Here is a 57246-nt window from a genome sequence, read left to right as displayed (position 1 = left end):
GCGGGCTGGTTATTTTGTCACGCAAGATAATGTCCGGTTGCGCTATGCTTTGTTCCCCGCTTTGGGGCAGAAAAAGCGTGGGACAGTTTGTTTGGTGCAGGGGCGCACTGAATATATTGAAAAGTATTTCGAAACGATTGTTGATTTTCAAAGTCGTGGATTTCAAGTGGCGACGTTTGATTGGCGAGGGCAGGGTGGTTCAGATCGGCTAATTGCGAACCCAAAGCTTGGATATGTTGAAGACTTTGAAGACTATGTCTTGGATCTTGTCGATTTTCATGCCGAAATATTGCTGCCAGATTGTCCGCCTCCTTATTTCTTGGTTGGCCATTCAATGGGCGGTTTGGTTTCGCTGTTGGCGTCAACGCGTGATCGTTTGATGTTTGATCGCGTGTTTTTGAGTGCGCCGATGGTTTCAGTGGATACTGGCCTTAGCCTTTCTACAGCCGCAACCGTGCTTGGCGTTGGGAAATATCTTGGACTTGGGCGTTTGCCGCTTAATCCTTGGGATTTTCCGCACCCGAGTGAAGCAACCTTTCCAGGGAATGACATAACCTCAGACCACGGGCGGTATATGCGGATGGTCAAAACGCTTGATCACCGGCCAGATTTGGAAATTGCAGCGCCGACCATTGGGTGGGGCGCAGCTTCGTTTAAAGCAATGATGCGGGCCAACACGAGTGAATTTCCTTCAGAAGTGCGATTGCCCGTTTTGATGCTTGCAGCGGCGTCAGACAGCGTGGTTTCAACGCCGGCAATTGAGCAATTGGGCATTAGCATGCGGATTGGCCGCCATGCGGTATTGCCAAATGCGCGACATGAAATTTTTATGGAGACGGATGCTATTCGCGCTCAGGCACTTGCAGCGTTCGATGCATTTATCACCGAGCAAACCAAAAGCTTCTAGTTTGTCAGAGCTGTTTAGTCTGTTGCCGCTGGCGACAGGATGTCGAGCGCGGCTTCATGGATATGTTTGTTTGCCGCAGCAATGACCTGGCCGCCTTCTGTCGCTTGCTTTCCGGACCAAGTGGTGACGATGCCACCAGCTTGTTCAATGATCGGGATCATTGCAGCGATATCAACGCTCTTTAGACCCTCTTCAACCACCAATTCACCGTGACCTAAAGCAACCATGGCGTAGGCGTAGCAATCTAGTCCATATCGCGCCAGTTTCACTTTGTCCTCAAGAGCGTCATAGGCAGCAAGTGATTTGTCGAGCAGAAAGATGCGTGGAGATGTGGTGAAGATGTTTGCAGCAGATAGTTCAGTAATTGTGCTGGTTTTTAGCTGTATTTCTAAGCCTTGGCGGTTGAGAAGCGATTTTTGAGGCAGTCCGATGAAATCTTCGCCAATATGTGGCTGGCTCATCAAGCCGGCGACAGACTTGCCTTCATAGGTCAGCGCAATCAGCGTGCCCCAAACGGGTAGGCCGCAAATGAATGCACGTGTGCCGTCAATCGGGTCGATTATCCAGCGGAACGGACTGTTCGTTTCTTTGTCCTCCCATTCCTCGCCAGAAATGTTATGATCTGGGAAATATTCCGTGATAACAGCACGGATCGCCAATTCTGCTTCCTTGTCTGCGGCGGTGACAGGGTCAAAACCCTTTTGCAGTTTATTCTCAATATCGATAGTTTTACGGAAGTATTTAAGCGTAACGTCTTGCGCTTTTTGAGACGCTTCGAGCAAAATTCTGTGAATTAAATCGAAATCTACGGTTTCAGTTGTATTCATTGAGAATTCTGCCATTTTGTGTTGTCAACTTACTGGTTTTGTTGATGTTTGGGTATTCTTTAGAGAATGTTTACAGAAAAATTGTAGGTTTTGGATAGAGTCATTTTGGCAACAACTTCTGTAATTGCTTGTATTGTTGCGGCTTGATGGCTTGCATTTCGGGGCAAATCAGTTCACCCCAGTAGATGCATGATGCATTGGCAGCTCAGCCTATTCTGCTTTGAGCTGCTGACGTTTCCTCCCTTGACTAGGGCCGCTTCGGGCGGCCCCTTTTTCGAAAAAAACTAAAATCAGTGATGTATTGATTATTCGGCTGCGTGCGGAAGGTCAATTAGTTCGCGCAGATCAAGGCGAACAAGAAGTGAAATCAGTTGTTGGATCAGCTGTTGCACATGAATGAAGTTCTCATTTTTTTCCAGAGTGACTTCATTCATATAAAGATGGCGACCGATTTCGATTTGCAGTGCGTGAACGTTGTTACCCGGCTTGCCATAGGTCTTGGTGGTGAACCCGCCAGCATAGGGGCGGTTTCTTGCAACTTTGAGGCCAGCGGTGGTGAATAAAGTGTCGGTCAAGTCTGCGATCATAGGATGGCAGGTGGAGCCGAAACGATCACCCAATACAATGTCTGGTGCGCTTGCGTTGCCGCGCTTGTCTAAGTTGGGCATGGAATGGCAATCGATCAAAACAGCGATGCCAAATGCACTCAAGGTGTCGCTTAAAAGGTTCTGCAAGGCAGAGTGATAGGGTTTGTAGATACCCTCGATGCGCATTTGCGCATCGGCAAGTGACAGTTTAGTCCGATAGATTGTTTTCTTTTCTGCAACAATTTTTGCAATGGTGCCCAAGCCCGCCGCGACGCGAGGTGATGTGGTGTTGTAATTGTCCGGCAGCTGATCACTGAACATGGTCGGATCAAGCTCATAAGGCTCTCGATTTACGTCCAAATAGGCGCGCGGGAAATGCGCGCGCAGGAGCGGCGCGCCGAAGTTGGGCGCGCGGCCAAACAATTCGTCGACAAAAGCATCCTCAGATTGGCGAATGCTGAGATGGTCGAGTCGTGTTTGGTTTACAAATCTCGTTGGGTAATCTCGGCCAGAGTGCGGGGAATTGAAAACAAATGGCGCTCTTTGGTTTCGCGGCCGAATTGTTTCAAAAGCTGGTCGGTTAAAGTAGTCAGATTGCAACATGTTCTCCGTGATTTACGGCGCCGTTCCCCTCCGGACAGTGTGCAGAAAAATTGAAGTGAAGTCTACCCGAACAAGAGGAATTGATCGGTGGGAATAAATTGTCGCATTGTTGACTTGAGTTTGGGCGATTTGACAGGCAGAATCCGAATCAAATGATTGCTTTTTTGAGAGGCTGTTTCGATGCGTCGAATTTTGTTGGCTGAAGATGATAACGATATGCGCAAGTTTTTGACTCGCGCATTGGGCAATGCTGGTTACGATGTTGTCGCATTCGACAATGGCAAGTCCGCTTACGAACGTCTGCGCGAGGAACCATTTACTTTGTTGTTGTCAGATATCGTTATGCCTGAAATGGACGGTATTGAATTGGCGCGGCGCGCAACGGAACTTGATCCAGATCTGAAGGTTATGTTCATTACCGGTTTTGCTGCGGTGGCGCTCAACCCAGATAGTGAAGCACCAAAAGATGCGTCCGTGCTTTCTAAACCTTTCCACCTGAAAGATTTGGTTGATGAAGTCGAGCGTTTGCTCGCTGCTTAAATTGGCAAAGCAGTTTAGTTTTTGAAATAGGCCTCGATCTCTTTGTGGATCGGGGCCATTTCTTTGTCGCCTGGCATGTGCGCGCTTTCTTCCAATACAAACTCATGTCCGATGTTCAAAATCTTTTCGGCATGTGCCTTCGTTTCTTTATAGGGAAACATGATATCGTTTTTGCCAAAGACGATGAGCACGGGCTTCATTGTTTTTGGCATGTCATTTCCAAAAAACGGACCGGCGGGGTGGTGGCGCCAGAACGCGGTTTGGCGAATAACGATGTCCAGATAGTCGAGATTGTCGCTTGTGAGGTGCCGTGAAAGCGGGCGCGCAATAGTTTGCAGAATCGCCTTGTTAGGAAAGTGACGATAGGCCATCCAGGTGAAAAACAGCTTAGCGTATATCTTAAAATAGGGGAGTTTTGGTGTTAGTCCGGCGGCGACTATAAGTGCTTGTTTTTGAACGCGTTGTGGGGCAAGCTTGAGCAACTCTAGGCCAATTGATCCACCGAAACTGGCCGCGGCGATATTCACTTGCGATAAGCTCAGCGCGTCCAGCAGCTCAATTGCCCATTTGCCATAGGCATTGTTGCGTGGTGAAAATGGAACATCTGCTGACCTGCCAGGTTGGCCAATTAGGTCAGGGGCGATGAGCCAGTTGTCCTTAGCAAGATAGGCGAAGAAATCGAGCATCATTGGGCCAGGAATTGACATGCCTGGCAGGATCAGAATTGGCTTGCCCTCTGGATTGCCCATGGTTGTCACGTGCGTACTACCAAATGATGTGTCGTAACAGTTGGTCGCAACCGGTTCGTTAAGGGAATGCACCACTTTGTCGTAATAGGCTTGAAACTCAGCGCGTCCGTCGATGGAACGATAGACGGAGTTTTTTGGCAACGGACATTTGGTGTCGTGCCAGGTTGTTGTTGCAAATGCGCTCTCTAGGTTTTGTTCCATTATTTAACCAACGGCGCGGGGCTTCGCCCAAGTGTGCGGATTTGTACGCCCTCATTTGCCAATTGGTCTTTGGTTTGTGCAAAGAGGCTTTCGTGCGTGTAGCAAGGTAATTTTGGAAATTCGTGGTGCAAGAAGTGATGGTTGTTGAGCCAAAAGAATGGGCTGACGATCCACTCCCAGAATTCTTCCCCGCGCACAATAAGTGTCGTTTTCTTTCGATCAGAGCTTTGTTCAATCGTGTGCAGCATGCGATGCGAGACGGCGATCAAAGATGATGCGATTGACGCCGGTGCAAGCCACAGAAAGAAGGTTTCAATCGGAAACAAAACCAAAAGTGCAAGCAAAGTGGTGATCAATGCGCTGATGCGAATATAGCTCCAAGTGGCAAATGTTTTTGTCACACTATGTTTTTGGTGTGCGTTGATGAACATGCGCAAATAGTGCAGCGGCACGAACAGCCCCAATATGAAGCCAGTGGGGATCGAGACATTTTGCAGCCAATAATCTGGGTCGTTTTCTGGATCGTTGGTATTGGCGTGGTGTCTTAGGTGTAAGAACTTAAAGGTCGGAAAATCATAGATAAGCAGCCACCCGTGAAGCGTGCCCAGCAATTGATCGAGCCAAGCATTTGAACGGTTTGAAATGGTTTTGTGGGTCGCTTCGTGTGCAACAGCAAAACCCATATGGATTGCCAAAAATGCGAGAAGGCTGGCAAACCACAACGGCATTAATCCGCTCAAGTACCCAGAAATTGCGCTGGCAAAAAGCCCCAACAGCACCAGTGAAGCGATTAGCGTGGGCCAGGCAAGTTTGTTGCGTTGCTTTAGCATCATTGACTTGGCTAATTGCGTTGGGCTTTGCGGCACAGTTTATCCTATTGCACTAATCTTGCCCTTGAGTATGCAAAGCGTGGTCACTTATGTCTAGGGTGCATAATGTTGGCTGTATCTATTCAGAAATTTGGTCAAAAACCTATTGACCCGCAGGTGGATTTTATGGTCTATCACCCCAGCAATCTTGATTGCACGGATGGGCGTATAGCTCAGCGGGAGAGCACTACATTGACATTGTAGGGGTCACTGGTTCAATCCCAGTTACGCCCACCATCCACCCCCCACAAATTGGAAATTCACTATTGTTGAAGCGTGCTGCGAAACCTATGCACTAGCAATGCAATAAGTGCCAGTTGTGCCGCGACGCCTAGCATCAAAGTCCAAACCCAGGCCGAATTTCCAGAAATTGCCATCCAATAGGCCTTGCTGACGAGAAAGGGGGGAAAAAGACCAAACAGCCATTGCGCTGGTTCAGGGACAAACCAGCCGATCAAAATGATCCACCCCGCAACGCCGACAAACTTAGCAATGGCAAAACCTTGAAGTTTGTTTTGGGCAAAATTGGCATAAACCAAGGTGGCGATCGGTCCGGCAAGTGATGCACCTAAGCTGATGGCAATTGAATCAGCAAGTTGGGGGACAGCAATTCCAACGAAATGTAGCTGCGCAAACACTATTACTGCAGCTACTAGCGCAGGAATATACATGCGTACGCCAAGATAGTTTGCGGTTGGCACTGGTGTCACTTGCATTGCCACAAGTGTTCCGTCTTCTTTTTCGTCCAAGATCAGAAAACCGTAAATGGCACCAGACAAAAGCGCGCCTTGAAAAACGACCATAAACCCGACCAAAAGTGGGTAGAAGCTGCTTAAAGGTTCTGCGTGGAAACTGCCGGGCATTAATCCGTTGGCTGCAAGATTGTCGTTTAGCGCCGGCAGCGCAAATCTTAAGAAAAGGGCGATTATGACCACAAATCCAAACATGAGCTGCAGGAAATGGTCGCGGCCAATGATGCGGAAATCATTGGTGGTGATTTTTTTTGCCAATAGTAATGGTGTCATGGCCCTAACCCATTCTCTGAATGATGTGTTTTTGAAAGGCGGCGTGGGCCCAGAGGCCTAGTGCAAGCACAGTCGCAATCGAATAACCAATGGCGTAAAATTGTTCCCACATCGCAAGCGGTCTAAATGCAGCATCCATGAGCATGGTCGGTGCGGCTGTTGGCAAAATCAACAGCGCAGGATGCTTCCACAGTCCCCAAAAATACAAGAATGGCAATTGCATCGCCACGGAAATGGCCGCCATTGGAATTAGAAAATCAGTGATTTTGTTGAATCGCGCAACCACGGCAATGCCTGTGAGCGTGAAGACTATTCCGATCACTAGAATGCCCAAAACCAGCCAAGCTGCATTTGGCCAAGTTGCTGCGCCGCCAAACTGGTGAATGGCGATTGCGCCATAGATCGATACAAGCGATTCAAGTGTTGCAAGCAGTACCAAGGAAACAAGTTTTGCGACCAAATACTCCTTGGTCGTGAGCGGTGAAACAATGGCGGCGGCGATTGTTCCCTCGTCTTTTTCAAAGATCATCATGCCGGCGACATAGAGCATCGTGGTGCCACCGATAATCAACAGAATAGCTGCTGGGACAACATTGCCCAATGATTGCGGCGAGGTTAGTTGAGCAAGAGCGATGGCGATGATCAGTGATATGATGATGCCAACATGATAAAGGCCATTGCGAAATTGGATGCGTATGTCTGTTGCAATTGCCTGGCTGAGCCGAGTCATTGCGTTAGCTCCCGACCTGTCACCTCAATAAAGATATTATCGAGAGTGGTTTCTTGGGTATGCATGTGTTCAATGCGATGAGCTTTGGCGATTGCGCGCGCAAAGTGTTCGTTTGTTTGTAGTCCATCAAGTTCAAATTCGGCGCTGGAGATGACGCCTTTTGGATCTGCTGTGTCTAGCCGAACTGTGCGTTTGCCATATTGCTGTTTGAGCTTCTCGGGTCGGTCGATCACCGAGATGTTGCCAGATGTAACAAACGCCACGCGATCACAAAGTTGGTCCGCTAGCGTCATGTTGTGTGTGGTAATAAACACCGTGGTGCCTTCGTCCCGCAAACGCAAAACCAGATCCTTGATGCGTTTGCCATTCACTGGGTCCAAGCCACTTGTTGGTTCGTCCAGAAAAAGAATTTTGGGCTGATGGATCAGGCTGCGCGCCACATTAAGGCGAATTTTCATGCCCTTGGAGAATTCTGAAACCCTTTTCTCCGCATCCTCCTTGAGGTCGACCCATTCCAAAACGGTTTCGGGGGAGAGCGTTTCGCCGCTATAGAAGCCGGCAAAGTGTTCGAGGTTTTCGCGCGCAGTGAGTTTGAGATAATGATTGGGCAGTTCAAAAGAAACACCAATCTTTTCAAATAGGTCGTTGCCCCACTGTTGGCGGTCTTTGCCAAGAATAGATATGTCGCCGCGATAATTTTGCAGTAGCCCAATCAGTATTTTTTGCGTCGTCGACTTTCCTGAGCCTGAAGGGCCAAGGAAGCCGAAAATTTCTTGTTCCTCAATGTCAAAACTGATGCCGTGTAAGGTGTCTGTATTGGCGCTAGGGTATGCATATTTGAGGTCGTTGACGGTGATCATGTTGCGTCCCGTTGGTTGTTCTTCGCAGTTTCAAATTCGGCCAAACCCTTTTGATAAAGTTGGCGCAGTATTGCTTTGCCCGCTTCACTGTTGCCCCCTTCCGGTGGCGTCAGCGCGCGGTCCATCATGTCGGCAATGCCTTTGATTACAGCATCGGTTTCTGGGATTTCGCTCTTTGGTTTGAAATCTTGTATGACCACCAGCCCATAGCTAAAAATATCCATGATATGAGCGGTGACCTTTGGGTCGACGTCTTTGCGCACCGCACCTGCTTGTTGCATAAGCGAAATGAATTCATGTCGCATGCCGGAATGCTGTTGCTGCTCGAAGAAGTTGCCTGGCTGTTTCAGGTAGTTTCCCAAAATGCCAGGGTCTTTGCGCATGATGACGGCCATGAATGGGATATCATCTAACACTTTGAGCATGTTCAGATACATATGAGAGATCAAGCCGCCGCGTGGGTCATTCTCGATCGCTTCAAACCATAGTTTTGAAAAACGATAAGTGGCGTCGATCAACAAGGCTTCAAGCACTTCGTCTTTGGATTTGAAATGCAGGTACACCGCACCTTTGGATATGCCTGCTTTGGATGCAATGTCTGCCACGGTTGTTTTGTTGTAGCCAAAGTGACTGATGAGATCAGCGGCGGCATTCAAAATACGATCGCGCCGGTCTTTGTCTTTTTGATCTGCTTTGTTCATCGCATTGTTCGTTTGTTGGTGTTTTGAGCTGTCGCCCAACTTATGTCGAAATGTGTAATTGACGTTATGACCGATTCTGTTGTTTTGGTCAAATCGCACTTTTTTTGGATGTTATGAGTTGGATTTGGTTGGTCGTGGTGACATGTAGAAGGTCCATTGGGGGGTGATTTTGGTGTTTTGACGATCCTTCGACACCACCTCCTCACTGTCCCCTTACGTGGAGAGGGGGTGCGGCTTTTGAGACTGACTATATTGGGACAGGTGTTTGCCAAACCAAGTCAATACTTATCTTGTTCACATGTTAATTAATAAGAATAGCAATTTACTAAAAGTTTAGGCGTGTTTGGTAATGTTCGTATGTAACTTTTAAGTATTTGGTCATGTTGAACAGATGTAGTGCGTTAGTTTTTTCTGCAGATGGGCGTTGGTCTGAGGCGTTTTGTGCCAACCTGGCCACCATCGGCTTTATGCGAACTGACTGTGTGTGTGATTTTGAGGCATTGGAGCGCTCAATCTCCCGGCATCACATCAATTACTGTTTCTTCTCTCAGAGTAGTCAAATCGAACAAATTCGCGCTGCCGTGCATGCAGTGCGCTCGTATCGAGATGATGATATCCGGTTTTCGCCCGCGATTTTGATGGCTAAGGAAATCTCAAAGAGTGAGCTTTCAGAATATATAAGCATCGGCTTTGATGATATTGTGCAATTCCCCTGCACATTTGACATGCTTCGGACGCGGGCCAAGCGACAGCTCAACAATGTCGTAAAATACTATGAAACGGATGAGTATTTCGGGCCCGACCGGCGCAATTACTTTGTTTCACAATCGGCGCATCACGAAAAGCGCACAGGAATGACCCCTTATCGCCGCTTGTCGATCCGGCGCGACGTTTTCAAAGGGGTCGAAACAGTCGATGTATTTGATCACAAGCCGCCCGCATTTGTGACCGAAAACCGCTGGAGCGCCATTTAGACTAGGCTTGTTTTTTGAGCTGCTCCATTGCGTAGCCCTGCATTTCTTCAAGCTCTGCAATGGCCGTCTCAAGATCCGTCTTTTGTGCCCTTAACATTGCAAGTCTTGTGTTTACACGTTCCAGCAAATGCTGCGTTTGGGTCGCTTGCGTTTGGTCAGCGTCGTAAAGTTCTAAATAGTCCGAGATTTCATTGAGTGAAAAGCCCAGTCGCTTGCCACGCAAGATAAGCAGAAGTCGGGTTCGATCCCGGCGTCGAAACACACGGGTCGTGCCTACCCGGTCTGGCGTGATAAGCCCTTTGGACTCGTAAAACCTTATGGTTCTCGTTGAGATGTCAAACTCGTCGGCCAGCTCCGCAATTGAGAAAAGCTCTTGTTTTTTTTCGGCCGGTTTTGCGAGAATTTTGTCCATTAAGTTGCCTTCTGGCCTGAGCGTTCTGCGTACTCTTCGCGCAATTCCTTTTTCGACAGCTTGCCGATTAAGGTCTTTGGAAGTTCGTCTTTGAAGATGATTTCGCGTGGCATTTCAATTTTTGAAATGTAGGTCTTGATGAACGTCATCAATTCTTCTTCGGTGACATTTGCACCGTCGACCAGCTTCACAAACGCAATCGGGGCTTCGCCGCGATATTCATCAGGTGCGCCAATGACGTTACACTCGTCAACCGCATCATGATGATAAAGAGCGTCTTCAATTGCGCGCGGGTAGACGTTGTAGCCCGAGCAGATGATGGTATCTTTGATGCGGTCAACGATATAGATGAACCCATCTTCGTCGATATATCCCACATCACCCGTGCGGAAGTAGCCGTTAACAAACGCCTCTTCGTTGGCCTCTGGGTTGTTAAGGTAGCCAGGCATGACTTGCGGCCCCTTGGCGACAAGTTCACCGCGTTCGCCTGGACCCACAAACCGTTTTGGGTCTTCAACATCAACGAATTGAACATCCGTGCCGGGAAGTGGTTGGCCGATTGAGTTGTCTTTGTTCGGCGCATAAAGCGGCGAGCAGGTCAACACTGGGGCTGTTTCTGTTAAGCCATAACCCTCAGCGATGCGGCCCCCGGTTGCTTTTGCAAATAGCTCTTTGGTTTCGCTTGGCAGCGCTGCGCCACCTGAAATCCCTATTTTGATGCTAGAGATATCATATTTCTCCCGTTCAGGCGCGGTTGCCAATGCGTGCGAGAGTGTCGGCACTGCCGGGAAAATACTTGGTTTTGTTCGTGCAATGAGCTTGAGGAGTGGAAGTTTTTCATATCGCGGTAGCATGACCACCTTTACGCCGCTCACAAGGGGCGTGTTCATACAAACCGTCATTGCAAAAATATGGAAGAACGGCAAAACCGCGATTAGACCCGCCGGAGGACGGAATAGATCCAGTCCCCATAAGTCGATTTGGCTCAGGTTTGCGGCGATGTTTTGATGAGACAATACCGCTGCTTTTGGCAATCCAGTTGTGCCTCCGGTGAATTGCAATATTGCCATGTCATCCGGGGCGATATCCACTTTGTCGGCAACATCATTGGCGTTCGCTAAATCGTCCCAGTGCACAACCTGTGACTTGATCGACGAGGTGTCAGGTTTTGACAAGTCCTTGCTTTTTAGCAGCTTATAGAGCACTTTTTTGAGTGTCGGCAATGCGTTGGGGAAGTGGGCGACCACTACCTTTTCGCACAGGCCCTTTTTCGCGAGCGCTTCTGCTTTTTCAAATGTCAGCGCAAGATCGAGCGTAATGATGATCTTGGAATCTGATGCGCTTAGAATATGTGTGAGTTCGGAAACCGTATAGAGCGGGTTGCAGTTTACAACTGTTGCGCCAATTTTTAGGGCTGCATAATAGGCGATTGGAAAGAAGTGTGTATTTGGCATCAACAAGGCAACGCGGTCGCCTTTCTTGATACCCATTTGCTTTTGCAGTGCGCCCGCCATGGCGTCAATCGCTTCGCCAAGTTCAGCGTATGTTGTTTCTTTGCCAAGAAAATCTAGGGCGACGCGTTCCGCATGGGTTTTAACCGCTCGTGCAATGCGTTCAGGGACGGGTGTTGTGTCTATTGGCGCAAAATAGTCGATGCCATCTGGGTAATTGTTTAGCCATGGCTGATATGGTTGGTGTGTTGCTGATTTTGTGCTCAAGTTCCCTCTCCCTCATCTTGTCCCTATTCGCGGCAAGAAAGGAAGTATTACATGTATTGACGTTAACGTCAATGAAGCGACGCTGATCTAGATCGGGTGTGGAAAGTTTTCGCAAGTGGTTGCTAAACATCTTAAAACATTAAGTAAATTGATTGATTGCCTAAATGGTCACTAGGTTGACGTAAACGTATATCTGTGGCATGGTAATTTGAGCTTGGCCGAGCATTCGGTGCATGGGCTATTGTCTATTAGGCAATGCTATCGTCAGGAGGATTTGATGGCGCTAACTCTCATATTGGCTGGTTTGGTAATATTGTTCGCACTCGCGTTGTTTGAAGCGCGCTTGATTATCTGGGGCGCGGTGGCGCTTGGATTTGCGGCAATTTGGCAGTTGGTTGTTGGCGGTGGCTTTGCGCCGCTGGGGTTGGGGTCATTATTATATGCTCCTGGAATATTGATGGTACTTTTGTCCGTCCCGGTTGTCCGACGTGCAGTGCTAACGGCGCCTATCTATCGCGCTGTTAAAAAGATCCTCCCGAAAGTTTCCAGTACGGAACAGGAAGCCTTGGATGCAGGCACAGTTGGTTGGGATGCTGAGTTGTTCTCTGGCAAGCCTGAATGGAACAAACTTCTCGACATTCGGAAGCTGACCCTTACAGCAGAAGAGCAGGCCTTCATGGATGGTCCGGTCGAAGAAGTTTGTGCCATGATTGATGACTGGGATGTCCGTCACAATCGTGTTGATATGCCAGACGATGTTTGGGAGTTTTTGAAAAAGAACAAGTTTCTAGGCATGCTGATTTCCAAAGATCATGGTGGGCTTGGTTTTTCCGCTCAAGCCCAGTCAATGATTGTTTCAAAAGTCGCAACACGTTCGATCGCGGCTGGTATTTCTGTGATGGTGCCCAACTCGCTTGGGCCAGGTGAATTGCTAGAGAAATATGGTACGCCTGCTCAAAAAGACAAATATCTAGAGCGACTGGCTAGCGGTAAAGAAGTGCCTTGTTTTGCACTGACCGGTCCACATGCTGGATCAGACGCAGCCGGCATGCGCGACGCGGGTGTTGTTTGCTATGGCGAGCATGAAGGCAAAGAAGTTCTTGGGGTAAAGTTGAGCTGGGACAAGCGCTACATTACGCTTGGACCTGTTGCGACGCTGCTTGGTTTGGCTTTCAATCTTTATGACCCTGAAAATCTTTTGGGCAAAGGCGAAGACATCGGCATTACGTTGGCGCTGATCCCGACCGACCATAAAGGCGTCAATATTGGTCGCCGTCACTTCCCAGCACGCTCAGCATTTATGAACGGTCCAAACAGCGGCCAAGATGTTTTCATCCCGCTTGATTGGATCATTGGCGGCACAGATTATTGCGGCCAGGGCTGGCGTATGTTGATGGAGTGCTTGTCAACTGGGCGGGCTATTTCATTGCCGGCAATTGGCACGGTATCGATCAAGCAGGCACTTCGTGTCACGAGCGCCTATGCGCGTGTTCGACGCCAATTTGCTATTCCTGTTGGCATGATGGAAGGTGTTGCGGAGCCAATGTCGCGGCTAGTAAAAGACGCTTACATGTATGAGGGCTCCCGCGCTGTGACTGCGGCAATGGTGGACGAAGGACAGAAGCCTTCCGTTATTTCGGCGCTATTGAAGTATCGCACCACAGAAGCTATGCGCGATCGGTTGAATGATGCATTGGATATTCACGGTGGCCGCGCAATTTGTGATGGACCCGCAAACTATTTGTTCTCTGGATACCAAGCGGTGCCAGTTGCCATTACGGTTGAAGGTGCAAATATTCTTACGCGTACGCTGATTACATTTGCGCAAGGTGCATTGCGTGCGCATCCGTTCCTTTATAGTGAAATTGCTGCGGCGCAAAATGAGAATAGCAAAGAAGGCTTGAAGGCATTTGACGAGGCTTTTGCAGGTCATACTGCGTTTATGTTGCGCAATATTTGCGGATCATTATTTCACAATATCACCCTTGGCGCGTTTGCAACTTCGCCGACAGAAGGGTCACTTAAAAAGCATTATCAGCAGCTGCACCGCTATGCGCAGAATTTTGCATTGGTTGGCGACTGGGTCGTTGTGGTACTTGGTGGTGACATCAAACGCAAGCAGATGATTTCGGGTCGCATGGCGGACATTTTGTCGGACCTCTATTTGTGGTCGACAACATTGAAACGCTGGGAAGATGATGGTGCGATCGAAGAAGATCTGCCAATTGTTGAAGCAATTGTGCAAGACCGAATTGCAGCGATTGAGGAAAGCTTTCAGAAAGTGTTTGCGAATTTCCCTAATCCGGTAATGACATTTGTAATGCGCCGTTTGGTGTTTCCTTTTGGTGCTTACGCGCAGCCATCTGGCGACAAAGCAAATTATAGGTTGGCGAAAGCAGTGCTCAAACATTCGGAACAACGTGATCGTCTAACACGCGATATCTATATTAGCTTCGATCCTGAAGACCGAACTGGCGTTTTGGAAGATGCCTTGAAGAAGGTTGAAGAAGCGGCCGACGCTGAGAAGAAGTTCATACGGGCTTTGAAAAAAGGCATCATTTCACGGCGTTTGGATCGGGATGCAATTGATGATGCGGTTGATCTTGATATCATCTCGCACAATGAAGCGGGTCTGTTGCGTGCCGCAGATGAAGCAACCGACAATGTGATCAAGGTTGATGACTTTGCGCCTGATGAACTTGCAAAAGCGAACCGTTCGGGTGCTAATGGCAAACATATTGCCGCTGAATAACCCGGCGCGAAACGAATTTTAAGATGGGGAGCGAGAACGTGGCACAACCCAAAATGCCAAAGCTAAAATATTGGCGCTTTGAACTGGATTTCGAAAAGATTGGTTGGCTGACCATTGATACGCCAAAATCACCGGTGAACGTTTTGGGCACCGAGTGCATGGCAGAGCTTGAAACGCTTTCTTTGCGTTTTGAAGATTTGGTTGCTTCAGATGAACTTGCTGGCGTCGTTTTATTGTCGGCCAAGGAAAACGGATTTATTGCTGGCGCCGATGTGCGCGAGTTTGATGCGATGAGCGACCCGTCAATTTTGCCTGACGCATTGAAACGTGCACATGCGGTGTTCAATCGCATTGAAAACCTGAAAGTGCCGGTGGTTGCTGGAATTCACGGTTTTTGTTTGGGCGGTGGCTTTGAGTTAGCGCTCGCTTGTCACTATCGCATCGCAGTAAATGACGACAAAACCCGTATTGGCTTCCCTGAAGTGAAACTGGGGATTTTCCCAGGATTTGGCGGTACTGGTCGTTCCATTCGTCAAGCAGGTCCTGTTGCTGCAATGACGGCGATGTTAACCGGCAAGTTTTATCGTGCCGGTGCAGCCAAGGGCATGGGCTTTGTCGACAAGTTGGTGAAGCACAAGGATCAATTGCGCTGGGAAGCGCGCAAAGCTGTAATGCAGCGGCGCAAATCTGAGCCGGCAGGTTTTACAAAGCGTGTTATGGCAATGGGTCCTTTGCGCGGCTTCACTGCAAACAAGATGCGCGAAACTGTGCGCAAAAAGGCGAACAAGAAGCATTATCCGGCGCCGCACAAGCTCATCGATATGTATGAAAAACATGGCGATGATCCGAAATCATTGATCAAAGCCGAACTTGAATATTTTCCACCTTTGATGGCAACAGACACGGCCGCCAATCTGCGTCGCGTATTCTTTTTGTCTGAAGGATTGAAATCCCAAGGTGTGCAAAAAGGGCCAAAGCCAAAATTTGCACGTGTTCATGTTGTTGGCGCTGGTGTCATGGGTGGTGATATCGCTGCGTGGTGCGCTTTGCGCGGCATGGAAGTGACGTTGCAGGATTTGGACTTAGAGCGCATTGCGCCAGCATTGAAACGGGCTAAATCACTTTTCAAGAAACGTTTGCGTAAACCAAATTTGGTGGCGGCAGCGATGGCGCGATTGACGCCAGACACTGAAGGCAAAGGTGTTGGACGCGCTGATGTGGTTATTGAGGCGATTGTCGAAAATCTTGAAATCAAGCAAAAACTGTTCTCGTCAATTGAGCCGGACTTGAAACCAAACGCGATTTTGGCGACCAACACGTCTTCGATTCCATTGGAAAATATCGCATCTGCTTTAAAGGACCCATCGCGTTTGATCGGTCTGCACTTCTTTAATCCGGTGGCGCAATTGCCATTAGTGGAAGTGATTGAGCAAAAGGGCAATAGCGAAGAAATTGTGAGGATTGGCGCAAGCTTCTGCACAGCGATTGGCAAGAGCCCGGTAGTTGTGAAAAGCGCACCTGGTTTCCTCGTGAACCGTGTTTTGATGCCATATATGCTGCAAGCGGTCATGCGTGTGGAAAAGGGTGAAAACCCTGTGACCATCGATAAAGCGGCCGTGGCGTTCGGTATGCCAATGGGTCCAATCGAATTGATGGATGTGGTTGGGCTTGATGTTGGCAAATCGGTTGCTGAAGAGCTGGGCCAAGAAGTCAAGGAGGGTGGCAAATTCTCTGGACTTGTGGCCGCTGGCAAGCTTGGCCGGAAGACAGGCGAAGGCTTTTACAAATGGGAAGATGGCAAGCCACAAAAAGGTGAGGCTGCAAAAGTCGCAGACCTTGAGGCATTGGGCCGCGAATTGGTGAAGCCGCTTGTTGATGAGTGCGAGGTTTGCGTCAAAGAGAAGATCGTAGCAAATGCGGACATGGCTGACATCGGCGTTATCTTTGGCACTGGATTTGCCCCGTTCTTGGGCGGCCCCATGCAAGCGCGCAAAGACGGTAAAGCGTAAGGGAGAAATATGATGGCGAATAAAACACTTAAACGCGTTGCCATTGTTGGTAGCGCCCGAATTCCTTTCTGTCGCGCTTATACCGGCTATATGGAAGAGACCAACCTATCGATGATGTCTGGCGCTTTGTCCGGCCTTGTCGACAAGCTAGATCTTAGAGGTCAGCATATTGATGAAGTCATGGGTGGCGTGGTGCTCAATCATTCGCGTGACTTCAATATTGCGCGCGAGGCCGCGCTGAATGCTGGTTTGGCACCAACAACACCGGGCACCACAGTACAAATTGCTTGCGGCACGTCTTTACAAGCGGCACTCATGATTGGCGCAAAGATTGCAAGCGGCGAGATTGAAAGTGGCATCGCATGTGGCGCCGATAGCGTTAGCGACAGTCCAATTGTATTTGGTCCCAAATTTTCAAAACGCATGATTAAATTGAGCCGCACAAAAACGCTTGGCCAAAAGCTTGGCGTGTTTAAAGGTTTCTCGTTCGGTGAGGTGGTGCCAAATGCGCCCTCCACATCTGAGCCGCGCACCGGCCTTTCAATGGGTCAGCATTGCGAATTGATGGCGCGTGAGTGGGGCGTTACCCGCGAAGAGCAAGATGAGTTGGCGTGGAAAAGCCATATCAATGCCGCAAAAGCCTATGATGAAGGTTTCCACGATGATTTGATTGTTCCGCACGCTGGCATCGTACGCGATAACAATGTGCGCGCAGATTCAACAATGGAAAAAATGGCGACGCTGAAGCCGTCATTTGATCGCAAGTCAGGCCACGGCACTCTGACGGCTGCCAACTCGACACCACTCACTGATGGGGCTGCTGCGGTATTGCTGGCGAGCGAGGAGTGGGCAAAAGAGCGCGGATTGCCAATTTTGGGCTATTTGCGTGCAGGTGCCGTTTCGGCGAATGATTTTGCCGCAGGCGATGGGCTGCTGATGGCGCCTACAATAGCTGTCTCGAACATGCTGCGCAAAGAAGACCTTGCGTTTTCCGATTTCGATTTCTTTGAATTGCATGAGGCATTTGCCGCACAGGTTCTTTGCACGATCAAGTCGTTCTCTGATCGGAACTATAACCGTAAGGTACTTGGGCGCGACAAGGTGCTTGGTAAGATCGATCCGAAAAAGCTCAATGTAAAAGGTTCAAGTGTTGCTTATGGTCATCCGTTTGCAGCAACCGGGGCCCGCATATTGGGCGTTACTGCAAAGCTCTTAAATGAGAGCGAAAAACAGCGTGCGTTGATATCGGTTTGTACTGCTGGTGGGCAGGGTGTTGCTGCGGTGATTGAGCGGGCATAAGGCCCACAAGTAATCGATATTTATTTGAGTGATCTCGACGCCACTTTGGCGTCGAGATTTTATTGTTTGGTCTAGAATTGCCGTACCCATGCGTACAATTTCAATTCATGTTCTGTATTGTCAGACAAGAATTGCTACTGCCTTCAAGTTTAAGGGTAATTCAGACTAAAAAAAATTGAAGTTTATGTCCGTTTTTTACCAGTTTTCCAAAAAAATTTTGATGAGAGAAAAGCAATTCCTCTTTCTCCTAATTCACTGAAATATAAATACAAAACTTGCATCCATGTTTTTGGGAGATGATTTGAAGCCCATTTATCACGCCGAATCGAAGACCATGCGGCCAATCAGTGCTTGCCAAAATGGCGAATTGAACGCTAGGTTCTAGGCTCGCAATTGGGCTGTTAGGCCCCTTTGCAAATGTGACCAAAAGGTTGTCCATAAAAGTGACAATCGGGGTCCAAGGAAACGTCTACTAGGGAGAGTAGTTAATGAAGTTTACCTCAATTTTCAAAATGGCATCTGCCGCAACAATCGCGACCGCAATGGTCGGCGGTGCTGCTTACGCTGATGCGATGCATCCTGTAACCGGCGAGAAGCTGGCTGCGGATCAAACATTCACTTATCGTTTGCTTGACGGCATTCCGACACTTGATCCACAACTGAACGAAGATGTTTCTGGTTCAGATATTTTGCGTGACTTGTTTGAAGGTTTGACCAACCAAGACGCAGACGGCAACACAATTCCAGGTGTCGCTGAAAGCTGGGAAGCTTCTGAAGGCAACACAGTTTACACATTTAACCTTCGCGACAACGCGAAATGGTCAAATGGTGATCCAGTGACTGCGCATGACTTTGTTTATGCTTGGCGTCGCGCTGCTGACCCTGCGACAGCTTCACCTTACTCTTGGTACATTGACCTAATGTCAATCAAGAATGGTTCTGAAGTTCTTGCTGGCGATGTTGCTCCAGATCAACTTGGTGTTGAAGCCGTCGACGATCACACATTTAAAGTGACATTGTCACAGCCGCTTCCATATTTCGTTGCAATGACAACACATGCGACAGTGTTCCCAACTCACCAAGCGACAATCGAAGCGCATGGCGACCAGTGGACACGTCCTGAAAACATGGTTTCAAACGGTGCGTACAAGCTAACCGAGTGGGTTCTTAAAGAGCGTACAACTCGCGAACGCAACGAAATGTATTGGAACAACGATGCAACAATCCTTGATAAGGTTGTTACATTGGTCATCAACGATGAAAACGTTGCACTGACTCGTTGGCGCGCTGGTGAATTGGATCGAACAGAAGTTCCTTCTGGTCAGTATCCACGTTTGAAAGAAGAGTTGCCTGATGAGGCTCACTCATTCCCACGTCTGTGTAACTACTACTACACATTCAACTTGTCAGACTCTGGCCCAGAAGCGTTTAAAGACGTTCGCGTACGTAAGGCTCTTTCATACGCCGTTGACCGTGACGTGATTGTTGAGAATGTTTTGCAGGGCGGTCAATTCCCAGCTTACACATTTACACCAGGCGCAACAGCTGGCTTTGACGTTCCAAACGTTGATTTTGCGAACATGACACAAGCTGAGCGTGATGCGAAAGCGAAAGAGCTTTTGGCTGAAGCTGGCTACGGCGCTGACAATCCATTGAAGTTTGACATGCTCTACAACACTTCTGAGGGCCACAAGAAAATCGCAACAGCGATTGCTGCGATGTGGAAACAGAAGCTTGGCGTAGAAGCGGTGTTGGCGAACATGGAATGGAAAACATTCCTTGAAACTCGCGGCAACCAAGACTTCCAGTTGGCACGTGGTGCATGGTGTGGTGACTACAACGAAGCATCAACATTCCTCGATCTCGTGACAACACCATCTGGTTACAACGATGGTAAGTACTCAAACGCCGAAGTTGACAAGATCATGGCCGATGCCAAGACGAGCTCCGATACTTCTGCGGGTTACACACGTGTTGAACAGATTTTGGCAGATGAAATGCCTGTGATCCCTGTTTATCACTACACTGGTGTGATGATGCTCAAGAAAAACTTGAAAGGCTGGCCTTTCGGTAACGTCGAGCAAAACTGGTATAGCCGTAACCTTTATAAGGTTGCTGAATAACAGTTAAGCAAATTGAAGGTGCCGCGAATTCCGTTCGCGGTGCCTTCTTTTAATTTGGAGCACCACGAAAAGTTGGGTTCCAGTATTTAGTGAATGCCCTCTCACATTGTTGAAATGCCAAGCTTCGGGCTGGCATATATAATGCACAAATCGAAGAGGCACGCTAAGGGATGCAGGGTCAAAGCTTATGTTCAGCTTTATCGTAAAACGAGCATTGTCGGCTGTTCCGACGCTCCTTTTTCTAATTATTTTTTCTTTTGTCTTGATGCGTTTGGCGCCAGGTGGCCCTTTTACGTCTGAAAAGCCGTTGCCGCCGCAAGTGCTCGCCAACATCGAGGCGAAGTACGGTTTGGATCAACCTTGGTTGGTTCAAATTTGGAACTACGTTTCGGGTATTGTGACACAGTTCGATTTTGGACCGTCATTCCGGTATAAAGATCAAACCGTCAATTCTATTCTCTCTCAGGGCTTCTCCGTAACTTTGGTTTACGGTTTTTGGTCGTTTGTCGTTGCTGTTGGCGTTGGTATGCCTTTGGGCATTATCGCTGCGATCAAGCACAATAGCTGGCTCGACTACCTCGCCGTTGGTATTTCAATTGGTGCGCAAGTGCTGCCGAACTTCGTTATGGCGCCGCTCTTGGTGATTTTGTTTACACTGGTTCTTGGTTGGCTGCCCGGCGGCGGCTGGAACGGTGGACAGTGGCAGTATATCATTATGCCTGTGATTGCTCTTTCGACGAGCTATATGGCGTCAATTTCGCGTATTGCGCGTTCATCAATGCTTGAAGTTCTGCATTCCAACTTCATTCGCACAGCGAAGGCAAAGGGCCTTCCGATGTCGAGCATTATTATGAAACACGCAATCAAGCCTGCATTGTTGCCTGTTGTCTCATATCTGGGGCCAGCGTTTGTGGGGATGATTACTGGTTCGGTGATTATTGACGTTTATTTCTCAACCGGTGGTATGGGACAATACTTCGTTGATGCAGCGACTAACCGCGACTATTCATTGTTGATGGGCGCCACGATTATTTTTGGATCGCTCACCATTCTGTTCAACATGCTTGCCGACATTGTATATGCCTGGCTCGATCCGAAAATTCGGTTGGCTTAGGAGGCTCTTATGTTGGTAAGTAAAGAAAAAATGGCCGGCGTTGTAGACGCTGTATCTAACAACAAAGAGATCGAGGGTCGATCGCTGTGGCAGGATGCGATAGGACGTTTTCAGCGCAACAAAGCGGCGGTTGTTAGCGTTTTTGTGCTCGCTTTTATGGTCATCTGGTCATTTATTGGTCCAGCATTGTCGCCGTGGTCATACGAAGAAATCGATTGGAATGTGATCGGCAATGCGGCAGCTGCCGGCTTCCCTTCATTGGAAACGGGGCATTTCTTTGGCACGGACGATTTGGGTCGTGACATATATGCGCGTACACTACAAGGGACACAGATTTCACTTCTTGTGGGGTTAGTTGGTACCGCAGTTGCTGTTATCATCGGTGTGCTGTTTGGCGCTACAGCTGGCTATGTCGGCGGTCGTGTTGACAACTACATGATGCGTTTCGTCGACTTTTTGATGTCCATTCCATACATGTTCATCTTGATCATCTTGTTCGTGATGTTCGGCCGTTCCTTGTGGCTGCTGTTCGCGGGCCTTGGGGCATTTGCCTGGATGGATATGGCTCGTATTGTGCGTGGGCAAACGCTTTCGATCAAAAACAAAGAATATATTGAAGCTTCTGTTGCGGCCGGTGTTGGCGGGTTTACTATCATCATGCGGCACGTTTTGCCGAACCTTTTGGGTATCGTTGCGGTCTATACGACTTTGCTAATCCCTGGTTTGATCATGACCGAAAGCTTCATCTCATTCCTTGGCTTGGGCGTTCAAGAACCTCTTACATCATGGGGCGCTTTGATTTCTGATGGTGCTAAGACCATTCAGTATGGCACGCCTTGGCAGCTCTTGTTCCCACTTGGGTTCTTCATTGTAGGGCTATTCTGCTTCTACTTTATTGGTGACGGTCTGCGCGATGCGCTGGATCCGAAAGATCGATAGGAGGGTATGTTGAACTATTTTCAATTAACTCGAATTTCGACCTTCGCTCAGCATAAAGGATCAGTAGCGTGAGTAACGACAAAAAGAATGTTTTGGAGGTCAACAACCTTAAGGTGACCTTCGATACCCCTGATGGGCAAGTTGAGGCCGTTAAGGGGGTGACCCTTAACATCAAGCAAGGTGAGTGCTTGGGCATTGTGGGCGAGAGTGGTTCAGGCAAAAGCCAAACCTTTATGACTACAATGGGCTTGTTGGCCAATAATGGTCGCGCCGAAGGCGATATCATTTTCAACGGCACATCTTTGCTTGGGCTCTCAACTTCAGAATTGAACACGGTGCGTGGCCGTAATATGTCGATGATCTTCCAAGATCCGTTGACATCATTGACACCACATTTGACCGTTTTCGAGCAAATGTCTGAAGTGCTGCAATTGCATACTGGCGTACGGGGTCGTGAAGCGGAAGCGAAGTGCCTTGATTGGCTCGATCGGGTTCGGATTTCAGAGGCTGAGCGCCGTTTGCGGCAGTACCCACATGAATTGTCTGGTGGCATGCGTCAGCGGGTAATGATTGCGATGTCGATGTTGTGTTCGCCTGATTTGTTGATCGCCGATGAGCCAACTACGGCGCTTGATGTGACCGTGCAGGCCGAAATCCTAGATTTGATGGATGAGCTAAAGCGCGAAAACAACACAGCGATTGCCTTGATTACCCACGATATGGGCGTGGTTGCACGGATGTGTGATCGTATTCAGGTTATGCGCCATGGTGTTTATGTGGAAGAAGGGACCGCTGAAGAAGTGTTCCACAATCCACAGCATGACTATACCAAGATGCTCTTGGATGCGATGCCGCGGATCGATCAGCCGGACAAGGCGACCAATCGTAAACTGAAGGAATACGACCTTAAGGGGCGTGATGAGAACTTCCTCAAAGTTGACGATGTGAAGGTGCACTTCAATATCAAGGTGCCAACTGGCCTTTGGTATAAGAACGTGCCGCTGAAAGCTGTTGATGGCGTTAGCTTTGACCTAAAGCCGGGTGAAACACTCGGAATCGTTGGTGAATCTGGTTGTGGCAAGTCGACACTTGCGCGAGCTGTATTGCAGCTTATCCCACCTACCGAGGGTAATGTTACCTGGTTGGGCAAGCCGCTTGATGCAAGCAATAAAGCTGACTTGAAAGCAAAACGTGAAGATTTGCAGATTGTTTTCCAAGATCCGCTTGCTAGCCTTGATCCGCGTATGACTATCGCCGATTCCATCATGGAGCCGTTGCAAACATTCCGTTCGGATATGAGCCGGACAGAGATGAAGGCAAAGGTTGCGAGCATGATGGAGCGTGTTGGGCTTGATCGGAATATGATCAACCGCTATCCGCACGAATTGTCAGGTGGTCAGAATCAACGTGTTGGCATTGCCCGGGCGATGATCATGGAGCCGAAGTTGGTGGTTTGTGATGAAGCCGTGTCAGCGCTTGATGTATCTATTCAGGCACAAATCATTGAGCTTTTGATGGACCTACAAGAAGAGTTTGGCTTGTCCTTGTTGTTCATCTCGCACGATTTGTCTGTTGTGCGCGAGGTTTCTCACCGGATCATGGTGCTTTACCTTGGACGGATTGTGGAGCTTGCTGATCGCAATGAAATTTACCTCAACCCACAACATCCATATACACAGCAATTGATTTCAGCGGTGCCGATTCCTGACCCGAGCGTTGAACGTACGCGTGAGCGCATTCGGTTCCCAGGCGAGTTGCCTTCACCCATGGACCCAACAGCCAAGCTGCGGTTCTTGAAATCAAAACTGAAAGCAAATCAGCTTGATTATGTGCCGGAGTTGCGTGAGCTAAAGCCTGGTCACTTTGTGGCAGAGCATGATCCAATTGAGGAATTGCTCGCCAGCTAAGCTTTTGCTTTGTGCAGTATTTTTCAAGGGGCATTCGTGCCCCTTGATCGTTTTGGAATAAGCAATCTTGTTGATTGTTGGTATTTGATGATAAGAATCGTGAGGTTTTGCATCAAGATGCGTTGACAAACTGGGGTTTTGTCCATAAACAACCTCCAACGAATTCTTGGCGCCAGTGGCGCCTATTTTTATGAATGTGAAGGGTGACCGGAATGAAAATCAAAAATTCCATTAAAGCGCTGCGCACCCGGCATCGCGACAATAAGGTCGTTCGCCGTCGCGGTCGCATCTACATTATCAACAAAGTGAACAAGCGTTTTAAGGCTCGTCAGGGCTAAGCGTTCCTCGCTTTTGTTGAATTTGAATTAGGGGTCGATGACAAAGTCATCGGCCCCTTTTTCTTGTCCACATTTAGCTGCCTAGAAATTGAGCAGCTTTGACTTTTGCTCAAAAATAAGCAACAATATGCATGTGCCTAAAAATTAGGCATTTTTGCTATTTGAGGAGAAGTCAAAGATGAATGGTGCGGACACGAGCTGGATATTGACCGCCACAGCGCTCGTATTAATGATGACAATGCCGGGCTTGGCCTTGTTCTATGCTGGACTGGTGCAAGCCAAAAACATTTTGTCCGTGCTTATGCACTGTGTGGCAATTGCATGCTTGGCATCAATTTTGTGGTTCGTTTTGGGCTACTCCTTGGCCTTCACAGAAGGCAACGCCTTTATTGGTGGCTTGAGCCGCCTCGGGCTCGCTGGAATTGAGCGCGATAGTTTAAGCGGCACTATTCCTGAAAGCCTATGGGTGATCTTTCAAATGACTTTTGCGGTCATTACACCTGCATTGATGGTTGGTGCCTTTGTTGAGCGGATCAAATTCTCAGCCGTATTGATCATTGCCGGCGCTTGGCTATTGCTGGTCTATGTGCCTGTTACCCATTGGGTATGGGGCGGCGGCTGGCTTGCTCAAATGGGCGTTATTGATTTTGCTGGTGGAATTGTTGTGCACGTAACGGCGGGCGTTTCCGCAGCTGTTATTGCATTGATGCTGGGTTCGCGCGATGGTTTCCCAAATGGCGTGCGCCCACCGCATGCGCCTTGGATGGTTATGGTTGGCGCATCTCTGCTTTGGGTTGGTTGGTTCGGCTTTAACGGCGGAAGCGCCGTTGCAGCGAATGGCGACGCAACCATGGCGATTTTGGTGACGCATTTGTCTGCTGCAACAGCCTCGCTTGTTTGGATGGTGATTGAGTGGGTCAAATTCGGCAAGCCGAGCATTGTTGGTATTGTGACGGGCACTATCGCTGGCTTGGCGACGATTACACCTGCATCTGGTTCTGTTGGACCGATGGGTGCAATTGTTTTGGGGCTTGCAGGTGGCGTTATTTGTTTCTATGCGGTCGACTTTGTTAAGAGCAAAATGAATATCGATGATTCATTGGACGTTTTGGCTGTCCACGGCGTTGGCGGCGCAACGGGTACGTTGCTTTTGGCGTTTCTGCTGGCTTTCGGCTCTGGTGGTGCGGGATATGGCGAAGGTGTAACAGCGTTCGGCCAGTTCGGCGTGCAGGCCATTGGTGTCGTTGCGACAGCGATTTGGTCTTTGGTCGCAACTGTGGTTATTGTATGGATAACTAAGATGCTTGTGGGCCTCCGGGTCGACAAAGAGGCTGAAACGACAGGGCTCGATTTGGCTGTGCATGGTGAAACAGGTTACCGGCACTAGTGTCGGTTTGAGGGGAGGAATATATGAAATTCATTATCGCGATCATTAAGCCGCACAAATTGGATGAGGTACGTGATGCGATAGGGGCGTTGGATATCTCGGGCATGACCGTGACAGAGGTGCGCGGATATGGTCGCCAACGTGGGCATACGGAAATATACCGTGGTGCTGAGTATGAAATTTCGTATATTCCAAAACTCAAACTAGAAATTGCGGTGCCAGATGAGAAGCTCGATCGTGCCGTTGATGCCATCCGTGAAACTGCCTCTGAAGGCAAAATTGGCGATGGCAAAATATTCGTTCTAGATCTTGAAGCAGCCATTCGTGTGCGCACGGGGGAGGGTGGCGAAAGCGCGCTTTAGCGAGCGCGACGTTTCAAGATCTAACGCGCCAATCATGTGGAAGAGTGAGACCCTTATTCTCTCTTCAACCGATTGGCGCGTTGTGCTTTTTAGGTGCTCAATTAAAGTCTGCTTTTCAAGCATCAGGAAAAACAAAAAAATCGCCCACCAGTTTGGCGGGCGATTTCCATTTTAAACTGCGGTGAGGCGCTCTTAGGAAGAGCCAACACCATCTTGGCCAACAAAGGCAATGCGCAACATGTTGGTTGCCCCTGGCGTGCCCAGTGGCACACCAGCGGTGATTGCAACGCGGTCGCCTGGGCGAGCAAAGCCTTCGCGGTAAGCAATAGAGCATGCGCGATCAACCACGTCGTCCAAGTTAACCGCATCGTCGGTGCGAACACAGTGCAGGCCCCAAACAAGCGACAAACGGCGCACGGTGGCTAGCTTTGGTGATAGCGCGACAATCGGCTTTTCGGGGCGCTCGCGCGCCGCGCGAATACCCGTTGATCCAGATGATGTGTAAGTGACAATTGCTGCCAGATCGAGAGTTTCAGCAACTTGACGGGCTGATGCTGAGATCGCATCAGCTGCAGTTGCTTCGGGTTCAATATTTTGGCGGCGAATGATTGACTGGTAAAGCCCGTCTTGCTCAACCGCCACTGCAATGCGGTTCATAGTGGACACAGCTTGAACTGGGAAGTCGCCAGCGGCCGACTCTGCGGACAGCATTACCGCATCTGCGCCTTCATAAACGGCAGTGGCGACGTCAGAAACTTCGGCACGTGTAGGTACCGGCGCTTCAATCATTGATTCAAGCATTTGAGTGGCCACCACAACGGGTTTACCCTGCTGGCGTGCCATGCGGATCATACGCTTTTGCAAACCCGGCACCGTTTCCAGTGGCATTTCAACGCCGAGGTCGCCACGTGCGATCATAATGGCGTCAGAAAGTTTGATGATTTCTTCCAAGCGCTCGATAGCTTGAGGCTTTTCGATCTTTGCCAAGATACCGGCGCGACCCTGCACAGTCTTGCGCACGTCAATAATGTCTTCTGGTCGCTGCACAAATGAAAGCGCAACCCAGTCCGCTTTTGCATCCAACGCTGCCAACAGATCAGCACGGTCTTTGTCGGTTAAGGCGCCAACGCCTAACAACGTGTCTGGCAGGCTTACGCCTTTGCGGTCAGAAAGCTTGCCACCATGCACGACTTCGCATTCAATTTTGTCGGCTGTTTTTTTGATGCACCGAAGTTCAATTTTGCCGTCATCAAGCAAAAGCTTGTGGCCTTTTTCGATGGCCTCGAAGATTTCAGGGTGTGGCAAGTGAACGCGTGTTTTGTTGCCCTCAGAGGTGTCCGTGTCCAGCGTGATCACGTCACCCGTTGCCAGTTGTACTGAACCTGTGTTGAATTTTCCGACCCGAAGTTTTGGTCCCTGCAAATCCACTAAAACACCGATTGGCCGTTTCACGGCTTTTTCGACTTTGCGAATTTTGGCCATGGTCTCATGCAAAAGATCGTGGCTTGCATGGCTCATATTTATGCGGAAAACGTCTGCGCCGGCACGGGCTAGTTCTTCAATGGTGGCCTCAGTATTAGAGGCGGGGCCGAGGGTCGCGAGGATTTTGACTTTGCGTAGACGTCTCATTAGTGCTCCAACTATTGCAGATCGGCGTCCGTGAGTTGAACCGTCCAATCTCTGTTTTTCTTGGTGTCGACTTCCATGAAGCCGGTTCTTTCATAGCCGCGGGCTAGACAGTCCTTTTCACCAAAGATTGTGAAGGACTTATCACGAGTGCACATAAAAATGCGCCCATCCCACCGATTTCCGCCGATATCATCAACGGCGTGAATATAGAAATATTGCGACCGTTGTTCGTTCAGTGGCCCATTGAACACTACGGCGCAATTCTCCGGTTCTGCGACCCACCAGCCTTCAGATTGCCAGCCTTTTTCGCTGCGAAAGCCTATGGCGATAGTCACCGGGTTTTGACTTTGATTGCATATCCGCAAATCTGCAGCTGCAGGAGTTGTGTAAAACGTTGCCAGCAATAGGATCAGCGGTGCAAACCTCATTGCGAACGTTGTTATACTAAAGTCGATAAAAAACAAGGTCCCGACGCTCCAAGTTGAGTACATTTTTGGCGGTTCGAGCCATGTTATAATGGATTTTGGTCTCAACTGTGACCACCAATTTGTCAATTGGGCCGTTTTTGTCTGGATGTATACCCCGCTGGCATTCCGTGTGGTGGATGAGCCAAGATTATCACTTGCATTTGGAGGTCAGATTGGGTGAAACATAACATCCGAATTTTTTGAAAAACCGCCACGAAAAAGAGTGATCACATGGGACAGTCAACCGTCGCCCGCGAGCAGTTGCGTGCATTTATTGAGCGCATCGAGCGTTTGGAAGAAGAAAAGAAGTCAATAGCTGATGATATTCGCGACGTTTACGCTGAAGCCAAAGGCAATGGCTATGATGTGAAAGTGATGCGCGAAGTGATTAAGCTGCGCAAGCAAGAAGCGCATGAACGTCAAGAACATGAAGCAGTGCTTGACCTCTATAAACATGCGCTGGGCATGATCCCATCCGGTGACGTAGGAGACGAAGCGCTTTAGATTTTGGCGCTCCGCAATATTTGAGAATTTAAATTAGCCGTCGATCAAGCCAGACATGACTTGATTGGCGGCTTTTTCGTTGCCAATTGCGCGCATTGCAGTAGCGGCGATGGCGTTGCGATCAAGTCCGGCATGCGCATACATTTTGTCTTGCGCGGCGTGATCGAAATAGGCGTCCGGAATGAACATGGGACGACACTTTAGGCCGCCATCAAGAAGGCCATTGCTTGCCAAGTGGTTCAACACAAAGCTACCAAAACCACCGATTGAGCCTTCTTCGATTGTAATCAGCACTTCATGTTCACGAGCAAGTCGTTCGACCAAATCAACATCGAGTGGCTTTGCAAATCGCGCATCTGCCACAGTGGCTGAGATGCCGAATGTCGAAAGAATTTCGGCGGCGGCAATGGTTTCGCTCAAACGCCCACCAAAAGACAAGAGCGCAACGGAGTTGCCTTCGCGCACAACTCGACCCTTGCCAATTTCCAAAAACTCACCGCGCTTGGGCATGTCTACACCGACGCCTTCGCCTCGTGGGAAACGGAAGGCGATCGGGTGTTCGTCGAACTCTGCTGCGGTGCGCACCATGTGCTTCAATTCTGCTTCATCGCCAGGTGCCATCAGTACCATGTTTGGAATTGCACCCAAGTAGGCGGTATCGTAAGCGCCGGCGTGGGTTGGACCGTCAGCGCCAACAAAGCCTGCACGGTCGATTGCAAAGCGTACGGGCAAGTTTTGGATTGCCACGTCGTGGACGACTTGGTCATAGCCGCGCTGCAAAAATGTTGAATAGATGGCGCAAAATGGGCTTAAGCCCTCTGTGGCCATGCCAGCGGCAAATGTCACAGCATGTTGTTCGGCAATGCCGACATCAAAGCATCTATCGCCAAATTGCTTGGCAAATTTGTCAAGCCCGGTGCCAGATGGCATAGCGGCATTGACCGCAACGATACGCTCGTCAAGCTCGGCTTCTTGGATCAGCCCTTCGGCAAACACGCTGGTATAAGAAGGGGTGTTTGAAACAGGCTTGGATTGCGCCCCAGTGATTACGTTGAACTTTGAAACGCCGTGATATTTGTCTGCCGCGTTTTCTGCGGGGCCATAGCCTTTGCCCTTTTGTGTCACCACATGGATGAGGATTGGCCCGGTTTCGGCGTCCCGCACATTGTCCAAAATCGGCAAAAGATGATCGAGATTGTGACCATCGATTGGTCCGATATAGTAAAATCCAAGCTCTTCAAACAGGGTGCCGCCGGTCCAGAAACCGCGCGCATATTCTTCTGTTTTCCGCGCCTTTTCTGAAACAAACTTTGGCAGGCGATCTGTGAGGCCTTTTGCAATCTCCCGGATTGAGCGATAGGCCTTGCCAGACACAAGGCGCGCAAGATATGCGCTCATCGCACCGGTTGGAGGGGCGATCGACATATCATTGTCGTTCAGAACCACAATCAAGCGCGCGTCCATTGCGCCGGCGTTGTTCATGGCTTCATAAGCCATGCCCGCAGACATTGCACCGTCACCAATTACAGCAATGATGTTGCGTTTTTCATGTTTGAGATCGGCGGCAACGGCCATGCCGAGCCCTGCAGAAATAGAAGTTGATGAGTGTCCCGCACCGAACGGGTCAAATTCGCTTTCGCCGCGCTTTGTAAAGCCTGAAATGCCACCTTCCTTGCGAAGGGTGCGCATTTTGTCGCGGCGGCCAGTGAGAATTTTGTGCGGATAGGCTTGGTGCCCCACATCCCAAATGATTTTGTCGTCCGGGGTGTTAAAAACGTGATGCAGTGCAACTGACAATTCAACAACGCCAAGACCTGCGCCAAGGTGCCCACCGGTCACTGAAACGGAATCGATCATTTCCGCTCGAACCTCATCAGCAAGTGCACGGATTTGATCCCGTGGCAGGTTGCGCACGTCGTCGATTTTTTTGATGCCATCTAGGATGGGCGTTTCAGGGCGATTTGTCACTCATGCCTCACTTCTAAGCAGCCGGGACTTTTCGCGCCCCATCTGATCTAACGAGATTTAAACCCATGGGCACATAGGTGCAACCAGCGGGTGACGAAAGGTCGCTGTTTTTTGTGGCTTTTTGGCGATTTTTACTGAGAAAGGGCGGTCTTGAAGCCTATTTCGGGGGCGACATATTGCGCCTTGTAGGTTGCAAAGCCCAACTGCGTCTGGTCGCCCAACACGTTTGACGGTGTCAGATCGCCTGTGTCTGGTTCAAATAGAACCGCAAAACGTCCCTCGTTGAACTGTTTTGGATCAGCCACGAGTGAGAAGTCGTAATCGAATTCTGTTGTGAAGAATGATCCTGGACGTTGCTCGATTTCAACCGACAAAGGCACCGGTGCAGAACGTGTGTTTGCCGCTTTGACGTTCGTCAAGATTGAGCCGAAATCACTAAAGTCCGTCTGAAGTGATGCTTTTGCCAAAGCGTCGCGGATATTTGCGGGCACTTGCGCTTTTGGATCAATCGCGGCCACCAACTGAGGCAGCTCTGTCGCACCATTTTGGCGGTTGAGAATAATCTCAAGTGCTTTTTGAGCGTCGGGGGATGATTCTGGTGTCGGCGCATAGGCAGCGAGCAGCGCGGCCGCCGCGTTCGAATTTGGCTGTGCGCCTTTTCGAATTGGTGGCAAAGCTGAAGCTTGACTGGTTGCATCATCAGCAAATCGAGATGGATTTGGAATATCGTCGCTGTTTATGGATGCAACTGCAAAGCGAGAAGGCACCAGCTCTTCGCTATCCTGAGTGGTGCTCAATGTGGCGAGCTGTATCGCTTGTGGCTTAATCGGTGGTGTGATGGCGATCAACGTGTCTTCGCCCAATTCAGGCAATAATTCTTCCGTCGACGGATCATCTGAAAGGGCAGCTGGACGACGCGGCGGCAGTTGACCAAGAGCTGCCACTTTTATTGGCGCTGCAACGGTTGTTGGTTTCTTCGCCACTTCAACATTGTCGTTGTCGCGTCCAAATAGAACGTCCATTAGAGTGCGGCCAGAGCCGCTGTCTGAGTTTGAACTTGAGGCGCTGGCAACGCGAGTAGAAGAACCGCTACAAGGGACTTGGCGACAACGTTTATATTCAGCTTGTGCGGTCGCATATCCGGTTTTTGAGAGCACCACGCCATTGGATGGAACGTGCAAAGTTTTGCCCTTAGGGAAGAGCTTTTTCAATTGTGCGGTTGTCATGCGCGGCCAAGCGCGCACGCTGCCAGTATCAAGGTGCACAAATGGACTGCCCGATGTGGGGTAATAGCCTACACCGCCCATTTGTTTTTTCATCGCAACTTGGCGGAGTTTTGAAATCGACACTCCAGGAATGAAAAAGTCCATCGCCAAACCACGTGTGTGATTTGAGTTCTTTGCCACAGCGCTAGAGCGGGAGCGCAGCATTTCGTTCGTCTTTGGTGAGCGATAAGCTGAAACAACATGGATTGGTTTTGATGCACCAACTTCTTGATAAACTTCCCATACGAGATCAAACAGACGCGGGTCCATCTTGGTGGGTTCGTTACGGCGCCAGTCGCGCAAGAACTTGTTGAGCTCAGCGAGCCCCTTCTTGTCATAGCGCCCATTGCGCTTATAGGTGATCTTCGCCGTTTCTTTGGTGTGGGTGTAGTAAAGGTAAAGCGTGCGGTCGCGCGCAGCTGCAGCGGGCCCGGCAATACCAGCCACCGCAACTAGTGTTGCCATCAGCAATAACAATGCGCGCTTGATCACGCGTGTCGAGAGTGTGCCCAATATACCCAACAATTTTCGGACGCCCTTAACGCTAAAACTTAAACCAATCTACACCAAACAAGATGCGATTTTGTTAACGATAAGGACGCTTGCTACCCCAAGAGTAAAATTCAGTGTTCAAAACTTACAGTTTTAATATGGGGGTGAAAAGGGGCTGAACCAAGGCATATGCGGCAATTTGCCCAGCACAGTTAATCCTGTGCCGAGCTATCGCTTTGTGGTGAGCTTTTTTACTAGCCCTTCAAAAGGGAAAGCAGCTTTTTGTGGTGGCCATAGACATCGCCAAAGCTGCGAACTGTACCGTCTGTATCAATGCGCAATGTGAAGTAAGCCAAATGAACAGGCACGTGCGTGGAAAGGTTGTTCCACTTTTCGTTGCTGCCCATCATGCCTTTGATCTTGGCAAGGTTGAGCGATGGTTCATATCTTAGCAGCGCATCGGCAAATTCCAACGGATTGTGAACGCGAACACAACCATGAGAAAATGCCCGATAGGTGCGGCTAAACAGCGATTTTGAAGGCGTGTCGTGCAGATAGACCGAATGCTGGTTCGGGAACAAAAACTTAATTGTGCCCAGCGCGTTGTTGCGACCTGGTCGTTGGCGAATGCGGAATGGCGGGTTCTTCGGGTTGATGTTTGCCCAATCTACAGATGAAGCGTTGATCACTTTACCGCCAGAAAGCAATTCATAATTGCGAGCATTGAAGTAACCTGGGTTGCCGCCTGAGGCGGGCAATAGTTCGTTGGTCGCGATTGAGTAGGGCACATTCCAATATGGATTTACTACTACATGTTCAATTTCGTCCGAAAATACGGGTGTTTTGAACTTCGGTTTGCCCACGACCACGCGTGTCGTGTGCTCTACGACACCAGACTTGCGCACTTGCAAACGATATTCTGGAATATTCACAAACACGTGGAAATCGCCTAAATCTTTAGGCATCCAACGCCAACGTTCCATGTTGGCGACAATGTCCTCCGCGCTTGCGCCTTGCGCACCATTTAGCGCAGCAACTGTTGCTGGACCAACGACGCCATCTGCAATGAGACCGATTGAGTTTTGGAAGTCTTTGACAGCATCAACAGCTGATTGATCATAGATGAATTCGCTATCTGGGTCGGCAAGTTCAAGGCCAAGGCGTTCGCGCAAGATGGGCATGCGCTTGTCCGACTTGCCTAGTTTCATCAATTTGCCGTCCGGCACAATGATTTGTTCAATCTCTGGCCCTGCTAGTCGCTTCACCAACTCGGCGCGCAACCCCAAGAACTCATCGTGAGTTGGGTGCATGCCTTGCAATAAGGCCGCCGGATCGTCAGCGCTGACTAGGTCAACACGTAATTTTGCCAAGTCGACGCGTGTCGGGCGCAAGGTGATTGAACTTGACACTGCGCTTGGAGCGATACGACCACCAGCTGCGTGTTTTGCATAAAGAATGGCAGCATCTGTAAAGGCGACTTCAACTTGCGCAAGCCGAATAGGATCGTTTTGCGCGGCATTTATGTCGAGCTTGTCAGTCAGATAATCTGATGGGCGCAAGCCTTCGAATTCGGCCTTTTCAAAAAGGTCAATAACGGCCTGTGCTTTTGATGAGAAAGATACATCGTTGCCTTCGCCTTCAAGCCAAAGCGGTTCAAAATTGCGCGCTCCGTAGAAGTAATAAAGACTTTGCGCGTTTTTCCATGCGCGGGTGCCAGATTTCGCGCCATAATAGTCGTCACGCAGACCTGTTTTGATGATTTTTGCGAGTGGTGAAATAGCAGGTCCGATGACAACGCGGGTCGCTTCAACGCCATTTACAAGCACGGTTTCCTGTGCTGTGGCGCTAATAGGTGCCAAGCTGGCGATACTCAGTGCCAGAATCAAAGACCGAAATTTACAACCCATCGTGATCCCTCGAACTCCACCACGTTTGGCCTAAACAATTGCCAAATCATGTATATTTTCTCTGCGTAATTGTTTAACGCATTCAACAATTTAAAAATGTGCGCAATTTATACGTCGAGATTGGGGCGAATCCAAGCTTTTCGCGTAATTGTTACCGCATATTTGAACGGCACCAATTCATGAAGAAACTACGCCGCGTCGCTTTCTTCTAGCCCATATTCCTTGATTTTTCGGTAAAGAGTTGATCGGCCAATTCCAAGCGCACGCGCAACGGCGCTCATTTTGCCTTGGTATTGGTCCAGTGCAAATGCGATCAGGTCGCGCTCCACATTGTCGAGCGGGGCAATGTCACCATCCTCGCCAACGAATCTGTCTTTCTGTTTCGTCGGCTCTGGCGACACAATGGGTGTTGGCTCGCTTATTTGGTCAATATGTACAGGGATTGCCATATTGGGGCGTGCCGCTAATTGATGTCGAATACGGTCAGCGCCTTCAAGGCTGGCGCAGATTTGTGGGAAGTCTTCGGTCTCCAACACTGCATTGCTCGCCAGCACGACGGCGCGGTAGATAGTATTTTCCAATTGGCGAACATTGCCCGGCCAGTCGTAGCTTTTCAGCATTGCAACGGTCTTTGGCGTACACTGAGAAATGTGACGACCTTCTTCTGCAGAGAAACGAGCGATGAAATGCGCAATTAGCGCATCAAGGTCATCCATGCGCTCGCGCAAAGGCGGCAGGTAAATCGGGAAAACATTGAGGCGATAGAATAGGTCTTCGCGGAAGTGACCTTCTTTGGTCAGATTTAGAAGACGCTTATTCGTGGCGGAGATTATGCGCACGTCGACTTTTTCAGGCTTTGCTGCGCCAATCGGTTCCACTTCACCTTCTTGCAGCGCGCGTAAGAGTTTGACTTGCATATCAAGGGGTAGTTCACCAATCTCATCAAGGAAAAGCGTTCCGCCATCTGCTTCCTGAAACTTGCCTTTTTGGTCGGTGTTGGCTCCGGTAAAGGAACCTTTTTTGTGACCAAAGAGCGTGGATTCCACTAGGTTTGGTGGGATTGCGCCACAGTTTACTGTGACAAACGGTTTGTTTGCGCGTTTTGAGCTGGCTTGAATGGCGCGGGCGATCAGTTCTTTACCAGTGCCGCTTTCGCCTTCGATGAGAACCGGAATATTGCTGGCGCTGGCCTTGTTGCCGAGCTCTTTCACGCGGTCCATGATTGGGGACTTTGTGATAATGTCATCAAAACCAAAATGCCCGGACAGTCGGTTGCGTTCAGTGCGCAGACAAGTTTCAAGGCTCTGGCGTTTTAGGGCATTTTCAAGCGAGATGATTAAACGTTCAGGCGCTACGGGTTTGACGAAGAAATCAACGGCGCCGTGGCGCATTGCGGTCACGATCGTTTCAATAGACGAGTTGGCGGTTTGCACGATCACAGGGTGGTTCATTTGGCGCTTGGACATTTCCGCCATAACCGCCATGCCGTCCATTTCGGGCATCACTAGGTCCAGTATAACCGCATCAATTTGCTGATCTTCAAGAATGTCCAAACCTAGGGGACCAGAAAGTGCTTCAAGCGCTTCAAAGCCGTTGGATTTTAGAATCTCAGTACTCAGGCGACATTGTACCGGGTCATCGTCAATAATCAGGACTTTGGCCATTCTTAATGTAACTCGCAATCAATCATCAATGCGCCCCGAGCGCATTTGCGAGGGGCGAATCATAAAACTGTTCTATTTTGGAGCAGGGTAGGGGTGAGTTCTTAACAGTGGTTTAAGCATAATTGTTCATCTTGGGTGTCTGAGAGTGCGCAAATTTGCACGGTCACAAAAACTTGTTTCCCAATTTCGCCCTCTTGAGCAATGTCGCGGCCTTCACATCACTGGACAATATGATAATGTTCGCTCCAAATCTTTTGGAGTTATCTTATAATTATGAGCAACGTGGTTTTTGATGCGGCGACGGACAAAAAGCCTGGCGCAGAATTTGGCGATTTGCCTCAGTGGGATCTAAGCGATCTTTATCCTGGTCCTGACAGCGACGAAATCAAGTCCGATATTGCCTTTTGCGAGAAAGAAGCCAAACAGTTTGCTGAAGACTATAAGGGCAATCTGGAGAGCTTAGCCAAAGATGGCGGATTGCTTGAAACAATTGCCCGCTTTGAAGCGCTTTCGGACAAAATGGGTCGCTTGGGCTCATTTGCCTATTTGCAATATGCACAAAACACATCTGATCCGGATCGTGCGAAATTTATGGGCGACACGAATGAAAAGCTCACCAAATTTTCAACGCCTTTGCTGTTCTTCACGCTTGAGTTGAACCGTATTGATGATGCGGTGCTCGACGCTGCCTTTGAAAAAGACGCAGCGCTCGCGCGCTACAAGCCGTGGTTTGTTGAGTTGCGCAAAGCCAAGCCTTACCAACTGGAAGATCGCGTGGAAGAATTATTCCACGACAAATCTCAAACCGGTCGCTCGGCGTGGAACCGGTTGTTCGACGAGACGATGGCGAGCCTCAAGTTTGATGTGGATGGCGAAAAGCTGTCGCTTGAGCCGACCTTGACGCAAATGACGGGCAAAGATGGCGCAAAGCGTGAAGCTGCGTTTAAAGGATTGGTTGAAACGCTAGGCGAGAACCAACGTCTTTTCACCCACATCACCAATGTGTTGGCCAAGGATAAGGAAATCTCAGATCGCTGGCGCGGTTATGAAGATGTCGCGGACAGCCGTCACTTGGCGAACTCGGTCGAGCGGGAAGTGGTTGATGCGCTTGAAAGCGCTGTGCGCACATCCTACCCAAAATTGTCCCACCGCTATTATGCGATGAAGGCTAAGTGGTTCGGCATGGAAAAGCTAAATGCTTGGGACCGCAACGCGCCTTTGCCTGACGATGATGACCGGTTGTTCAACTGGGATGAAGCAACCGACATGGTGATGTCGGCCTACGGCAAGTTCTCCCCCGAGTTGGCTGATGTGGCAAAACCTTTCTTTGGTTCGGGCTGGATCGATGCGCCAGTGCGCGAAGGCAAACGTTCAGGTGCATTTGCACACCCAACAGTGCCAAGCGCGCACCCTTATTTGATGCTCAACTATTTGGGTAAAGCGCGTGACGTGATGACTTTGGCCCATGAATTGGGTCACGGCGTGCATCAGGTTTTGGCAGCTGATCAAGGTCCATTGATGGCATCGACACCATTGACGCTAGCTGAAACGGCAAGCGTGTTTGGTGAAATGCTCACCTTTAGGTCCTTGCTCGATGCAACTACCGACAAAAAAGCGCGGTTTGCTTTGCTAGCAGGTAAAGTTGAGGACATGCTCAACACGGTTGTGCGGCAAATTTCCTTCTATACGTTTGAGCGCAAAGTACACACTGCACGTCGCAATGGTGAGTTGCGGTCTGAAGAGCTAAACCAGATGTGGGTCGAGGTTTCCAAAGAAAGCTTGGGTCCTTCTGTGTTGCTCAATGAAGGATATGAGAATTTCTGGTCCTACATCCCACATTTCATCCATTCGCCGTTCTACGTTTATGCATATGCATTTGGCGATTGCTTGGTGAACTCACTTTATGCGCAATATCAAAAGTCACAAGACGGATTTGCAGATCGTTATCTTGACTTGTTGCGCGCTGGCGGGTCCAAACATCATTCAGAATTGTTGGCACCGTTTGGTCTGGATGCCAAAGACCCTGATTTCTGGTCACTTGGCCTTTCAATGATCGAAGGTCTAATTGACGAGTTGGAAGAATTGGACGCCTGATTGGCGTTTGAAAAATAGGTTCATAGTACGGAGAGATATATGAGCACTGAAGCTGAAAAACTCTATGAAGAACAATCAAAAACCTACTCAGGCTTTTTGACTTTGTTGAAATGGTCAACCATCGCCATCGTTGTGGTGCTTGTGTTGATGTATTTCTTCCTCGTGGCGTAACAGCCAAACGAGATTTGTCGTGCCGCAAATGTGGGGGCGGCGCATTTTTGGAAATGCGTTTGGGCTTGCTTGCAAGTCCAGGGAGTAAGGCATGAAGATAGCGATCTTACGCGAAACTGCCGCCAACGAAGCCCGTGTGGCGGCGACACCGGAAACGGTGCAAAAATATATCGGGCTCGGCGCTAAAGTTAGCGTCGAAAAGGGAGCTGGCGACGGCTCCAAAATACCAGATGCAGATTATAAAGCGGCAGGGGCCACGGTCTCTGCTTCTGCCTCAGCTGCGGTAAAAGGCGCTGATGTGGTTCTAACGGTGCGTCGACCAGACGCCAAAGCATTGGCCGGGGCCAAAAAAGGTGCGCTGGTCATTGGCCAGATGGACCCTTATGGCAACGAAAAAGATATCAAAGCGCTTGCAAAAGCTGGCTTTGACGCTTTTGCAATGGAGTTCATGCCACGGATCACGCGTGCGCAAGTGATGGATGTGTTGTCCTCACAAGCCAACCTTGCTGGCTATCAAGCGGTGATTGAAGCCGCTACAGCATTTGACCGTGCATTCCCCATGATGATGACGGCGGCGGGCACTGTTCGTCCGGCCAAAGCATTTGTGATGGGTGCCGGTGTTGCGGGATTGCAGGCGATTGCTACAGCAAAACGTTTGGGTGCGGTAGTTTCTGCAACTGATGTGCGTCCGGCAGCAAAAGAACAAGTTGAATCTTTGGGTTCAAAGTTCGTTGCGGTTGAAGACGAAGAGTTTAAGCAAGCTGAAACAGCTGGTGGTTACGCCAAGGAAATGAGCAAGGAATATCAAGCCAAACAAGCTGAGCTTGTGGCCGCTCATATCGCCAAACAAGATGTGGTGATCACCACAGCGCTGATTCCTGGGCGTCCGGCACCGCGTTTGATCACCAAGAAAATGGTTGAATCTATGGCGCCTGGTTCGGTGCTTGTGGATTTGGCTGTTGAACGCGGTGGTAATGTTGAAGGTGCGAAGGCGAATGAAATAGTCGACCACAAGGGCGTCAAAATCATCGGCTTTGAAAATATGGCTGGTCGCATCGCGACTACAGCATCTTCACTTTATGCGAAGAACTTGGCTTCATTCCTTGAGACGTTGATCGACAAGGAAGCGAAAAATCTTGCGGTTGACCCAGAAGACGAATTGGTTGCTGCAACACAACTCACACGTGATGGTGAAGTTGTGCATCCTGCCTTTGCGGGCGAGAAGGGAGCGAAATAATGATTGCATCTCTAGATCAAATGTCATCCGCTGCAGGCGCTGCGGCATCCGCCGCGTCGGGCGGCTCAATTGACCCATTCGTGTTCCGCTTGGCGATTTTTGTGTTGGCCATTTTTGTTGGCTATTTCGTTGTGTGGTCAGTGACCCCTGCGTTGCACACGCCATTGATGAGCGTAACCAACGCGATTTCTTCAGTAATTGTTGTGGGCGCATTGCTCGCGGTTGGCGTGCATTTGGCGGCTGACGGCAACTGGATTTCCAAAGTGTTTGGATTCTTGGCACTTGTGTTTGCCAGCGTCAATATCTTTGGCGGTTTCCTTGTGACTCAACGCATGCTTGCCATGTATAAGAAGAAGGGATAGCCGACATGATTTCTGCAAATATTGCTGCTATTCTCTACCTCGTTTCAGGGGTTCTTTTCATCTTAGCCTTGCGCGGCCTTTCTTCTCCGGCAACTGCTCGTCGCGGTAATGCTTACGGTATTATTGGTATGGCGATTGCCGTTGTGACAACGCTAATGGTTGCCGCACCTTCTGACATGCTTTCTTGGGCATTGATCATTGGTGGTATCGGCATCGGTGGTGTAATCGGTGCCGTAATGGCGCGTCGCATTGCGATGACCGATATGCCTCAGCTCGTTGCTGCTTTCCACTCGCTTGTGGGTTTGGCCGCCGTGTTTGTGGCCGCTGCGGCGCTTTATGCACCAGACGCATTTGGTATCACCACTGATGGGCACATCCATGCGCAAGCATTGGTTGAAATGAGCCTTGGCGTGGCCATTGGTGCCTTTACCTTCACTGGTTCCGTGATCGCTTTTGCTAAGCTTAACGGCAACATGTCGGGCAAGCCGATCATCTTGCCGATGCGTCACCTATTGCACATCGCTTTGGGTGTGTTGCTCGTCTATCTGATCTGGCAGTTTACCGTTACCTCTGATCCGATGTTGTTCTGGGCGATTACCGTTCTTGCACTGGTGTTGGGTGGTTTGATGATCATCCCAATCGGTGGTGCTGATATGCCGGTTGTGGTCTCCATGCTCAACTCATATTCAGGTTGGGCTGCTGCTGGTATCGGCTTTACGTTGGGCAATACCGCATTGATCATTACCGGTGCGTTGGTTGGCTCTTCTGGTGCGATCCTTTCTTACATTATGTGTAAGGCGATGAACCGCTCTTTCATCTCGGTTATTCTTGGTGGTTTTGGTGGCGACAGCGCTGCTGCAGCTGATGGAGAAGAAGAGACCCGTCCAGTCAAGCAAGGTTCTGCTGACGATGCGGCCTTCATGATGAAGAACGCTGGAAAAGTGATCATTGTGCCGGGTTACGGCATGGCGGTTGCGCAAGCACAGCACGCTTTGCGTGAAATGTGCGACTTGCTGAAAGCCGAAGGCGTGGAAATCAAGTATGCGATCCACCCAGTGGCGGGACGTATGCCGGGTCATATGAATGTTTTGCTTGCTGAAGCGAACGTGCCTTATGACGAAGTGTTTGAGCTTGAAGATATCAACTCCGAGTTCAGCCAAGCTGATGTGGCTTTCGTGATCGGTGCGAACGATGTGACCAACCCATCTGCAAAGACCGACAAGGCGTCGCCAATTTATGGCATGCCTGTGTTGGACGTTGAAAATGCAGGTACGGTTTTGTTCATCAAGCGCGGCATGTCAGCAGGTTATGCTGGCGTTCAGAACGAATTGTTCTTCCGTGACAACACGATGATGTTGTTTGGTGATGCGAAGAAAATGACAGAAGATATTGTGAAAGCCTTTGGGCACTAGTCACACGTTCTAAATGTTAGAAATTGAAGAGGGCGCTCACTGAGCGCCTTTTTTTGTTGGGATTATGGGGATGTTGCCGCGACGCGCATTGGCGACTCTTGCATTCATCCAGTGGCGGATAATGTGCTGGTATAGAAAGTCTTTGAGTGGGCTAAACTCTTGCTGGTGCTCAGCATAAAACTCGTCGGGTGTGTCAAACAGACCAAAATCCTGGTTTATGCCTGTGCGTTGAATGTAGGTGTTTTGACCTGTCCAATCTATGTTTGGCGTTTGCAAACAATCGGTGCCGACGCCGTAAGCGCATAGGCTAGATTGATCTGAGAATTCTTTTTGAAGTTGTCCAAGAAATGCGCGATCAAGAATGAAACCTTCAAGATATACCCACTGATCTTCAAATTGCACTTCGACCCAAGAATGGAGGATGTTTTCGGGAGCGATGGCGTAGACCAACTCTGGCACAACGCCTCTTTGTAGTGATTTTTTGATGGTGAAGCCGTGTAGTCGGCATGGGATATTGAGCGCGCGCAGCAGCGCCATTAACAGCGTGCCTTTGGTATTACACTGGCCGTAACCATCTTTAAGGACTTCACTAGCGGGAATGCTGTCTTTTCGATTGTAGCCGAACTTTATTTGGTTCTGCACAAAATCGTATGCGGCGCCAATTTTGTCGTAATCACTGAGATTGCGCCAATTTTTGCTTTGGACCAATTTCTGAATTGTTGGGTGATTGAAGTCGAGTAAGCGGGTAGATTTTAGAAGATCGTTGTTTGCCATTTTGCACCTTTGATTTTGGTGCAGGCTTTATAAAAGCTCTAGTGACTATAGATGCAAGGGCTGTTCTGCCCTTGCATAATTTAGGCAAAACTATTTCCCGGGCATCATGCGAGCGATCAAATTGTCTTTGACGACAAACTGATGGTAAATCGCACCTGCAATATGCAGCGTTAAGCTGGCTAGAAACAGTTTTGCGAAAAGTCCATGTCCAGCCGCTGGAGGAACATTGGACATGTCTGGCCATGGTGCAGTTTGCCCTGACTGGAGTATTTCGCCCAAGCCTGAAAGTGCCATTGTGCCGATGCCAGTACCAACTAGTGCCAAAGGCAAGACATAAAGCAAGATATGGATGATCTTTGATCCCCACTTCACGGCCAGTGACCATTTCGCATCGGGTGCTGGGCGCGCTTGTGTGAATGCGAAATAGGTACGTGCAAGCAGCAACAATCCTGCGAGCAATCCAAGCGGCGCGTGAATTTTGACGATAGCGAATTTCAATGCCTCATCATTTGTGTTGTGCATGATGGTGCCAGCGACAAATAGGGCGATTAGAATGAGCGCCAACAACCAATGAAGTATACGGATTGGGCGAGAATATTTGGTGACGGGTGTATCCGACATAGATTTTCCCTTTTTGGTTTTCAAATCAGATTTCCTCTGTTAGTTTACATGTAATATAAAATGTGTTCCATGTAAACTAAAAAGTGAAATGTCAGAACGACCCGTTACCCCACCCAAGGACTCGCTAGGCCGCTTGGTGTCTGCCACAGCGGCTCGCGCTCAACAGATTTTAGCACGTCTGTTGGAGGAGCACGATTTGTCGCCACAGCAATGGATTGTACTTGGCGTGCTGTGGCGGCGGGAAAAAGTCAGTGTGGGAGAGCTTGCACGTTATATGCGATCGGAAAAGCCCGCGGTTTCTCGGCTTGTTGACAGAATGGAGAAGGCAGGGTGGGTCAATAAGAGCACGTCAGAGACAGACGCGCGGTCTGTTCTGGTCTCGGCTTCTCAAAAGGGACATCAGAAATCACACCTGCAACATCTTTATACTGAGGTGAATGCAGCATTGCTTAAAGATTTCTCAAGCGAAGAAACAGAGAAACTATTTGGCCTTCTAAATCGCGCGCATGCCAATGCTTCAGAACACATTAGAAAGCAAGGTTCAGAATCGGACAAAAGTTGAGTGGGGTGGAACTTGTTTCGCAAAAGAAACTAGTCCACTTTGCAATTGAAGTGAGCGAAGTTGAGGGCGATCAGCGTGGCAGGTGAAAAACAAGCAATTGTGGTCGTGCATGGCATGGGCGAGCAACGTCCTATGGGCATGATGCGCCGCATTGTGGATACGCTTTGGACCACGGATGAAACGGTGCTAAATGCGGGTGACCGTCACATTGGCCCAGACGGCAACAAAAGCTGGATCGTGCCTGATTTAAAAACCGGTAGCCACGACCTTCAACGGATCACAACGCCCCCAGCTAAAGATGGCAAGCGCACAGATTTCTACGAGTTCTACTATGCGGACGTTTTAGATGACGCAAAGCTACGCAATCTGTGGCGCTGGTTGTTGCGGATCATCATGGTGAAGCCTGAATATGTGGCTGATCGCATGGTCTGGCCTTGGTCAGCACTGTGCTTTTTGATTGTCCTGATTGGTTTGGTGGCCTTTGGTGTGGTGTTGTTGGGGCTCGGCACAATATTTGAGCTGCAATGGTGGAATTTGGACGGCGGCTCCGCGCGGCTGAATGTTTGGGAAATCAGCTTTTTGGGTATCCTGAATTTAGGGCTGATGGTTTGGCTTGGTCGGCTCATTCCAAAGCTGCGTTGGATATTGCGGTGGCCCGCTTATGCGGTGATCACCTTGTTGGTCTACCATTCGCTGTTCGGCATTGGTGGCGTGGAGGTGCGCTCATTTGTGGTGGGCGGCACCGTTTTAATGACCATCCTTACGGGTATGTTTTTTCTGCCCTATCTAGGGGACGTTGCAGGATATTTGGGGGCTCACCCAGATACGGTTCGTCGGCGGCATGATGTTCGCGAGCGCGGCTTGGGGTTGCTGCGCGCCCTACACGAAGATCCCACCTATGATCGGGTTGTCATTGTTGCGCACTCTTTGGGTTCAGTTGTCGCCTACGACATATTGCATCTATTGTGGGAGGAGCTTGGCCCCACCAACGAGAACCCGCCGAGTGAACGCGTGCGCCAAGCGTTGTATGAGCATGATCGGTTTGTGCGCAACCATCAAAGTCGCTATTGGAACAGCCTTACGGTTGACGCCTATCAGGCTGTCCAAGCAAACATCGCCAAGGCAATTCGATTGTCCGGTGCAGTTGAAAACAAACACGGTGAGAAAAGTAGGTCCTATTGGAAGATTACCGACTTTATCACTTTTGGTTCGCCTTTAAGTCATGCGCAGTTTTTGATTGCGCGTGGAGTTGAGAATTTTGAAAAACTGAAGGAAGAACGCCTGTTTCCTGTTGCGCCGCCGCGTTCATACAATGAGGATTTTGGTGTGCTCTACACGCCGGACAAACTTGAGTTCAACGAAGAAAAATATGCAGGAATGCCTATCCCGCAATCAAGCGCCGAATGGGCGCTTAAAGCGCCGCGTGCGTTTGCGCATCATGGTGCTGTTTTTTCAACCGTAAAGTGGACCAATATGTTTGATGAGCATCACCCTTTGATGTTCTGGCAAGGCGACGTATTGGGCGGACCCGTCAAAGGGTATTCGCTTTTTGGGCGCGGTATTAAAGAGCACAAAGTGCACATTACTTACAGCAAATTTGGCCTAGACCGACTGCGGCTGATCACGCATACGCGTTATTGGAGCAATACCGCCATTTCGGGTGTTGCCGATCATATTGTTAAATTTCGCAAGGCAGTTGGCCTTGTGTCTTCAAAGAAATAATAAGGATATAATTTATGTCATTGAGATTTGTGACTGTCGCCAAATGGCTTTTGGCGCTTGTGTTGGTGTTGTACCTGGCCGCCCACGCGTACATGTTCTTCTTTCAGCGTAGCTTGCAATATAATGTGAGTGGTACAACGCTAATCCCAAGTGAGTTGGGAATCGAAGATGTACAAGTTGTCAAAATACCAACCGGCAATGATAAACAGTTACATGCGTGGTATGCGCCTTCAACGCAAGGCAAGCCAACGATCATTTATTATCGGGGCAATACTGGCTCGTTTACACGCGAACATGAGCGCTTCACGCAGTTCATGGCGGACGGTTACGGGTTCTTGTCGCTTGATTATCGCGGGTTTCCTGGTTCGCCTGGTGAATTGAACCAAACAAACATCTTGCAAGATGCATTGGCGGCATTTGACTGGGTGGCGATGCACGACGAACAAATTTTGTTGTGGGGACGCTCGCTTGGCTCTGGGGTTGCAACCTATGTGGCCTCGGAACGCGAAGCGGTCGCTTTGGCGCTTGAATCTCCATACACCGCGACCGTTGATGTGGCGAAAGAACGTTATCCCTATTTGCTTGTGAATTTGGTTATGCAAGACCATTTTCCTTCGCGCGAGTGGATGAAGTCGGTTGAAGAGCCCGTTTTCATTGGCCATGGCACAGCAGACGATGTGATTCCAGTTGAACACGGACACCGTCTGTTTGACATCGTCACTAGCCCAAAACAGAAATGGATTGTTGACGGCGCAGACCACGACAATTTGTGGGCCAATCGAATTTGGGATCAGGTGCAGCCATTTTACGAACAGGCACTTGCTCGCTAAGCTGTGAGTTGTGGTGTCATGGTCGCTTCGCTAGCATAGCAAAAAGCTAACTAAAGGATTGTGACTTGCCTGAACTCCGAATTGACATCTTTTCTGATCCCGTATGCCCATGGTGTCTTGTGGGGCTGCACCGGCTGAATAACGCCGTTGCAGCACTGCCTGACGACACCAAGGTTTCGATTTTTCACCACCCTTATTTGTTGGATGCGAATGCAATTAAAGAAGGTGAGGACAGCGAAACTATGTTGCGTCGCAAATATGGCACCGACCCAGCACCGATGTGGGATAGGCTTGAAGAAGAGGCAAAAAAGTCCGGCCTTGAATTGGATATGCGCAAGCAAAAGATGCGCTATCCTTCTCAGGCAGCTCAAGTGCTAATCGCGGCGGCAGAATCTAAAGGCACGCAGCATGAGATGTCGATGGCGATGAGCAAAGCCTGTTATGTTGATGCGCTCAATATTTCTGACCCGGAAGTGCTGGTTGAAATTGGCATGGCGAACGGGTTCACACGCGAAGAAGTAATGGCCCTGGTCACGCGCGACGACTTGCAAATGGAAGTCGAAAAGGCAGCGACCAGTGCGTCTCAGAAAGGAATCCAAGGTGTGCCATTTTTCATACTCGGCAACAAATATGGATTGTCCGGCGCGCAACCCGATGAGGTTTTCAAAGAAGCTTTGGAAACAGTGCTGAAAGAAGAGGCGGAAGCGCAATAAGCTCTGGACTAGCTTTATTCAAACACAAAAACGCCGCTGAAATGGTCAGCGGCGTTTTTTAATTCTGTTTGCGTTGAAGCGGTGCGCGTCTTAGCGACGACCAGCAACCAAACCTTCACGCTGCATACGCTTGCGGGCCAATTTGCGGGCACGACGAACAGCTTCTGCTTTCTGACGAGCTTTCTTCTCAGAAGGCTTTTCATAGTAGTTACGAAGCTTCATTTCACGAAATACACCTTCGCGTTGAAGTTTCTTTTTCAAAGCCCGAAGAGCTTGATCTACATTGTTATCGCGAACGACTACTTGCACGCGGCACACCACCTTCAAAAGAGTTAAACCAGATTTTCAATGCGCATTTGACAAAAAGCCAATTGCGCTTCGGCCAGCGGAACCAGCCAAGCGTTGGGTGGGTGAATACCAAAACTGAGGTGGCTTGTCTAGCGGGTCACACACCAAAAGTGCACAAAATTGGGCTTAGGGAGCGTCTTTTTTGGCAAAAATCCGGTTGATATGCCCCATCTTGCGACCAGCACGGATTTCAGATTTGCCGTAATGATGCACTTGAGCATTCGATTCTGTGGTATTCATTCCCGCTGTGATTTCATCACCGATAAGGTTTTCCATCACGACATTTGAATGGCGTTCTGGGCTACCCAAGTCCCAGCCAGCGACAGCGCGGATGTGCTGTTCAAATTGGTCAACAAGGCAGGCAGCTTCTGTCCAATGGCCGGAATTGTGCACGCGCGGTGCAATTTCATTGACCACAAATTGAGTGCCATTTTCTGTTTTTACAACGAAAAACTCAACACCGAGCACGCCAACATAGTCGAGCGCAATGATCAGCTGCTCGGCTATCGACTTTGCTGTGTCACCTTGTGCGACTGTAATGTTGCCTGGCACCGTTGATGTCTTAAGAATATGATCCTTGTGGACGTTTTCTGCCGGATCATATGCTGCAACATGGCCAGCTTGATCGCGGGCGATGATGACAGAAATTTCTTTTTCGAAGGGGACAAAGCCCTCCAAAATTGCGGGCTGTTCCCCAATCGTTGCAAACGCGGTTTGGATATCCGCCTCGGTTTTCAACATGGTTTGGCCTTTGCCGTCATAGCCAAAACGGCGGGTCTTTAAGACGGCAGGAAGTCCAATTTTTTGAACAGCGGAAACAAGTTCGGCTTGGCTGTCGACCTTTGCAAAAGGGGCGACTTCAATACCAACTGTTGAGATGAAGCGTTTTTCAACCAAGCGGTCTTGAGAGATTTCAAGTGCTTTTGCTGAAGGAAACAAGTTGGTGCCAACTTCGGTAATAGCGGCAGCGGTGGCTGCAGGCACGTTTTCGAACTCGTAAGTGACACAGTCAACTTGTTGAGCAAAGTCGCTTAGCGCTGCGATATCTTCATATGCAGCAACCGTCTTTAGCGGTGTCACATCAAATGCAGGGCTTTGTGCATCAGGACAATAGATGTGGCTTTTTAGCCCCAAACGATGTGCTGCAAGGGCCATCATGCGGCCAAGTTGTCCACCACCCAGAATTCCAATTGTTGCACCAACGGCTAGTTTATTCGTCATCAACCGGAAACTCTTTGACTTGAGCTGTTCTGTTTTCACGATAGGCAATCAAGTTTTTACGCGCTTCTTCGTCAGAAATGCCAAGCACAGCGGCGGCTAGCAATGCGGCGTTGGTTGCACCTGCTTTGCCGATGGCTAATGTGCCAACGGGGATCCCTGCTGGCATCTGAACGATCGAATAAAGACTGTCCAAACCTTTCATGGTGCGGCTTTCCACGGGAACGCCAAACACAGGGAGGTGGGTCAATGCTGCAATCATGCCCGGCAGGTGCGCGGCGCCGCCAGCGCCGGCGATGATGGTTTTAAACCCATCGTCTGCGGCTGATTTTGCAAAGTCATACATGCGGTCTGGCGTGCGGTGCGCAGAAACGATGCGTGCTTCATAAGCGATTTCGAGTTGATCGAGTGTCTCGGCAGCATGGCACATTGTGGCCCAGTCAGACTGACTGCCCATGACGATGGCAATTGGCGGGTTTAAAGGCATGTGGTGCCCTCTCGCGTTACGTCAAAAAGGGCGTTTACCCTACCTTTGGGGTTTGAGCAAGTGGCGTAAAGTCTAATTGGTGCAATTTGCCTTGATTCAACCAATCAATCTTGCGGCTCTGAGTTGATGTGCTATCGAATTGCTTATGCAAACGAAGCTTTCAACCCATATGAGCATTTTAGATGAATTGAACTTATCCAATGCAACGTTTGTTGAAGAAACCAATATTGCGCAGATTTGGCGAGTGGTTCAATCAAACGGTGAAGCGGCAGCCCTTAAGATTTATCACAATGAGAGTATGCGCGATGATGCGTTTGGGTTCGCGTTTCTCAAATTGTGCGACGGTCAAGCGAGCGCAAAGGTAATTTATGTTGCCGAAAAAGTCGGCTTGACGGAATGGCTTGAAGGCCCATCTCTAGGCAATATGGTGCGTGCAGGGCAGGACAAGGAAGCTAGTTTCAAGTTGGTTGAAGTTGCCAACAAGTTGCACGCAGTGCAGATCAATGTGCCAGATCGCTTTCCTGATCTACATTCCTTGTTTGGCACTTTGCATAAGCTGCAATTCGCTTCGGACGTGCCTAAACGCGAGGCACAGCTTCTGTCCTGCGCGAGAGAACTTTCGAAAGAACTGTTAGAAACGCAACAGAATATCTGCGCGCTACATGGCGATTTGCACCATGACAATATTCGGCTTGGCACACGCGGCTATTGCGCATTTGATGCAAGAGGGGTTGTTGGTGAGAAGACATTTGAACTTGCAAATGCATTCCGCAACCCAAAAGGCGCACAACGGATCGTCTTTGATCCTGAGCGAATCCGCTATTTGGCGCAAATTTGGTCTGAGAGATTTGCAGTTGATCGCCGCCGCCTTCTGCAATGGGCAGCGGCTAAATGCGCGCTATCTATTGCTTGGCGTTCAAAGGGGATGTTTGAAAGCGATGGTGAAATCGAATTATTGGCGCTTTTGCTTGGCGCTGCTGAACAAGCTTAGGCAATTATGTCGGGCAACAAGATATGCTCTAGCTCAATGATCCGGTCTTTAAGAGCCAACTTTTTCTTTTTCAGTCGCTGCACCAACATAGGATCGGACTGACCTGAGTGGGTCAGCGCGTGAATCGCTGCGTCCAGGTCTTTGTGTTCTTGACGTTTTGACGCCAGTTCCAATCCCAATTTTGCCCTTTGTTCGGGCGTTAGTGGCATCATGGGGCAAAAAACCTTCTGATTCTTCTTGCGTCAATTCCTTGAAAATACCCCATATTACAAATGATTGCACAAAGATTTAATTGTAGATGCAAAATTGCGGCAAATTGGAGCAATTTGTTGATTGGACAGGTCGACATTTTTTTGTCACACTCAGCCTTGTACATACAGAGAAAGGAAGACTTCATGACAACTACTTCCCACCTCAACGCGCTGGAGCGCCGTCATGCCTCGCTTGACGAAGAGATCCTCCAAGAACTGCAGCGGCCTGCTCAAGACGAGCTGAAAATTGGCATGCTTAAGCGCAAAAAACTCGAACTTAAAGACGAGATATCGCGACTGCAAAATCAGACGCGACAATAGGTGAGAATAGAATAATCTTTTGAGTATCAACAAAACGGGGCCACGATCATTTTCGTGGCCTTTTATTTTTGCCTAAAGGAAGCTCAATATCCCATCATAGAGTAGTTTAAGCGCCAGAATGAATGCGAGTATATATGCCATCCGATAGAACAACTCGGTGGAAATGCGCTTAACCAGAAATACGCCGAGCAACATGCCCATTACGGCTACCGGGACCAACATTGCCGATTTTGTAAGATTTGAACTCGAGAGTTGCCCCAAAAAAGCATATGGGATCAGCTTCGTGGCGTTCACAACTGCAAAAAAGATAACGGTCGTCCCTGCATAAAGCGTTGGCTTTAGGCGCTGCGGCAACATGAAGATTTGAAATGGTGGGCCACCGGTATGACTAACAAAACTAGTGAAACCGGCAATGCTCCCCCAAAAGACGCCCCAAGGTTTGGATGGTGGCAAACCCGTTAGGGATTTGCGCAAGGGCAGCCATTCATCCAGGCAAAATAGCAGTGTCACCACCCCAACCATTAAGCGCACCATGCCTTCTGAAATGAAGGCAAAGAAAATCCAACCAATAGCGATGCCTGTTATGGCACCAGGCAAAAGGATTTTTAGGTTCGGCCAATGGATTTCGCGGCGGTAAGCCATTAAACCAATTATATCCATGCAAATTAGCACCGGCAACATAACGCCAACCGCCTCGGTGACAGGCATGACGATGGATAATAGAGGAACGCCGACGAAACTGAGCGAGCCGACCAAACCAGATTTGGATAGCGCGACCATGAAAACGGCCAAAAAACTGATGATGACCACAGTTGGGTCAATGGCGGTAATGTCGAGCGGCATAAGTAAAATACGTAATTGATTGGTAGGGTGATGGCAGGCTAGATCATCGAACTTGAGTGGCCAAGCGTTTGTTGGCAGAATTCGTCCTCGAAAGGATGTTTCATTATGGGGAGTGCGGTTTCACTGGTTGCGCGCAACAAAAGTGCCCGTGCGATTACTCATCTTTGGCAAGAAGTGTCTGCCTTTGAAACATCTCCCTCAATGCCGACATTGCAATATCCGCCGCATTTCATGTTCGCTATGTATGAGAATGTCACCGGCGCGCAATTGAATCGGCAATTGGGTGACGTGTTTCGGCGCACAAAGCCGGTGCGCGTGACTTTTAACAAAATTCGTTTCTTTGACGTCGAGCCTATGGTGGTTTGGGCCGCGCCGATACAACTGCCGCGGCTGTTGGCATTGCATCACGAAGTTCATGCTCGGGTCGATATGGCCAAGTGTCGGTCAAACTATTTGCCGGGCAAATGGCATCCGCATTGTACTTTGGCCACGCAAATTGACCCAGCAAACCGGGAAGCGGTGTTGCGCTATATAAGTGCAGAAATCGGCGAGTTTGATGTGATCTTTAATTCCATCGAAGTCATTGAGTTTTCGCCCATTGAAGTCATCAAACAATGGCGACTTGACCTCTAGACATTCGGCTCATTCGCGCCAGACATTTCGAGATAGTGAAACTATCAATTCGGGATTGTCGGGCTGTGCGGTGTTTGTTGCAATTTTGTTGCGCCCAACGTGTCCGCAGCGGGTGCAGCAATGTATGATCTGCCAACCCTTTTTCTTGTGGTGGTACAAGCCTACGGGTTCCATCAAACCTTTGCAGCGATTTGCTCTGTCACCTGGTTTCACATCTACATGCTTTGACCATAGGCAAGCCGGGCAGTGGTTGCGATAGCTGCCGTTTGAGAGTTTTTCAATTTGCTGAGCGCAGCGTTCGCAAATGAACGGCACGTTTTGAGTGAGTTTTGACATCCTGAATCCTTGTTTCTTGGGAAGAAATCAAGGATCAGGGTTCCGTTTGTTCTTGAGCGGTTGCCGTATGGCAACAGGCTTTTCAGGCTAGATAAAAGAGGGACAAATTCGCCACTTTGCTGTCGCGGCTACTTCCAATTCCTGCTTGCGGATAACTTGCAAATATCGCGATCCGCTCGAAGTCTACCGCCACGCGTGCAATAGCCATCGGTAAGTGTCATTTTATCGCACTGACAATTAAGGCGTCGTCCCCTGTCAGATGTCGTATCTAGATATGGATTTCATAGTGCTCCTATTTTTTTGATCTTTGAGAAGATTAGCTGCCATCTTTTTTCTTGTCAGCTGCCAACTCTGCTTCAAGTTCATCCAAGTCTGCTTGCATGACTTGTGCGAGCAATTCGCGCGCGGTTTTGACGTGGCCGATCATCGCTTCATCATCACCGCGAAGTTCATATGCTTCATGCAGCATTTCAACATCGTGCTTTGCAAATGCCGTGGCAAGCCGTTTTGCTTTGGTCTCTGTGTAACCAAGTGAAATTAGGGCCTTGATGCCCAGGTGTAGGGCAGAATGGAAAGTGTCGCGCTCAAACTCATGCACGCCGATATCCATCAGATCGTGTGCGTGATTGCGGTCACGTGCCCGGGCGAGAATGCGAATGTGTGGGAAATTGGTGCGCACCTTTTGCGCAATTTCGGACACAATTTCTGGGTTGTGGATCGATATGACCATCAATTCGGCTTTGTCGGCGCCGGCGGACTTTAAAAGGTCTAGTCTCCGCGCATCGCCATAAAACACCTTCGCATCAAATTTCTTCATCAATTCGATTTGTTCAGGATCGTGATCAATCAAAGTCGCTTCAAACCCTTGCGCGGTGACTAAGCGCGTTACGATTTGTCCAAATCGGCCATAGCCCAAAACGATGACACGGTTGCGCACGCTGATATCATCATCTGGGCGGTCAGGTGTTTGCAGCGAAGGCAAGTTTGGCACAACAATGCGGTCGAAGACGATCAGCAATATTGGTGTGATGATCATTGAAAGTGCGACGGTGACGTTGAGCAGGCTGGCTAGCTTTGGATCAAGTGCGCCTGCGCCGAGGGCAAATTGGAACAGCACAAAGGCAAATTCGCCGCCCTGTGCAAGCAAAGTGGCAAACAATAATCTGTCAGCAATGTGAAACTTGAATAGAACGGCTAAGCCATAAAGTACCGCAAACTTTAAAGCGGCGAGGGCGAGAACTGCGCCAAAGATCGGCCAGGGATTATTCACTAATACCGAGAACTCGATCGACATGCCGACGGAGATGAAGAATAGGCCAAGCAACAAGCCCTTAAATGGCTCCAAATCGCTTTCTAGCTCATGCCGATATTCGCTGTCGGCCAAGATGACCCCAATCATAAATGCGCCAAGCGCGGGGGATATATTGATCCACTCCATCAACAGCGCTGCTGCGACGACCAGCAATAGCGCAAGGGCGGTGAAGATTTCACGCACACCGGATTTGGCAATGATCCGCAGGATCGGACGCAGCAAATAGCGACCCGCAAGGTACATGGCAGCGAATACCGCTGCGACCCGCCATCCAGCCTGCCAGCCATCCTCTTCTACAACGTCTGCTGCGCCGTGGGCGTCGGTTGGTGCATGTGCGGCAAGTTCGGGGATGACCAGAAACGGTATGACGGCCAAAAATGGGATGACGGCAACATCTTGCACCAGCAAAACGGAAAAGGCTGAACGTCCGACGCTTCGCTGCATGATGCCACGTTCGTCAATGATCTTAAGAACAATTGCGGTTGACGAAAGGGACAGACCCAAGCCCATTACAACTGCGGATTGCCAAGGCATATTGAGCCAGACACCGATCCCAGCGATCAACAATGCGCTGATGATGACTTGCGGTATGCCTAAACCAACCAGGCGTACGCGCATGTTCCAAAACTCGCGCGGCTGCAGTTCAAGCCCGATGAGGAAAAGCATCATCACGACGCCGAATTCGGAGAAATGCAGGATAGTTGTCGGGTTGGCCACTAGGCCAAGTGCATATGGTCCGATCAATACGCCTGCGAGCAAGTAGCCCAATACCGGCCCCAAGCCGGTGAACTTGGCGATCGGTACCACCACAACCGCAGCGGAAAGGAAGATGAAGCAGGCGAATAAAAATCCGTATTCCATTAGTGCTGCTCCTTAGCGAGCGCGTGTGTTTCTTTATGCCAACAAAAAAGCGGACCTGCCATAAATACCTCCGTTGAAGGCATGATGGCTGATCCGCTTTTACGATCAATTAAGATGAAAACTGTTTTAGTCTTCGTCTCTGTTGTTTTTCAAGCTTGTAAGACCAGAGAAAACGCTGTCCGCATCATACTCTTCTTCTTCGCGTTTTTCGTGTTCGGTCAACTGAGAAGGTTGAGCGTCAAGGAAGTCTTGATCGAACACAGGCGTTGGCTGTGCAGTTGCCATGGCTTCTTCAGCTGTAAGCAGACCAGAATCTTCAGCGCGGTCCTCTTGCGGTGGCAAGTTTTTCGCCGCTTTTTTCACTTCCATGTCCAACTCAACCTGCGTGCACAAACCCAATGTTACCGGATCAGCAGGGGTTTGGTTGGCCGCATTCCAGTGCGTGCGTTCACGAACCGATTCAATCGTTGGCTTAGTGGTGCCCACAAGACGCATCAATTGAGCGTCTTTAAGCTCTGGGTGATTGCGCACCAACCACAGAATAGCATTTGGCTTTTCTTGGCGCTTAGAAACTGGCGTATAGCGCGGACCGCGACGCTTAGCTTGAGGCACGATTGTTTTTGGGCCTGACAGCGTCATGCGGTAAGTAGAGTCTGCTTCAGCTTTCTCTAGTTCTTCTTTAGTCAGCTGGTCATTTTGAATTGGGTTCACACCTTTAATACCGCCCGCAACATCGCCGTCGGCAATGCCCTGAACTTCGAGTGGGTGCAAACCGCAAAATGCCGCGATCTGATCGAATGTTAGCCCTGTGTTATCAACCAACCAAACGGCAGTTGCTTTTGGCATTAATAGTTGTGTGGCCATTTATATATCTCTTTTGCTTGGGTGCGAGGCTTTTGGTCACCTTGCACGCCCCTCAAACTTTAATACTGATGGGGAATTGGCCCTGATATAGCGCCGAACAGGTTAAAATGCAATCCAAATGTGTTTTTGCTCACTGTTCATCATTGAAGCTAGTGGTCAGAACGATTTTGCCAAAGTGGTCGCCTGCATCCATAGCGGCATGTGCCTTGGATGCGTCCTCGAGCGCAAACGTTGAAATGCGGGGCTTGATAAACTTTCCGCTCTCCAGTGCTGGCCAAACTTGGTCTTTAAGGTTCTGCGCAATTGTCGCTTTAACTTCGTTGGACTGCGCACGCAAAGTCGATCCAAATAGCGTGAGCCTTTTGGCAACGATTAACCCCATGGTGATGGTTGCTTCACGTCCGCCCAAGTTCGCTAGTTGGATAATGGTGCCATCCACTGCAGCAGCGCGGATGTTGCGGTCCACATAGTCTGCGCCAATAATATCAATAATCACATCGGCGCCATTGCCATCAGTTGCTGATTTGGTGTGTTCAACAAAGTCTTGGGTGAGGTAATTGATGGCGTGGTCTGCGCCAACTGATCGGATGTAACTTAGTTTTTCTTCGCTCGATGCTGTTGCCAAGACCTTGCAATCTTTAAGTTTTGCCAACTGAATTGCCGCAGCGCCAATGCCGCCTGCGCCGCCATGAATGAGTACACTTTGCCCGTCGCGCAATCGCCCCCGATCAATCATGGTTTGTTGAACCGTGAAAAGCGTTTCCGGCAATGCAGCGCCTTCAACCATGGACCAACCATTTGGCAGCGGCAAAACCTGACCAGATGGCACAGCGACAAATTCGGCATAGCCGCCGCCATTGCAGAGTGCGACGACCTTGTCACCAACTTTGAAGTTGGTCACATTGCGCCCGACCTGTTCCACCGTGCCCGCGACTTCAAGCCCGGGTAATGGGGATGCATCTTTTGGAGGCGGATATGCGCCCATGCGTTGCAAAATGTCGGGGCGATTGACACCGGCTGCGTGCACTTTGATGACCATTTCCCCTTCATAGGCATAAGGCATCGGCACTTGTGTTGGCACCAGAACGTCGGGCCCGCCAGGGTGATCAATTTTGATTGCTTTTATGTTTTGAGCAGTCATGAGAGTGGCCGTCACCTTCCTTAAGAGAACAATTTCTTCGTTGGGGAGTTGCCCAAAAAGTGATTCTAGGCTCATTATTTTGGTGTAGGCGTTTGAATGCAACTGGGGAGATAAGCGAAATGGATGATGACGACTTTGCCAAACCCAAGTCGCACGAGGTCGGTATGTCGCTTGATGCGATTTCAGTGGATGAGTTGCACGTGCGCATTGGACTTTTAGAGCAAGAGATCGAGCGGCTTCGTGCCGAGATTGAAACCAAGCAATCAAGTAAAGCAGCTGCGAACGCTGTGTTTAAAATTTGATGGGTCGATTTTAACCCAATTTCATTTGTGTTCAGCAAGACTTGTCAAATGTGAAAAGATGAGTAAAAGCGCGAGAAGGGTGAAGCACAATGGGAGATCAAATCATTCCAAAGCCTATTTCACATCAAGTGGGGATGTCGCTTGAAGGCATGCCTGCTGAAGAGCTCGATGCGCGGTTGGTGATGCTGTTTGACGAAATGAAGCGAGTCAAAGCTGCGCTTGAGTTGGTGCGTCCGCACGAAGAAAAGAAAGTTGCGAAGAAGGATGAGGTGTTCAAAAACCTTTTTCCGATGCTTTCCAACCCTGACGCGAACAGCTAAACAGTTTTTATTTTGCAAAATTGTTAAATAATTTGACGCGCTGTCGGCGCGCAACTTCTTGTTCTTACAAACAAAAAATAAGAACAACAGGCTGCTAACGTATACGGTTAAATTTCTGACGGTTAAGAAAATGCTGCTGGTTAAGGTTGCATTAAAGAATTTGGGTTAACTTATCTTTATCCAACATTCTTGTTGGGTCTGACAGAGCGGTTCTTTACTCTCTGTTCGACGCCTCCCTGTTAACTTTCGAGAGCCGTTTTTACGGCTCTTTTTTTGTATACTTGCGGGTTACTGAGAGGTTAACGGCGCGCAGCGCGCGATTATTTATTGTTTTCACACAAGCGCCGAATTTTGTTTGTTAAGTGTTTACATGTAGAATCGCTTTAATGGGCATCAAAACGTTCGCGTGCTAGAATGCAGGCGAAGAAGAAATTGAGGCAGGTAGGCAATTGACACAATCTGATCAGCCGCGCGATGCGCAATCCATTGGCCCCCGCATTGTAGCGACGGGCGGTTTTGACACGCTTTATCGCGAAGGTATGAAACTGGTGGAAGACGCTGCTGGCTATTTGGATGGCGATGGCCGTGCCGCCAGCAAACAACTGGAACGTGATGCATCTCTGTTATATGCAGCCCAGTCGATGCAATTGACCACTCGATTGATGCAGCTTGCAAGTTGGTTGCTGTTGCA

Annotated in this window: 56 protein-coding genes and 1 tRNA gene (2 of these 57 cut by a window edge); 30 read left to right on the top strand and 27 right to left on the bottom strand. The window is 49.4% G+C overall.

Annotated features, from left to right (window positions below; translation table 11 throughout):
• Positions 1-907 carry the 3' portion of an alpha/beta fold hydrolase gene (locus QQL65_RS02890; protein ID WP_284361903.1) on the top strand. 89 nt of this gene lie to the left of the window's left edge, so 907 of the gene's 996 nt are visible here — the last part of the coding sequence; its start codon lies off the left edge, out of view; the stop codon is at positions 905-907.
• Positions 908-921: 14 nt separating this feature from the next.
• On the opposite strand, the gene hisN is transcribed toward QQL65_RS02890, so the two are convergent.
• Together hisN and QQL65_RS02880 are read right to left on the bottom strand one after the other, a co-directional pair.
• Positions 922-1749, bottom strand: coding sequence for a histidinol-phosphatase (gene hisN, locus QQL65_RS02885; RefSeq protein ID WP_284361902.1), 828 nt, complete (start codon positions 1747-1749; stop codon positions 922-924).
• A 290-nt stretch (positions 1750-2039) separates the two neighbouring features.
• Positions 2040-2924, bottom strand: a complete 885-nt coding sequence (locus tag QQL65_RS02880; protein ID WP_284361901.1) for an N-formylglutamate amidohydrolase — start codon at positions 2922-2924, stop codon at positions 2040-2042.
• Positions 2925-3104: 180 nt separating this feature from the next.
• On the opposite strand from QQL65_RS02880, the gene cpdR reads away from it, so the two are divergent.
• On the top strand, positions 3105-3464 hold the full coding sequence (cpdR, locus tag QQL65_RS02875) for a cell cycle two-component system response regulator CpdR (RefSeq protein WP_284361900.1): 360 nt from the start codon (positions 3105-3107) through the stop codon (positions 3462-3464).
• A gap of 14 nt (positions 3465-3478) precedes the next feature.
• Here cpdR and QQL65_RS02870 read toward each other — a convergent pair whose 3' ends face one another.
• Together QQL65_RS02870 and QQL65_RS02865 are read right to left on the bottom strand one after the other, a co-directional pair.
• Complete coding sequence (locus QQL65_RS02870; protein ID WP_284361897.1) at positions 3479-4414, bottom strand: alpha/beta fold hydrolase; 936 nt, start codon at positions 4412-4414, stop codon at positions 3479-3481.
• Positions 4414-5247 (bottom strand): fatty acid desaturase, encoded by an 834-nt coding sequence (locus tag QQL65_RS02865; RefSeq protein WP_284361896.1) that lies wholly within the window; start codon positions 5245-5247, stop codon positions 4414-4416. Before QQL65_RS02865 ends, QQL65_RS02870 begins: the two co-directional genes overlap by 1 nt.
• Positions 5248-5445: 198 nt before the next feature.
• Between QQL65_RS02865 and QQL65_RS02860 the strand changes: the two genes are divergently transcribed.
• Positions 5446-5520, top strand: a tRNA-Val gene (locus QQL65_RS02860).
• 26 nt (positions 5521-5546) lie between these two features.
• Here the strand turns inward: QQL65_RS02860 and QQL65_RS02855 are convergent.
• The 4 genes from QQL65_RS02855 to QQL65_RS02840 are packed head-to-tail and all read right to left on the bottom strand — an operon-like array spanning position 5547 to position 8599.
• Complete coding sequence (locus tag QQL65_RS02855) at positions 5547-6308, bottom strand: hypothetical protein (RefSeq protein WP_284361895.1); 762 nt, start codon at positions 6306-6308, stop codon at positions 5547-5549.
• A gap of 4 nt (positions 6309-6312) precedes the next feature.
• Positions 6313-7038 (bottom strand): fluoroquinolone export ABC transporter permease subunit, encoded by a 726-nt coding sequence (locus tag QQL65_RS02850; protein WP_284361892.1) that lies wholly within the window; start codon positions 7036-7038, stop codon positions 6313-6315.
• The gene (locus tag QQL65_RS02845) at positions 7035-7898 is read right to left on the bottom strand and encodes an ABC transporter ATP-binding protein (RefSeq protein WP_284361891.1); all 864 of its coding nucleotides are present in this window, start codon (positions 7896-7898) and stop codon (positions 7035-7037) included. Before QQL65_RS02845 ends, QQL65_RS02850 begins: the two co-directional genes overlap by 4 nt.
• Positions 7895-8599: a TetR/AcrR family transcriptional regulator gene (locus QQL65_RS02840; protein WP_284361889.1), complete on the bottom strand. Its 705-nt coding sequence runs from the start codon at positions 8597-8599 to the stop codon at positions 7895-7897. Before QQL65_RS02840 ends, QQL65_RS02845 begins: the two co-directional genes overlap by 4 nt.
• Before the next feature lie 380 nt (positions 8600-8979).
• Between QQL65_RS02840 and QQL65_RS02835 the strand changes: the two genes are divergently transcribed.
• Positions 8980-9573: a hypothetical protein gene (locus QQL65_RS02835; RefSeq protein ID WP_284361886.1), complete on the top strand. Its 594-nt coding sequence runs from the start codon at positions 8980-8982 to the stop codon at positions 9571-9573.
• A gap of 1 nt (position 9574) precedes the next feature.
• Here the strand turns inward: QQL65_RS02835 and QQL65_RS02830 are convergent, their stop codons facing one another.
• Together QQL65_RS02830 and QQL65_RS02825 are read right to left on the bottom strand one after the other, a co-directional pair.
• Positions 9575-9985, bottom strand: coding sequence for a MerR family transcriptional regulator (locus QQL65_RS02830; protein WP_284361884.1), 411 nt, complete (start codon positions 9983-9985; stop codon positions 9575-9577).
• Positions 9985-11703: a long-chain-fatty-acid--CoA ligase gene (locus QQL65_RS02825; RefSeq protein ID WP_284361882.1), complete on the bottom strand. Its 1719-nt coding sequence runs from the start codon at positions 11701-11703 to the stop codon at positions 9985-9987. The genes QQL65_RS02830 and QQL65_RS02825 overlap by 1 nt, the downstream gene beginning before the upstream one ends.
• A 277-nt stretch (positions 11704-11980) precedes the next feature.
• Between QQL65_RS02825 and QQL65_RS02820 the strand changes: the two genes are divergently transcribed.
• The 10 genes from QQL65_RS02820 to QQL65_RS02775 all read left to right on the top strand — a co-directional run bounded on the left by QQL65_RS02820 (position 11981) and on the right by QQL65_RS02775 (position 25933).
• Complete coding sequence (locus tag QQL65_RS02820; RefSeq protein ID WP_284361880.1) at positions 11981-14455, top strand: acyl-CoA dehydrogenase; 2475 nt, start codon at positions 11981-11983, stop codon at positions 14453-14455.
• 38 nt (positions 14456-14493) lie between these two features.
• Positions 14494-16464 carry a 3-hydroxyacyl-CoA dehydrogenase NAD-binding domain-containing protein gene (locus tag QQL65_RS02815; RefSeq protein WP_284361879.1) on the top strand — a complete coding sequence of 657 codons (1971 nt, stop codon included), beginning with the start codon at positions 14494-14496 and terminating at the stop codon, positions 16462-16464.
• Between the two features lie 9 nt (positions 16465-16473).
• Positions 16474-17763 carry an acetyl-CoA C-acetyltransferase gene (locus QQL65_RS02810; RefSeq protein WP_284361878.1) on the top strand — a complete coding sequence of 430 codons (1290 nt, stop codon included), beginning with the start codon at positions 16474-16476 and terminating at the stop codon, positions 17761-17763.
• Positions 17764-18251: 488 nt separating this feature from the next.
• Positions 18252-19886: a peptide ABC transporter substrate-binding protein gene (locus QQL65_RS02805; RefSeq protein ID WP_284361876.1), complete on the top strand. Its 1635-nt coding sequence runs from the start codon at positions 18252-18254 to the stop codon at positions 19884-19886.
• Positions 19887-20073: 187 nt separating this feature from the next.
• The gene (gene oppB / locus QQL65_RS02800) at positions 20074-21000 is read left to right on the top strand and encodes an oligopeptide ABC transporter permease OppB (protein WP_284361875.1); all 927 of its coding nucleotides are present in this window, start codon (positions 20074-20076) and stop codon (positions 20998-21000) included.
• Positions 21001-21009: 9 nt separating this feature from the next.
• A complete protein-coding gene (locus QQL65_RS02795; protein ID WP_284361874.1) occupies positions 21010-21939 on the top strand; it encodes an ABC transporter permease subunit in 930 nt (309 codons plus the stop codon).
• 68 nt (positions 21940-22007) lie between these two features.
• Positions 22008-23846, top strand: coding sequence for an ABC transporter ATP-binding protein (locus QQL65_RS02790; RefSeq protein ID WP_284361873.1), 1839 nt, complete (start codon positions 22008-22010; stop codon positions 23844-23846).
• 212 nt (positions 23847-24058) lie between these two features.
• Entirely contained in the window at positions 24059-24184 is a 126-nt protein-coding gene (gene ykgO / locus QQL65_RS02785) for a type B 50S ribosomal protein L36 (protein ID WP_027835018.1), read from the top strand.
• 178 nt (positions 24185-24362) lie between these two features.
• Positions 24363-25571: an ammonium transporter gene (locus QQL65_RS02780; RefSeq protein ID WP_284361871.1), complete on the top strand. Its 1209-nt coding sequence runs from the start codon at positions 24363-24365 to the stop codon at positions 25569-25571.
• 23 nt (positions 25572-25594) lie between these two features.
• Positions 25595-25933 (top strand): P-II family nitrogen regulator, encoded by a 339-nt coding sequence (locus QQL65_RS02775; RefSeq protein ID WP_284361870.1) that lies wholly within the window; start codon positions 25595-25597, stop codon positions 25931-25933.
• 192 nt (positions 25934-26125) lie between these two features.
• On the opposite strand, the gene pyk is transcribed toward QQL65_RS02775, so the two are convergent.
• Entirely contained in the window at positions 26126-27562 is a 1437-nt protein-coding gene (gene pyk, locus QQL65_RS02770; protein WP_284361869.1) for a pyruvate kinase, read from the bottom strand.
• A gap of 11 nt (positions 27563-27573) precedes the next feature.
• Positions 27574-27990, bottom strand: a complete 417-nt coding sequence (locus tag QQL65_RS02765) for a DUF1036 domain-containing protein (protein WP_284361868.1) — start codon at positions 27988-27990, stop codon at positions 27574-27576.
• A 270-nt stretch (positions 27991-28260) separates the two neighbouring features.
• Between QQL65_RS02765 and QQL65_RS02760 the strand changes: the two genes are divergently transcribed.
• Positions 28261-28533, top strand: a complete 273-nt coding sequence (locus tag QQL65_RS02760) for a DUF2312 domain-containing protein (protein ID WP_284361867.1) — start codon at positions 28261-28263, stop codon at positions 28531-28533.
• Between the two features lie 33 nt (positions 28534-28566).
• On the opposite strand, the gene dxs is transcribed toward QQL65_RS02760, so the two are convergent.
• The 4 genes from dxs to QQL65_RS02740 all read right to left on the bottom strand — a co-directional run bounded on the left by dxs (position 28567) and on the right by QQL65_RS02740 (position 35829).
• Positions 28567-30501 (bottom strand): 1-deoxy-D-xylulose-5-phosphate synthase, encoded by a 1935-nt coding sequence (gene dxs, locus QQL65_RS02755; RefSeq protein ID WP_284361866.1) that lies wholly within the window; start codon positions 30499-30501, stop codon positions 28567-28569.
• Positions 30502-30632: 131 nt separating this feature from the next.
• Positions 30633-32291: a peptidoglycan L,D-endopeptidase MepK gene (mepK, locus tag QQL65_RS02750; RefSeq protein ID WP_379863111.1), complete on the bottom strand. Its 1659-nt coding sequence runs from the start codon at positions 32289-32291 to the stop codon at positions 30633-30635.
• Positions 32292-32512: 221 nt separating this feature from the next.
• Positions 32513-34165, bottom strand: coding sequence for a L,D-transpeptidase family protein (locus QQL65_RS02745; RefSeq protein ID WP_284361865.1), 1653 nt, complete (start codon positions 34163-34165; stop codon positions 32513-32515).
• Positions 34166-34353: 188 nt separating this feature from the next.
• On the bottom strand, positions 34354-35829 hold the full coding sequence (locus QQL65_RS02740) for a sigma-54-dependent transcriptional regulator (RefSeq protein WP_284361864.1): 1476 nt from the start codon (positions 35827-35829) through the stop codon (positions 34354-34356).
• 273 nt (positions 35830-36102) lie between these two features.
• Between QQL65_RS02740 and QQL65_RS02735 the strand changes: the two genes are divergently transcribed.
• The 5 genes from QQL65_RS02735 to QQL65_RS02715 all read left to right on the top strand — a co-directional run bounded on the left by QQL65_RS02735 (position 36103) and on the right by QQL65_RS02715 (position 41105).
• The gene (locus QQL65_RS02735) at positions 36103-37923 is read left to right on the top strand and encodes a M3 family oligoendopeptidase (protein WP_284361863.1); all 1821 of its coding nucleotides are present in this window, start codon (positions 36103-36105) and stop codon (positions 37921-37923) included.
• A 39-nt stretch (positions 37924-37962) separates the two neighbouring features.
• A complete protein-coding gene (locus QQL65_RS02730) occupies positions 37963-38094 on the top strand; it encodes an aa3-type cytochrome c oxidase subunit IV (RefSeq protein WP_284361862.1) in 132 nt (43 codons plus the stop codon).
• Positions 38095-38185: 91 nt separating this feature from the next.
• The gene (locus tag QQL65_RS02725) at positions 38186-39331 is read left to right on the top strand and encodes a Re/Si-specific NAD(P)(+) transhydrogenase subunit alpha (RefSeq protein WP_284361861.1); all 1146 of its coding nucleotides are present in this window, start codon (positions 38186-38188) and stop codon (positions 39329-39331) included.
• Positions 39331-39693, top strand: coding sequence for a proton-translocating transhydrogenase family protein (locus QQL65_RS02720; RefSeq protein ID WP_348529120.1), 363 nt, complete (start codon positions 39331-39333; stop codon positions 39691-39693). The genes QQL65_RS02725 and QQL65_RS02720 overlap by 1 nt, the downstream gene beginning before the upstream one ends.
• An 8-nt stretch (positions 39694-39701) precedes the next feature.
• Positions 39702-41105: an NAD(P)(+) transhydrogenase (Re/Si-specific) subunit beta gene (locus QQL65_RS02715; protein WP_284362068.1), complete on the top strand. Its 1404-nt coding sequence runs from the start codon at positions 39702-39704 to the stop codon at positions 41103-41105.
• A gap of 36 nt (positions 41106-41141) precedes the next feature.
• Here the strand turns inward: QQL65_RS02715 and QQL65_RS02710 are convergent, their stop codons facing one another.
• Both QQL65_RS02710 and QQL65_RS02705 read right to left on the bottom strand, forming a co-directional pair.
• A complete protein-coding gene (locus tag QQL65_RS02710; RefSeq protein ID WP_284361860.1) occupies positions 41142-41879 on the bottom strand; it encodes a transglutaminase-like domain-containing protein in 738 nt (245 codons plus the stop codon).
• A 90-nt stretch (positions 41880-41969) separates the two neighbouring features.
• Positions 41970-42500 carry a cytochrome b gene (locus QQL65_RS02705; protein ID WP_284361857.1) on the bottom strand — a complete coding sequence of 177 codons (531 nt, stop codon included), beginning with the start codon at positions 42498-42500 and terminating at the stop codon, positions 41970-41972.
• Between the two features lie 88 nt (positions 42501-42588).
• Between QQL65_RS02705 and QQL65_RS02700 the strand changes: the two genes are divergently transcribed.
• The 4 genes from QQL65_RS02700 to QQL65_RS02685 all read left to right on the top strand — a co-directional run bounded on the left by QQL65_RS02700 (position 42589) and on the right by QQL65_RS02685 (position 46327).
• Positions 42589-43062, top strand: coding sequence for a MarR family winged helix-turn-helix transcriptional regulator (locus QQL65_RS02700; RefSeq protein ID WP_379863108.1), 474 nt, complete (start codon positions 42589-42591; stop codon positions 43060-43062).
• A gap of 75 nt (positions 43063-43137) precedes the next feature.
• Positions 43138-44784, top strand: coding sequence for a hypothetical protein (locus QQL65_RS02695; protein WP_284361853.1), 1647 nt, complete (start codon positions 43138-43140; stop codon positions 44782-44784).
• 14 nt (positions 44785-44798) lie between these two features.
• Positions 44799-45614: an alpha/beta hydrolase gene (locus QQL65_RS02690; protein WP_284361850.1), complete on the top strand. Its 816-nt coding sequence runs from the start codon at positions 44799-44801 to the stop codon at positions 45612-45614.
• Positions 45615-45679: 65 nt separating this feature from the next.
• The gene (locus QQL65_RS02685; protein ID WP_284361848.1) at positions 45680-46327 is read left to right on the top strand and encodes a DsbA family oxidoreductase; all 648 of its coding nucleotides are present in this window, start codon (positions 45680-45682) and stop codon (positions 46325-46327) included.
• 90 nt (positions 46328-46417) lie between these two features.
• Here the strand turns inward: QQL65_RS02685 and rpsU are convergent, their stop codons facing one another.
• The 3 genes from rpsU to purE all read right to left on the bottom strand — a co-directional run bounded on the left by rpsU (position 46418) and on the right by purE (position 48380).
• On the bottom strand, positions 46418-46654 hold the full coding sequence (rpsU, locus tag QQL65_RS02680) for a 30S ribosomal protein S21 (RefSeq protein WP_284361845.1): 237 nt from the start codon (positions 46652-46654) through the stop codon (positions 46418-46420).
• Between the two features lie 147 nt (positions 46655-46801).
• A complete protein-coding gene (locus tag QQL65_RS02675) occupies positions 46802-47896 on the bottom strand; it encodes a 5-(carboxyamino)imidazole ribonucleotide synthase (protein WP_284361843.1) in 1095 nt (364 codons plus the stop codon).
• Complete coding sequence (purE, locus tag QQL65_RS02670; protein WP_284361841.1) at positions 47886-48380, bottom strand: 5-(carboxyamino)imidazole ribonucleotide mutase; 495 nt, start codon at positions 48378-48380, stop codon at positions 47886-47888. The genes QQL65_RS02675 and purE overlap by 11 nt, the downstream gene beginning before the upstream one ends.
• A gap of 145 nt (positions 48381-48525) precedes the next feature.
• On the opposite strand from purE, the gene QQL65_RS02665 reads away from it, so the two are divergent.
• Positions 48526-49371, top strand: coding sequence for an aminoglycoside phosphotransferase family protein (locus QQL65_RS02665; protein WP_284361839.1), 846 nt, complete (start codon positions 48526-48528; stop codon positions 49369-49371).
• Here the strand turns inward: QQL65_RS02665 and QQL65_RS02660 are convergent.
• Positions 49368-49583: a YdcH family protein gene (locus QQL65_RS02660; RefSeq protein ID WP_284361836.1), complete on the bottom strand. Its 216-nt coding sequence runs from the start codon at positions 49581-49583 to the stop codon at positions 49368-49370. The genes QQL65_RS02665 and QQL65_RS02660 overlap by 4 nt on opposite strands.
• 183 nt (positions 49584-49766) lie before the next feature.
• Between QQL65_RS02660 and QQL65_RS02655 the strand changes: the two genes are divergently transcribed.
• Positions 49767-49943 carry a YdcH family protein gene (locus tag QQL65_RS02655; RefSeq protein WP_284361834.1) on the top strand — a complete coding sequence of 59 codons (177 nt, stop codon included), beginning with the start codon at positions 49767-49769 and terminating at the stop codon, positions 49941-49943.
• Between the two features lie 72 nt (positions 49944-50015).
• Here the strand turns inward: QQL65_RS02655 and QQL65_RS02650 are convergent, their stop codons facing one another.
• The gene (locus tag QQL65_RS02650) at positions 50016-50786 is read right to left on the bottom strand and encodes a sulfite exporter TauE/SafE family protein (RefSeq protein WP_284361832.1); all 771 of its coding nucleotides are present in this window, start codon (positions 50784-50786) and stop codon (positions 50016-50018) included.
• A 105-nt stretch (positions 50787-50891) separates the two neighbouring features.
• Between QQL65_RS02650 and QQL65_RS02645 the strand changes: the two genes are divergently transcribed.
• Positions 50892-51419 carry a 2'-5' RNA ligase family protein gene (locus tag QQL65_RS02645; RefSeq protein ID WP_284361831.1) on the top strand — a complete coding sequence of 176 codons (528 nt, stop codon included), beginning with the start codon at positions 50892-50894 and terminating at the stop codon, positions 51417-51419.
• A gap of 9 nt (positions 51420-51428) precedes the next feature.
• Here the strand turns inward: QQL65_RS02645 and QQL65_RS16560 are convergent, their stop codons facing one another.
• The 4 genes from QQL65_RS16560 to QQL65_RS02630 all read right to left on the bottom strand — a co-directional run bounded on the left by QQL65_RS16560 (position 51429) and on the right by QQL65_RS02630 (position 55933).
• Positions 51429-51755 carry an RNHCP domain-containing protein gene (locus QQL65_RS16560; protein ID WP_379863105.1) on the bottom strand — a complete coding sequence of 109 codons (327 nt, stop codon included), beginning with the start codon at positions 51753-51755 and terminating at the stop codon, positions 51429-51431.
• 316 nt (positions 51756-52071) lie between these two features.
• Positions 52072-53928, bottom strand: a complete 1857-nt coding sequence (locus QQL65_RS02640; RefSeq protein ID WP_284361829.1) for a monovalent cation:proton antiporter-2 (CPA2) family protein — start codon at positions 53926-53928, stop codon at positions 52072-52074.
• A gap of 126 nt (positions 53929-54054) precedes the next feature.
• Positions 54055-54792: a DUF1013 domain-containing protein gene (locus tag QQL65_RS02635; RefSeq protein ID WP_284361826.1), complete on the bottom strand. Its 738-nt coding sequence runs from the start codon at positions 54790-54792 to the stop codon at positions 54055-54057.
• A 130-nt stretch (positions 54793-54922) separates the two neighbouring features.
• Complete coding sequence (locus QQL65_RS02630; RefSeq protein ID WP_284361825.1) at positions 54923-55933, bottom strand: NAD(P)H-quinone oxidoreductase; 1011 nt, start codon at positions 55931-55933, stop codon at positions 54923-54925.
• 119 nt (positions 55934-56052) lie between these two features.
• On the opposite strand from QQL65_RS02630, the gene QQL65_RS02625 reads away from it, so the two are divergent.
• From QQL65_RS02625 to rcdA, 3 genes are all read left to right on the top strand, one after another.
• A complete protein-coding gene (locus QQL65_RS02625; RefSeq protein ID WP_284361823.1) occupies positions 56053-56235 on the top strand; it encodes a DUF1192 domain-containing protein in 183 nt (60 codons plus the stop codon).
• Between the two features lie 89 nt (positions 56236-56324).
• On the top strand, positions 56325-56555 hold the full coding sequence (locus tag QQL65_RS02620) for a hypothetical protein (protein ID WP_284361821.1): 231 nt from the start codon (positions 56325-56327) through the stop codon (positions 56553-56555).
• Positions 56556-57004: 449 nt separating this feature from the next.
• Positions 57005-57246 carry the start of a protease adaptor protein RcdA gene (gene rcdA / locus QQL65_RS02615; RefSeq protein WP_284361819.1) on the top strand. 283 nt of this gene lie beyond the right edge of the window, so the window shows 242 of its 525 coding nt (coding positions 1-242); its start codon is at positions 57005-57007; the stop codon falls past the right edge of the window.

It is taken from the genome of Maritalea porphyrae (genome assembly GCF_030159895.1).
GTDB lineage: Bacteria > Pseudomonadota > Alphaproteobacteria > Rhizobiales > Devosiaceae > Maritalea > Maritalea porphyrae.
This window is presented reverse-complemented; position numbering and strand designations above follow the sequence as displayed.

Coding starts and splice junctions, on each gene's coding strand:
- QQL65_RS02835 (WP_284361886.1), top strand. CDS start 8,980: ATGTTGAACAGATGTAGTGCGTTAGTTTTTTCTGCAGATGGGCGTTGG.
- QQL65_RS02650 (WP_284361832.1), bottom strand. CDS start 50,786: ATGCCGCTCGACATTACCGCCATTGACCCAACTGTGGTCATCATCAGT.
- QQL65_RS02660 (WP_284361836.1), bottom strand. CDS start 49,583: ATGATGCCACTAACGCCCGAACAAAGGGCAAAATTGGGATTGGAACTG.
- QQL65_RS02655 (WP_284361834.1), top strand. CDS start 49,767: ATGACAACTACTTCCCACCTCAACGCGCTGGAGCGCCGTCATGCCTCG.
- QQL65_RS02880 (WP_284361901.1), bottom strand. CDS start 2,924: ATGTTGCAATCTGACTACTTTAACCGACCAGCTTTTGAAACAATTCGG.
- QQL65_RS02810 (WP_284361878.1), top strand. CDS start 16,474: ATGATGGCGAATAAAACACTTAAACGCGTTGCCATTGTTGGTAGCGCC.
- QQL65_RS02865 (WP_284361896.1), bottom strand. CDS start 5,247: ATGATGCTAAAGCAACGCAACAAACTTGCCTGGCCCACGCTAATCGCT.
- QQL65_RS02690 (WP_284361850.1), top strand. CDS start 44,799: ATGTCATTGAGATTTGTGACTGTCGCCAAATGGCTTTTGGCGCTTGTG.
- oppB (WP_284361875.1), top strand. CDS start 20,074: ATGTTCAGCTTTATCGTAAAACGAGCATTGTCGGCTGTTCCGACGCTC.
- QQL65_RS02620 (WP_284361821.1), top strand. CDS start 56,325: ATGGGAGATCAAATCATTCCAAAGCCTATTTCACATCAAGTGGGGATG.
- QQL65_RS02760 (WP_284361867.1), top strand. CDS start 28,261: ATGGGACAGTCAACCGTCGCCCGCGAGCAGTTGCGTGCATTTATTGAG.
- QQL65_RS02730 (WP_284361862.1), top strand. CDS start 37,963: ATGAGCACTGAAGCTGAAAAACTCTATGAAGAACAATCAAAAACCTAC.
- QQL65_RS02640 (WP_284361829.1), bottom strand. CDS start 53,928: ATGGAATACGGATTTTTATTCGCCTGCTTCATCTTCCTTTCCGCTGCG.
- QQL65_RS02700 (WP_379863108.1), top strand. CDS start 42,589: ATGTCAGAACGACCCGTTACCCCACCCAAGGACTCGCTAGGCCGCTTG.
- QQL65_RS02775 (WP_284361870.1), top strand. CDS start 25,595: ATGAAATTCATTATCGCGATCATTAAGCCGCACAAATTGGATGAGGTA.
- cpdR (WP_284361900.1), top strand. CDS start 3,105: ATGCGTCGAATTTTGTTGGCTGAAGATGATAACGATATGCGCAAGTTT.
- QQL65_RS02845 (WP_284361891.1), bottom strand. CDS start 7,898: ATGATCACCGTCAACGACCTCAAATATGCATACCCTAGCGCCAATACA.
- QQL65_RS02830 (WP_284361884.1), bottom strand. CDS start 9,985: ATGGACAAAATTCTCGCAAAACCGGCCGAAAAAAAACAAGAGCTTTTC.
- pyk (WP_284361869.1), bottom strand. CDS start 27,562: ATGAGACGTCTACGCAAAGTCAAAATCCTCGCGACCCTCGGCCCCGCC.
- QQL65_RS02635 (WP_284361826.1), bottom strand. CDS start 54,792: ATGGCCACACAACTATTAATGCCAAAAGCAACTGCCGTTTGGTTGGTT.
- QQL65_RS02765 (WP_284361868.1), bottom strand. CDS start 27,990: ATGAGGTTTGCACCGCTGATCCTATTGCTGGCAACGTTTTACACAACT.
- QQL65_RS02840 (WP_284361889.1), bottom strand. CDS start 8,599: ATGAACAAAGCAGATCAAAAAGACAAAGACCGGCGCGATCGTATTTTG.
- QQL65_RS02805 (WP_284361876.1), top strand. CDS start 18,252: ATGAAGTTTACCTCAATTTTCAAAATGGCATCTGCCGCAACAATCGCG.
- QQL65_RS02740 (WP_284361864.1), bottom strand. CDS start 35,829: ATGGCCAAAGTCCTGATTATTGACGATGACCCGGTACAATGTCGCCTG.
- QQL65_RS16560 (WP_379863105.1), bottom strand. CDS start 51,755: ATGTCAAAACTCACTCAAAACGTGCCGTTCATTTGCGAACGCTGCGCT.
- QQL65_RS02705 (WP_284361857.1), bottom strand. CDS start 42,500: ATGTCGGATACACCCGTCACCAAATATTCTCGCCCAATCCGTATACTT.
- QQL65_RS02725 (WP_284361861.1), top strand. CDS start 38,186: ATGAAGATAGCGATCTTACGCGAAACTGCCGCCAACGAAGCCCGTGTG.
- QQL65_RS02675 (WP_284361843.1), bottom strand. CDS start 47,896: ATGACGAATAAACTAGCCGTTGGTGCAACAATTGGAATTCTGGGTGGT.
- QQL65_RS02645 (WP_284361831.1), top strand. CDS start 50,892: ATGGGGAGTGCGGTTTCACTGGTTGCGCGCAACAAAAGTGCCCGTGCG.
- ykgO (WP_027835018.1), top strand. CDS start 24,059: ATGAAAATCAAAAATTCCATTAAAGCGCTGCGCACCCGGCATCGCGAC.
- QQL65_RS02630 (WP_284361825.1), bottom strand. CDS start 55,933: ATGACTGCTCAAAACATAAAAGCAATCAAAATTGATCACCCTGGCGGG.
- hisN (WP_284361902.1), bottom strand. CDS start 1,749: ATGGCAGAATTCTCAATGAATACAACTGAAACCGTAGATTTCGATTTA.
- QQL65_RS02665 (WP_284361839.1), top strand. CDS start 48,526: ATGCAAACGAAGCTTTCAACCCATATGAGCATTTTAGATGAATTGAAC.
- QQL65_RS02795 (WP_284361874.1), top strand. CDS start 21,010: ATGTTGGTAAGTAAAGAAAAAATGGCCGGCGTTGTAGACGCTGTATCT.
- QQL65_RS02745 (WP_284361865.1), bottom strand. CDS start 34,165: ATGGGTTGTAAATTTCGGTCTTTGATTCTGGCACTGAGTATCGCCAGC.
- QQL65_RS02710 (WP_284361860.1), bottom strand. CDS start 41,879: ATGGCAAACAACGATCTTCTAAAATCTACCCGCTTACTCGACTTCAAT.
- QQL65_RS02850 (WP_284361892.1), bottom strand. CDS start 7,038: ATGACTCGGCTCAGCCAGGCAATTGCAACAGACATACGCATCCAATTT.
- QQL65_RS02870 (WP_284361897.1), bottom strand. CDS start 4,414: ATGGAACAAAACCTAGAGAGCGCATTTGCAACAACAACCTGGCACGAC.
- QQL65_RS02855 (WP_284361895.1), bottom strand. CDS start 6,308: ATGACACCATTACTATTGGCAAAAAAAATCACCACCAATGATTTCCGC.
- QQL65_RS02820 (WP_284361880.1), top strand. CDS start 11,981: ATGGCGCTAACTCTCATATTGGCTGGTTTGGTAATATTGTTCGCACTC.
- QQL65_RS02780 (WP_284361871.1), top strand. CDS start 24,363: ATGAATGGTGCGGACACGAGCTGGATATTGACCGCCACAGCGCTCGTA.
- QQL65_RS02720 (WP_348529120.1), top strand. CDS start 39,331: ATGATTGCATCTCTAGATCAAATGTCATCCGCTGCAGGCGCTGCGGCA.
- QQL65_RS02625 (WP_284361823.1), top strand. CDS start 56,053: ATGGATGATGACGACTTTGCCAAACCCAAGTCGCACGAGGTCGGTATG.
- QQL65_RS02735 (WP_284361863.1), top strand. CDS start 36,103: ATGAGCAACGTGGTTTTTGATGCGGCGACGGACAAAAAGCCTGGCGCA.
- purE (WP_284361841.1), bottom strand. CDS start 48,380: ATGCCTTTAAACCCGCCAATTGCCATCGTCATGGGCAGTCAGTCTGAC.